Raw genomic sequence first — 55,934 nt, forward strand, 5'->3', positions numbered from 1 at the left:
CGGCAGCCCCTCGGCCGGCCGGTTGAGTTGGATGTAGTGCGCGCCGAGAGCGGCGAGCACGTCGGGATCATAGGGATTGCGCGTCTGCGCTTCGCGGCCTGCCTTCAGCGCGTCCTCGGTCGCCCCCCGGAAGAACTGCGCGTCCATCATGGCCTGATGCGCCCGAGCACTCGCCGGAGCGAGCCGGACCGCGGTGACCGCGGCGGCGAGCGCACGGTCTAGAGCCGAGCCCGGCCTGGCATTGAAGCCCGAGGCGTATTCGTCGAGCGCCAGCAAAGCGAGCTGCGACCAGGCCGGATGGAACTCCGGATTGTGAGCGACAATCTCTTCCAGGCAGTCGCGCGCGGCGAGGTGATCTTCGGCCTTCATGGTCCGGCGCAGATTGAAGGCCAGGAACAGACAGGCAGCCGCCGGGGTCGGAGGCGACTGGCGCGCATCCGCGTGGAGCACGCCGAAAGGCTGCGCCAGCCGGATCGCCAGGCGCTGGGCCACCTCGCGCATCGGCAGGCCCTCGCCGAACCTGTCGACGCTGCCCTCCCCCGAAGTGGTCCAGACGACCCGCCCGTCCCTGGCGGCGCTCAGCCGGGCGAACCCTTCGATCGCATTGCCGGCGCGCCGGGCACTGATCGACAGGATGTAATCGCTCCCTTCACCCGCACGCGTCAGCGGCTCCGGCAGCTTGACGACCACGAGATCGTCGAAACGCGCCATCGTGTCCGCGACCTCGCGGACGAAATTGCGGGTGGTATCATCCAGCGAAGCATCGGTAACCGTCTCGGCGACCTCGACCGAGACCACGGGCAGGCGCGCCCTCACCAGAGGTACGGCCCGGACTGTGGGCGGTGGATCCGAAAGCGGCGCGGCTGGTAGCGGCGGCAATTGCGAGGCGATGTCAGGCAAGCGCGCTGCCGTCCCGCTCGTGCCGTGCTCTCCCCAGTACCAGAAGCCGATCGCGGCTAGGCCGAGCAGGAGCCCGAGGCCCGCGACATAGAGCCAGTAGCGCGAAGGCCCGGCGGCAGCCGCACCGCTCTCGACCGGCACCGAGCTCTCGTGATGCACCTCTTGCGCCGCGAGCACGTCCTGTTCGGAAATCTCCTCTTCGGGGGGCGCCGGCGGAGCAGCGCGCTCGAAGGACGGGACATAGGCGCCGACGGGAACGGTGATGCGCACGGGATCGGCAACGCCGTCGGCGGCGAAATAGAGGTTCAACGCCTTGCGCAGGCGCCCGGCCTCGACGCGGACGATCGGGTCCGCCTGCGGGTCGAAATCCGCCGAACGGCCGAAGGCCTCGACAGCGATCGTGTAGCCCTTCAGCTCGTTCGCCCGCCCTGCCAAAGTCTGCTCGACGATGAAGCTCAGGAAGGCCGTGAGCTGAGGCGCGGCACGAAAGATGTCGGAGGCGAGCACACGCTCGAGCTCGGCGCGGATCTCATCCGGCGCCAGCCCGTTCTCCCCATCCAGAGCTGTGGCGCGAACGACCATTGGGGCGCGATCCAGAGTCCCCTCCTTCAAGCTACGCCGGAAACGACGTTGCGTCATCTGCGACAGAGGTGCCCCGCCGCCCGCCCGGCGCAGGGATGCCCCGCCGGACCGTGGATTTACAGCCCGTTGCACGCTGCTAGGCTGAGGAAGTTTTTAAAAACTAAAGGGATCGGATCATGACCTCCGCGATGGGCGCGATCGCCACGCCGAACGACCTCGAAGCCTTCTGGATGCCGTTCACGGCGAACCGCTCGTTCAAGCAGAATCCGCGCATGATCGCCCGCGCCGAGGGCATGTTCTACTATACGCCGGAGGGCAAGCCGGTGATGGACGGCACCGCCGGGCTCTGGTGCTGCAATGCCGGCCACGCGCGCGAGCCGATCATCCAGGCGATCCAGGCGCAGGCCCGCGAACTCGATTACGCCCCTTCCTTCCAATACGGCCATCCCAAGGTCTTCGCCGCCGCGGCACGGATCGCGGCGCTCGCTCCGGGCGATCTCGATCACGTCTTCTTCGCCGGCTCGGGTTCGGAAGCCGCGGATTCGGCGCTGAAGATCGCGCTCGCCTACTGGAATGTCTCCGGCAAGGGCTCGAAGACCCGCCTGATCGGCCGCGAGCGCGGTTATCACGGCGTCGGCTTCGGCGGCATCTCGGTCGGCGGCATGGTCAACAACCGCAAATTCTTCGGCGGACTTTTGACCGGCACCGACCACATCTCGCATACCTATGACCGCGAGAAGCAGGCCTTCAGCAAGGGCGAGCCCGAATATGGCGCGCATTTCGCCGACGACCTCGAGCGCGTCGTCGCCCTGCACGACGCCTCGACCATCGCCGCCGTGATCGTCGAGCCGATGGCCGGCTCGACCGGTGGGTTGCCGGCGCCGAAGGGCTATCTCAAGCGCCTACGCGAGCTCTGCGACAAGCACGGCATCCTCCTGATCTTCGACGAGGTGATCACCGGCTTCGGGCGCCTCGGCTTCGCCTTCGCCGCCGAGCGCTACGGCGTGATCCCCGACATGATCACCTTCGCCAAGGGCGTGACCTCCGGCACGGTTCCGATGGGCGGCGTGATCGTGCGCAAGCACATCTACGACGCCTTCATGAACGGGCCGGACAACGTCATCGAGCTGTTCCACGGCTACACCTATTCCGGCCATCCGCTGGCGGCGGCGGCCTGCCTGGCGACACTCGACGTCTATCGCGAGGAAGGCCTGTTCGAGCGCGCCCGCGCCATGGAGCCGATGTGGGCCGATGCGGTGATGAGCCTGAAGGGCGAGCCGAACGTGGTCGACATCCGCACGGTCGGCCTGGTCGGCGCCATCGACCTCGCCCCGCGTGCCGACGGAGTCGGCAAGCGCGCCTTCGAGGCGATGGACCGCCTGTTCCGCGAGGAAGGGCTGATGGTCCGCACCGCCGCCGACACGATCGCCTTCTCGCCGCCGCTGATCATCACCGAGGACCAGGTCGAGGAGCTGATCGGCAAGCTACGCCGGGCGATCCGGACGGTGGCGGCATAGGCAGGGCTCGAAGGGCGCGCATCGAAACGCTCGAAGTGCGAATCGAGAACGGGAACCTGCACCCAACCAAGGTGCACGCCCGTGTTAAGACCTTTGGCGATGGGATCGATGGTCCCATCGTCCAGATTGATACGTTTGGTTCGCCCGATCGGGAGATTCCCGGGAAGCTCAGCCAAACGATCCAGCTGGACCGCAACACAGGGCGACAACTTCTCGCCGTTCTGCAAGCGGCCTACGGCCCCGGGTAAGTCATCGCCAAACCGCAACCGGTCGCGCGCGTCGGGGGAAGAAACTTCCCTCGACGATTGCCCTGACGAACGGCCTCGTCTCTTCGAATCCCGTTGTTCAGCCGTTCGTTCTTATTTGCGCACCGCAGCATTGACCACCTGATAAAGCGACACCTAAGGCTCTGCAAATCTTCGCAGTTTCTCTTGGGACCAACGATGTCGCTTCGCAGCATTTCCGCTGGACTGGCCGCCCTTCTCACGCCCTTCCTGCTCGGCCCCGCTCTCGCCCAGACACCCAAGCCATTGCGGATCGGCGTGCTCAACGACATGGCCGGCATCTATGCCGACATGGCCGGGCCCGGTTCGGTGATCGCCGCCCAGATGGCGGTCGAGGATTTCGGCGGCACAGTTCTCGGCCGACCGATCGAGGTCCTCGCCGGCGACCACCAGAACAAGCCCGATATCGGTTCTGCCCTGGTCAACCGCTGGATCGACGAGGACGGCGTCGAGGTCATCGCCGACATCCCGACATCCTCGGTGTTGCTCGGCATCCAGGAGATCGGCCGGCGCAAGAACAAACTCGTCCTCGCCTCGACCGGCGGCTCCTCCGACTTCACCGGAAAATTCTGCGCGCCCACCGGGATCCATTGGACCTACGACACCTATGCGCTCGCTGTCGGCACGGGTCTGCCGCTGGCCAAGGACGGCCCCTGGTATTTCATCACCGCCGACTACGCCTTCGGCCATGCGCTCGAGCGCGACACCTCGGAGGCGGTAAAGAAGGCCGGCGGCAAGATCATCGGCAGCGTCAAGCATCCTCAGGGCACCACCGACTTCTCCTCCTATCTCCTGCAGGCGCAAAGCTCCGGCGCCAAGATGGTCGGCATCGCCAGCTCCGGCGCCGACCAGATCGCCACCATCAAGCAGGCGACCGAGTTCGGCCTGCCGCAGAGCGGGACCAAGCTCGCCGGGCTCTATCTGCATATCACCGACATCCACGCCATCGGGCTGCAGGATGCGCAGGGACTGATCCTGACCCAGGCCTTCTACTGGGATTTGAACGAGGAGACGCGCGCCTGGTCGAAGCGCTTCTTCGAACGCCACAAGGCGATGCCGACCATGGGCCAGGCCGGCACCTATTCCTCGATCCTGCACTATCTCAAGGCGGTGAAGGCAGTCGGCACGACCGAGACCGAGAAGGTCGCCGCACAGATGAAGGCGACGCCGGTCAACGACTTCTTCGCCAGGAACGGCGTGATCCGCGAGGACGGCCGGATGGTGCACGACCTCTATGTGCTCAAGGTCAAGAAGCCCGAGGAATCGAAGTACCCCTGGGATTATCTCAAGCTGATCCGCACCATTCCCGGCGACCAGGCCTTCCGCCCGCTCAGCGAGGGCGAGTGCCCGCTCGTCAAGAGGTGAAGCAACCGGTTCCTAAGCCCGCCGCAGCTTGTTGTAGCGGGCGATCAGCCTGTCGCGCTTGAGCCGCGACAGGCGGTCGATCCAGAAGATCCCGTCGAGCTGGTCGATCTCGTGCTGATGGCAGATCGAGAGAAGCCCGTCCGCCTCCTCGCTCTGCTCCTTCCCGTCCAGATCCTGATAGCGCACGCGGATGCGCGCATGACGTTCGAGCTCGTCGGTCACCCCCGGCATCGAGACACTGCCCTCGGTGTGGCGGGTGGTCTCACGCGAGATCTGGTCCAGCTCCGGATTGACATAGGTGCGGACCTCGCCGGGCGAGAGTTCGAGCACTACGAGCCGGGAGAGCACGCCGATATGCGGCGCGGTGATGCCGATGCCCGGCGCGGCCCGCATGGTCTCGAGCAGATCGTCGGCGAGGGCGCGCAGATCGGCGTCGAAGCGCAGGACAGGGGCCGCGGTCAGGCGCAGACGCGGATCAGGGAAACTCAGGATCGGTCGGACAGGCATCGCGGTATTCTTGGTGTTTCCTGGCTGAGATGCCGTTGGGGGGAACGTAGCCTAGCAAGCCGGATCGCCGCGCTCTACGCGCCAGGCGCTGTCACGCCACGATCTCCCCAATGACGATGTCGCGATCCGGCGAGAGGCCGGCGCAGTCCGACGCATTCACTTCGTCGTGTAGCCGCCATTCACCAGAATGGTCTGGCCGGTCATCCACCATCCCTCGGAGACGAGGAAGCGGATGAAGGGGACGATGTCCTCGATATGGGTCAGGCCGGTCGGCGAAAACTTCGACAAGGCTGCCGCGGTCTTGTGATAGGCGACTGCGTCCGCCCCCTCGGCCGGGTAGAAGAACGGCGTGTCCATCGGACCCGGGCCGATCGCGGTGACCGAGATGCCACGCTCGCCGAACTCCTTCGAGGCGGCGCGGGTGAAATGCTCCACCGGTGCCTTCATGCCGGCATAGGCGGCGTAGAACGGCGTGAAAGCGCCGAGCAGCGAGGTCACCACGGTCGTGACCTTGCCGTTGTCGTTCAGCACCTTGCCGGCCTCCTTGAGGAAGAAGAAGGCCGATTTTGCGTTCACCGCAGCCATCTCGTCATATTCCGCCTCGCTGATCTCGGCGATCGGCTTCTTCAGCACCTTGCCGACGGTGTTGATCGCGATGTCCGGCCTGCCGAGCGCTGCGGTCGCATCGGCGAAGAGTTTCTCGACCGCGCCTGCGCTGGTCAGATCGGCCTGAAAGGCGACGGCCTGCGCCCCGGCCGCCTTTACGGCGGTGGTGGTCGCCTCGGCATCCGCCCGGCTGGCGGCGCTGTTGTAGTGGATCGCGACCGCGGCTGCGCCGTGCGCGGCAAGGTCGCGGGCAATGAGCCCGCCGAGATTCTTGGCGCCGCCAGCGATGATGACGGTCTTGCCCTTGATGCTGTGCTCGGCCATGGCCTGATCTCCTGCCGTCTTTGCGAACTGCTCGCCCTGTCGGCAAGGTACGCGGCAGATTGTTTCGATAAAGCAGGATAAGCTGACATGACTTGTCAGATCTGACGAACAATCTAACGCTGCGACGATGGACCGGATCGACCTCTTCGCCACCTTCGCCCGCGTCGTCGAATGCGCGAGCTTCACGCGGGCCGCCGCGACGCTTGGTCAGCCGCGCTCCTCAGTCTCGGCGGCGATCCGCCTGCTCGAGGACAGGCTGGGGACGCGGCTGCTCCACCGTACCACCCGCCATGTCGCGCCGACACAGGATGGACTCGCCTTCTATGAGCGCTGTCTGAGACTGATCGCCGAGGTCGAGGAGGCCGAGGCATTGTTCCGCAGCGCCGTCGACGGGCCATCCGGCAAGCTCAGGATCGACGTGCCGGGCCGGATCGGCCGGCTGATCATCGCCCCCGCCCTGCCGGATTTCCTGGCGCGCTATCCTGACATCGCGATCGAACTCGGCGTCACCGACCGGGCCGTCAATCTGGTCGAGGACAGCGTCGACTGCGTGCTCCGCGTCGGACCGCTCAGCGATTCCAGCCTGATCGCCCGCAATCTCGGCAGTCTCCGGCTGATCAATGTCGCGAGCCCGCCCTATCTCGCGCGTCATGGCACACCGATGGCGCCGGGCGACCTCACCGGGCATTTCGCGGTCAACTATGCCTCGCCCTCAACCGGCGCGGTCGAGGACTGGCAATGGCTGAATGGAGGGCACCTGCACAGTCTCGCCCTGCCCGGACGCGTCACCGTCAACAGCGCGGAGGCCTATATCGCCTGCTGCCTTGCCGGACTCGGTCTGATCCAGATCCCGGCCTATGACGTCGCGGCCGAGATTGCGGACGGAGCACTGGTCGAGGTGATGCCGGAGCACAGGGCGGAGCCGCTGCCGGTCGCCCTGCTCTATCCACACCGGCAGCATCTCTCGCGCCGCCTACGCGTCTTCATCGAATGGCTGGAGCCGCTCCTCAGGGAGCGGCTCTTCGCCTGATCAGGCCGCGGCTTTCTTCTCCGCCGAGCCGTAGAAGCTCTCGCCGGTCTTGGCCATGCGCTTCAGGAGCCGGTTCGGCTTGAAACGCTCGCCATGCTTCTTGGCGAGGCTCTCGCAGAGCTTCACGAAGGCAGCCGCACCCATATTGTCGATATAGCTCAGCGTACCGCCGCTATAGGGCGCGAAGCCGAAACCGATGATCGAGCCGACATCGGCCTCGCGCGGATCGGTGACGACGCCTTCCTCATAGGTCTTGGCCGCTTCGAGCGCCTGGGTGACCAGGAGCCGGTGCTTCAGCTCCGCCATGTCGATGAGCTCGGGCTCGAGCCGGTTCGCGGTCAGCTCGGCAAGGCCGGGCCAGAGCCGCTTCGGGCCGGCTTCCGGATAGTCGTAGAAGCCCTTCTTGTTCTTGCGGCCGAGGCGGCCATGCTTCTCGACCATGTCGGAGAGCAGCTTCTCCTGGGCCGGATCGACCGAAGCCTCACCAAGCTGCGCCTTCGTCGCCTTCAGCACCTTCCAGGCGAGATCGACCGCGACCTCGTCATTGAGCGAGAGCGGGCCGACGGGCATGCCGGCCTGCTTGCCGGCCGCCTCGATCATCGCCGGCGGCACGCCTTCCATCAGCATGAGGTGACCCTCGCGGATGTAATTGCCGACGCAGCGATTGGCGTAGAAGCCTCTGACATCGTTGACGACGATCGGCGTCTTCTTGATCGCCCGGACATAGTCGAGCGCCATGGCGAGCGCCTTGTCGCCGGTCTTCTTGGCCTTGATGATCTCGACCAGCAGCATCTTCTCGACCGGCGAGAAGAAGTGGATGCCGACGAAATTCTTCGGGCGCTGGGAATGGGAGGCCAGGCCCGTAATGGGCAAGGTCGAGGTGTTGGAGCCGAAGATGGTCTTCGGACCGACCACGGCCTCGACCTTGGCGATCACCTCGGCCTTGACCTTCGGGTCCTCGAACACCGCCTCGATGACGAGGTCGCAGCCCTTGAGGTCGGCATAATCGGCCGAAGGCTTGATGCGCCCGAGCAGCGCGTCGCGGTCTCCGGTCTTGGCGCGGCCCTTCATGATCTGGTCGGAGACCAGCTTGTGCGAATAGGCCTTGCCCTTCTCGGCCGCTTCCATGTCGCGGTCGACGAGCACGACATCGAGCCCGGCGAGCGCCGTGACATAGGCGACGCCGGCGCCCATGAAGCCGGCGCCGACGATGCCGACTTTCTTCAGCTTGCTCGGCGGGACTTCGGCCGGGCGACGCGCGCCCTTGTTCAGCTCCTGCATCGAGACGAAGAGCGAGCGGATCATCGAGGCCGCCTCCTTCGTCCGCAGGATTTTCGCGAAATAGCGGCTCTCGACCTTGAGGGCGAGATCCATCGGCAGCTGCAGCCCCTCATAGACCGCGCTCAGGATGGCGCGGGCGGCCGGGTAATTGTCATTGGTCTCGCGGCGATAGATCGCATTGGCCGGCGGCCAGATCTGCATGCCGGCCGGCGAGTGGACCTTGTTCGAGGGCAGCTTGAACTTGGGGTCTTCCCAGGGCTGCTTGGCCTGCGGATTGGCCTTCAGCCATTCCTTGGCGGCGGCGACGATCTGGTCACGCGGCAGCACGGCATGGACGAGGCCCATATTGCGGGCCGGAAGCGCCTTGATCTGCTCGCCCTTGAACATCATCTGCAGCGCGTCGCCGGTCTGCATCAGCCGTGCGACGCGCTGGGTGCCGCCAGCGCCGGGGAACAGGCCGACCTTGATCTCGGGCAGGCCGACGCGGGTCGAGGGATCATCCGAGACGACACGGAGCTGACAGGAGAGCGCGAGCTCGAAGGCGCCGCCGAGGCAGACGCCGTGCACGGCCGCCGCGAACGGCTTCCCGCAGGTTTCGAGCTTGCGATAGAGTTGGCTGAGCTTGCGGCTCTCGTCGAAAAAGCGCTGCATCGCGATCTGCTCGCCCTGCTCCTTCGCCAGTCCGACATAGAGGTCGCGCAGGCCCTGCAGCATGGTGAGATCGGCGCCACCGGAGAAGCTCTCCTTGCCGGAGACGATGACGCAGCCCTTGATCGCCTCGTCGGAAGCGACCTTGTCGACGACCTGGTTGAGTTCCTCCATCACCTGCGGGGTGATGACGTTCATCGAACGCTCGGGCATGTCCCAGGTCAGGGTGGCGATGCCGTCGGCGTCGGTCTCGAAGCGGAAATTGGTGAGGTTCATCGCTTCTCTCCTCAAACGCGCTCGATGATGGTGGCGACGCCCATGCCGACGGCGACGCAGAGCGTGACCAGGGCGGTCTGCTTGTCGGTGCGCTCGAGCTCGTCGAGCACGGTGCCGAGGATCATCGCACCAGTGGCGCCGAGCGGGTGGCCCATGGCGATGGCGCCACCATTGACGTTGAGCACGGCGTCATCGATGTCGAAGGCCTGCTGATAGCGCAGCACGACCGAGGAAAAGGCCTCGTTCAGCTCGAACAGGTCGATGTCCTTCGGCGTCATACCGGCCTTCTTCAGGACGAGCTCGGTGACGTCGACCGGGCCGGTCAGCATCAGCGCGAGGTCAGAGCCGGTGGTGGCGAAGGCCTTGATGCGGGCGCGGGGCTTGAGACCGGCGGACTTGCCGGCCCGCTTCGAGCCGACCAGCACGGCCGCCGCACCGTCGACGATGCCCGAGGAATTGCCGGCATGGTGGACGTGGTTGATGAACTCGACGTCCGGATGCGCCGCAGTCGCGACCGCATCGAAGCCACCCATCTCGCCCATCTGGACGAAGGAGGCTTTCAACGCGGCGAGCGCCTGCATGTCAGTCGCCGGGCGGATGGTCTCGTCGCGGTCGAGGATGACCAGGCCGTTGACGTCGGTGACCGGGATCACCGAATTCCTGAAGCGCCCCTCCTCCCAGGCCTTGGCGGCGCGCTTGTGCGAGCGCACGGCATAGGCGTCGACATCGTCGCGAGAGAAGCCGTATTTCGTCGCGATCAGGTCGGCCGAGACGCCCTGCGGCATGAAATAGGTGTCAATCGCGACTGACGGGTCGACGGCGATGCCGAAGCCGGAGGCGCCCATGCCGATGCGGGACATGCTCTCGACGCCACCGCCGATCGCCATCTCCTTCTGGCCGGACATCACCTGCGCCGCGGCGAGGTTCACCGCGTCGAGGCCCGAGGCGCAGAAGCGGTTGATCTGCACGCCCGGCACTTCCTTGCCGTAGCCGGCCTTCAGCGCCACCGTGCGGGCGATGTCGGCCCCGGCCTCGCCGACCGGATCGACGCAACCGAAGACGACGTCCTCGACCAGCTTGGGATCGAGCGTGTTGCGCTCCTTGATGGCGCGCAAGGTCTGCGTGCCCAATTCGATCGCGGTGACTTCGTGCAGCGAACCGTCGGCCTTGCCCTTGCCGCGCGGTGTCCGGACGTGATCGTAGATGAAGGCGTCTGCCATGGTGCTCCTCCCGGAGTGGCCGGTCGTTTTCGGCTCGTCGCCTCGGCGTCAGACTGCGCCGGATCGAACCAAGAGTAATCGAAAGAAACACTCCGTCATCCCGGGGCATCCCGGACGGAGCGAAGCGGAGATCCGGGATCCATAGAAGGGTGCCGGATCTCGATGATGGATCCCGGATCGGCGCCGCTTCGCGGCTTGTCCGGGATGACGGGGCCAGGTTGGACGATCCGTCAGAACTGCTCGGCGCTCAGCGCCATGGTGGCGTCGGAGCCGGAGGTGATCCGCGCCAGATGGGCGGCGGTCTCCGGCAGCGAGCGCTCCATGAAGAAGCGGGCGGTGACGAGCTTGGCGTTCATGCGCTCGGTCGCGCCATTGGCGCCGGCCTTGAGCTTGTCCTGCGCGACCTTGGCCATCTTCGCCCACATATAGCCGAGGCAGACCAGGCCGAGCAGATGCATGTAGTCATGCGCGCCGGCGCCGGCATTGTCGGGCTTGGCGAGCGCGTTGTTCATGAACCACATCGTCGCCTGCTGAAGATGGCCGAGCGAGGCGGCAAGCGGGGCGAGCAAGGGCTTCAGCGCCTCGTCGCCCTCGTTCTCCTTCACGAAGGCGCCGACCTCGTTGAAGAAGGCCATGATGGCGCGGCCGCCGTCGCGGCCGAGCTTGCGGCCGACCAGGTCCATCGCCTGCACGCCGTTGGCGCCCTCATAGATCATGGCGATGCGGGCATCGCGCACGAACTGCTCCATGCCGTGCTCGGCAATGTAGCCGTGCCCGCCATACATTTGCTGGGCCTTCACGGCGTTGTCGAAGCCGATATCGGTGAGCACGCCCTTCAGAACCGGGGTCATCAGGCCGAGCTGGTCGTCGGCGGCCTGGCGCTCGGCATCATCGCCCGAACGATGGGCGACGTCGGACTTGATCGCATTCCAGATGACGAAGGCGCGCGCCGCCTCGTTGAAGGCCTTGATCGACATCAGCGTGCGGCGCACGTCCGGATGGACGATGATCGGATCGGCAGCCTTGTCGGGATTCTTGGCGCCGGTCAGGGAGCGGCCCTGCAGACGCTCCTTCGCATAGGCGACGGCGTTCTGATAGGCGACCTCGGACTGGGCCAGGCCCTGGATCGCGACGCCGAGGCGGGCCTCGTTCATCATCACGAACATGGCGTTGAGGCCCTTGTTCTCGGTGCCGATCAGCCAGCCCTGCGCGCCGTCATAGTTCATGACGCAGGTCGAATTGGCGTGGATGCCCATCTTGTGCTCGATCGAGCCGCAGGAGACCTTATTGTTCTCCCCGACCTTGCCGTCAGCCCCGATCGCATTGCGCGGCACGACGAAGAGCGAGATGCCCTTGACCCCGGCCGGCGCGCCTTCGATGCGGGCGAGCACGAGATGGATGATGTTCTCGGTGATGTCCTGCTCGCCGGCCGAGATGAAGATCTTGGTGCCGGTGATGGCGTAGGAGCCGTCGCCATTCGGCACGGCCTTGGTCTTGATCAGGCCGAGATCGGTGCCGCAATGCGGCTCGGTCAGGTTCATCGTGCCCGACCAGGCGCCCTCGATCATCTTCGGCAGATAGGTGCGCTTCTGCGCGTCGGAGCCATGGACATAGAGCGCCGCGATCGCGCCCATCGTCAGGCCGGGATACATGGCGAAGGCCATGTTGGCGGCCGAGGCGTACTCGTTCATCACCGCGCCGAGCGTATAGGGCAGGCCCTGCCCGCCATAGTCCGGGTCCATGGCGAGGCCGATCCAGCCGCCCTCGGAATAGGCGCGATAGGCTTCCTTGAAGCCCTTCGGCGTCGTCACCGAACCATCGGCGTTGCGCTTGCAGCCTTCCTGGTCACCGGAATGGTTGAGCGGCTGCAGCACCTCCTCGCAGAGCTTGGCGCCCTCGCCGAGCACGGCCTCGACGAGATCCGGCGTCGCGTCGGCGAAGCCCGGCAGGTTGTTGTAGCGCTCGAACTGGAAGACATCGTTCAGGAGGAACAGCGTGTCCTCAACGGGGGCCTTGTAGACCGGCATCGCATCCTCCCTGCCAAGATCGTCGCATTCTGGCGAGGCAGCCTGCCGGCTCAAGCTGGCGGCGGCGCCTCGAGATAGTTCATATATAAACTATTATGCCGTCCCTTGCCAAGGGGGAGCCCGGGATTTTTAGGTCGCAGGCTCTCGCCCGGGTCAGGCTACCCAGCTTTGCGCTGCCGACAAATGAAAAACGCCCCGAACCCGGTGGGGTTCGAGGCGTCGACGATAGCGTGCGGCTGATCGCCGCCGATCGATAACTCAGGCGCCGAGCGTGGCCAGCGTGCCCTCGAGCTCGGCGATCGCGGTCTCGATCTCGGTACGCTGGGTGCGCAGCAGCTCGAGCTGCTCGGCGATCTGGGAGCGGGTGAGCTGCAGCCCGCCGACCGAGGCCGACGTCTCCTGCCCTTCGCTGCCCTTGCTCTCCTCATTGGCGAGCATGGCGCGAATCTCCACCAGGGTGAAGCCGAGCTGCTTACCCTTGAGAATCAACGCGAGCCGGGCGCGATCGCGACCGGAATAGATCCGGGTCATGCCCGAACGGGCCGGCGAAAGCAGGCCGCGCGATTCATAGAAGCGCAGCGTGCGCAGCGTCACGCCGAAATCGCGGGCGAGATCGCTGATGGTGAAGCCGCCGGCAGCGTCATTGGACGTCTCGGCAGCGGGAAGCGGGTTGCGGCCGTCATGAACTGAAGCGGCCGCCAGAGCGGAGCTTTGGCGCGACATATATGATCCTCGAAGGACGTTTTTCAGGGCAACGGCGCTGGGCGGCTGCGATGGCTGGATCGATCCGTATTGCGGCGCGACATAAGGCGCAACACTCCCTTACGTCAGGTAATTTTTGCCTCTCCATGGGTAAGTTACCGTTATGCAGGGCGCCGGTGGCGGCCGTCAGGCCACCGTTTCCAGAAAATTAACCTCTGGGGCCGGTTTCTTAACCGTCCGTTTACCGTGACTGCGAAAAGTCGGCATGGCGACCATCACGAAACTCCGCGGCAACCGGAGATTCACGTTTCATGGTTTCGCGCAGGGAAGCGGCGGCACAGGGGGCTGCGCATCCTGGATTGAAGACCGGCCCCGTAGGCGAGCGTGACAATGGCGACTAGCCTGCCCTGGAGCGTGAAGGGCGTCGATCCGCGCACCCGCGACGCGGCGAAGGCCGCTGCGCGCCGCGCCGGCATGACGCTCGGCGAATGGCTCGACAACAAGATCCGCGACGAAGCCGAAGACAATACCCCACCGCCGCCCACGCAGCAGGAACAGCTCGACATCGCGGCGCTCTCGGAGCGCCTCGCGCGCCTCTCGCAGGGCGAGATGCAGACCGCCAGCCCGGCCCCTCCTCGCCCCCAGGCGACGCCCGAACTTTCGCGCGAGCGGATCGACGCCTTCATCACCCAGGCCGCAATGGCCGAGCGCCTCACCCGCGACAACGGGGCCAAGACGGCCGGCGCCCTCGATTCGATCGCCAAATGGATCGAGAAGACCGAAAACCGTCTTTCCATGGGCGAGCGTGCCACGGCCGAGCGGCAGGAACGCGCCACCAACGTCATCGCCGATGCGATCAAGACGATGGGCGAGCGCATCGCCGAGATCGAGCGCAAGACGGCGGAGGCCGGCCGCAAGGCTGCCGCCCCGCCACCGGCTGCGAGCGCGCGCCCCTTCCTCAGCCGCGACGGGCTGGCAGCCGCCGTCTCCGATATCCGTTCGCGCCAGCGTGCGCTCGATGGCGAGCCGAGTGCACCCGCTCGCTTCGAGAACGGCAATCCGGCGCAGGCCCTGGCCGGGCTGCGCGAGGACCTGCGCCAGCTCAGCGCCCGCATCGCCCCGGCTCAGCCGGCAGTCTCGCCCGCCACCCGCGTCGAGGAACAGCGCGCCGCCTACCAGCCGCTGGAGCGCGCCATCGGCGAACTTGGCTCCCGTCTGGAGCGCCTGGACGTCCGCGACCGGCTCGACCCCGTCCTGAAGCCTCTGGCGCGGATCGAGGCCGAGATTGCGCGCCTCTCCGACAACCGCTCTCAGGACGGGCTGGGTCGCTTCGAACTCGAGATCGCGCATCTCGCCGCCAAGGTCGATGCGCTCGTCGCGCGCGGCGGCGATCGTGCCGCGATCGCGCCGGTGCTGCGCGAGATCGCCGAATTGCGCGAACTGACGGTCGCCGGCACCGACAGCCGGCGCCTGGACGATCTGTCGCAGCAGCTTTCCTCGCTCTCCTCGGAGATCGGACGCCTGCGCGATGCGCAGCCGGACGGGCGCGAGCTGCGCAACCTCTCGCTCGCCATCGAAGATGTGCGCGACACCCTGCTGAGTGACCGTTCGCGCGAGCGCACCGGCGACAATGCGCCGCTGGCGGCTCTCTCGCGGCAGGTCGAGTCGCTCGCGCACAAGATCGAGACGCTGCCTTCGATGAAGGCCTCGGTCATCGACGGCCAGGTCGATCAACTCATGGCCCGTCTCGACGAGCTCCACGCCATGGGCCGCCCGGCATCGGACGAGCTTTCGGGGCGGATCGAGGCTCTGGTGGTCCGGCTGGAAGGCCTCGCGGACCGCTCCGCGACACCGCTCGATGGCCGCATCGACGCCTTGCAGCAGCAACTCGAGACGATCGCCCGCCAGGGACCGTCCAATGTCGAGAAGCAGATCGAGGCACTGGCAGGCCGGATCGAAGCGCTCACCGCCTCCGGCAACCTTGCCCGTCTGGTCGAAGACGGCACGCACGTCCCTGTCGCCCAGGTCGACATGCGGCCGGTCGAAGACATGTTGCGGGCGCTCGCAGGCAAGATCGACGAGGCCGGGCGCCCCGGCGCCGGCTCCGATTCCTTCGACGCCTTGGAACAGCAGATCGCCGGACTGGCGCATCGGCTCGACGAGGCGGCCGCGACCCGCACGGCCGAAACCGGCATCGAGCGGACGCTGCAGGATCTCGTCGCCCATCTGCAGACCATGCGCGAGGACACGGCCGCCGCGGCCGAGCGCGCCGCACGCGCCGCGATGGCCGACATGGCGCCGCCGCGCGGCGCCAGCTTCGCCGAGCTCAGCAACCTCGTCACCGGCCTGCGCGACACCCATGCCTCCTCGGGACGCCAGACCCAGGACGCTATCAGCGCCGTCCATCAGACCCTCGAGACGGTGATCGCCCGCCTCGCCAGCCTCGAAACCGAACTCGGCGGCGAGCGCGGCCAGACCGCTCGCAGCGCGCAGCCCCTGCCGCCGCGCGCAAGAACGGCGGCCGAGCCCGCCACGTTACCGCCGGCACACCAGCTCGCCACCAAACCGGACGAGCGGATCGTGGCGTCGCGCGGGCCCGCCGCTTTCGACATGCCGCTGGAGCCGGGCTCCGGACGTCCGCGCGTCGAGGCCGCTGCCGTGGCGGGCGATCAGCAATCCGTGCGCCAGAGCCTGATCGCGGCTGCGCGGCGTTCGGCCAAGGCAGCTTCCGAGGCGGCGGCCGCCGCACCCGTGGTGACGCCGGAGCCGGCGAAGCCCGGCAAGCCGGTCTCGGCCGGTGGACGTCTCAAGGAGATCATGGAAAAGCGCCGGCGACCGCTTCTGCTCGGCCTCGCCGCGGTCGTCCTCGCCATGGGCGCCGCCCATATCCTGTCCGGGCCGTCGTCGGGAGACGCCAAGAAGCAGGTCGCCAGCGAGGCCCAGATCGCGCCGCAGCGCGCGGCTGCGGAGAAGGACGTCGCGGAGACCACCGCCTCGGCCGCGCCGGCCAAGGACCAGAACGCGGTGCTGCCGATCCAGCTCGGCACCACGCCCGCGCTGGCGGCAGCGCCGACGGCTCCCACCGCGGCGGCCGAGGCCGGCGAAGCCGCTCCGATGGTCGCCGCACTGCCGCCCGCCGCGACGCCCGAGCCGCCGGCCAACGTCACCGGCCTCAACGAGATTCCAGCGACGCTCGGCACCGCCGGCATGCGCAAGGCCGCTCAGGGCGGCGATGCTCGCGCCGTCTACGAACTCGCCACCCGGGCCGCCGACGCGCCAGGCGCCGGCCGCGATCCGAAGCTCGCGCTGCACCTGTTCGAGCGCGCCGCCGTGGCCGGGCTGGCCCCCGCGCAGTTCCGCCTCGGCAACATGTTCGAGAAGGGCATCGGCACCGGCCGCGACGTCTCGCTCGCCCGGCTCTGGTATGCGCGCGCCGCCGAACGCGGCAATGCCAAGGCGATGCACAATCTCGCCGTGCTCTATGCGGAAGGCGCCAACGGCAAGCCCGACTACGCGACCGCAACGGAATGGTTCCGCCGCGCTGCCGAGTTCGGCGTCCGCGACAGCCAGTACAATCTGGCGGTGCTGCTCGGCCGCGGTCTCGGCTCGCCGGCCGATCTCGGCCACTCCTATCGCTGGTTCGCCATTGCTGCGGCGCAGGGCGACGAGGATGCCGGCCGCAAGCGCGACGAGGTTGCAGGCCGTCTTTCTGCGGCCGATCTCGCCACCGCCAAGGCTGCCGTCGAAGCCTGGAAGCCGAAGGTTCCCGAGGCGCTCGCCAACGAGGTCGCAGCACCGGCCAAGGGGTGGGACGAGGTGCCGGCCGCCGCCAGAAAGCCGGCAAAGCCGACCCGCGGCTGAGCGAAACCCTCTCAGAGCAAAGCAATCTGAAAGGGATTCGTTCTAGCGTCACCGTTTCGACGCCTTCGCGTGGGAAGCGTCGCGCGGCTGACGGGGTTTAGCAGGGTGCAAATCTATCTTCCGATCGCCGAATTGCCGATCAGTATCCTGCTGGTCCTGGGTCTGAGCGGCGCGGTCGGCTTCATTTCCGGGCTTTTCGGCGTCGGCGGCGGCTTCCTGCTGACACCGCTGCTGATCTTCCTCGATATCCCGCCGGCGGTGGCGGTCGCGACCGTCGCGGCACAGGTCGCGGGATCGTCGATGACCGGCGTGCTGACCTATTGGCGACGAAACGCGCTCGATCTGAAGTTAGGCAGCGTACTGGTCGGCGGTGGTATCCTCGGCACCATCCTCGGCGTTCTGTTCTTCAACTCGATGCGCCGCCTCGGCCAGCTCGATCTCGTCATCACCATCGCCTATGTCACGCTCTTCACCTGCATTGGCGGGCTGATGCTGTTCGACGCGATCCGCGCCGCCTTGCGCGACCGCCAGGGCAAGCCGCCGCGCCTGCGCCGGCGTGCGGGCATGCACCCGGCATGGATGGGCCTGCCCTGGCGCATGCGCTTCTACCGTTCGCAGCTCTATGCCAGCGTGCTGCCGATCGCGGCACTGGCGATCGTGATCGGCTTCATCGGCGCCGTGCTCGGCGTCGGCGGTGGCTTCATCCTCGTGCCGGCGCTGCTGTATTTCTTCCGGGTTCCGCCCGCCGTCGTGGTCGGCACCTCGCTGTTCCAGATCCTCGTCACTATGACCGGCGCGACGGTGCTGCACGCCGTCACCAACCAGTCCGTCGACATCGTGCTGGCCATCCTCCTGCTGGTCGGTGGCGTCGTCGGCGCGCAGTTCGGCGGACGCGCGGCGCGCAATCTCAATGTCGGCTCGTTCCGGCTGCTGCTGGCCCTGCTGATCCTCTCGGTCGGCCTGCGCTTCGCGATCGAGCTCTTCCTGCCCCCGGCCGAGCCCTTCTCGGTGGTGATGCCGGAGAGCGCGCGATGAGCCGGCTCTCCAAGACGCTGCTCGCCGCGGCGCTCGGCCTCGCCGCCTGCCTGCCCGCCAAGGCCGAGACGCTGATCGCGGCGCTCTCGACGCACCGGATCGCCATCACCTCGAACTATACCGGCGACCAGCTCACCGTCTTCGGCCTCGTCGAGCGCGAGGGCCGCACGGCGGCCCGGGCCGATCCCTACGACATCGTCGTCACCGTGCGCGGCCCGCCGCGCATGCTGATCGTGCGCGAGAAGGAACGCGTCGGACCGCTCTGGGTCAACCGGCAGCAGCGCCGCTTCCCCGAGCGCCCGATCTTCCTCTCCGTCTCGAGCAACCGGCCGATCGAGGAGATCCTCACGGAGGACGCCGCGCGACGCGAGCGCATCGGCCTGGCGAACGCGCAACGCACCCAGAGCACGCGCGAATTCGAGTTCGGGATCGGCCCCTACCGCGATGCGCTGATCCGCATCATGGAAGCGAAGGGGCTCTACGCCGAACACGAGCGCGGCGTCACCTTCCTGTCGCCGACCTTGTTCAGCGCTCCGATCCGGGTTCCGGCGACCGCGCCGACGGGCTCCTACGAAATCGAGATCGTGCTCTATGCCGGGGGAGCTGCGCTGGCGCGGCAGACCACCAATTTCGAGGTGATCAAGACCGGGATGGAGCAGAGCCTGGCCTCCGCCGCGCATGACCGGCCGCTGCTCTACGGCCTCGCCACGGCGGCGCTCGCCCTGTTCTTCGGCTGGCTGGCGACGACGATCTTCCGCCGCGACTGAGTGCGACGCGGCACCTGTCGCCGCGGGTTCGGAACCCGTTGGGAACTCGAGCCCTCATCCCGAAGCCGCCAAGCAGCGTCTCGAAGGATGAGCGCTCAGGGAAACCCCGAAGAGGCTCTCAGCCGGTCAGCAGGTCATAGGCGAAGAAGGGGGCGATCGTGCCCTCCGCTACGCCCGTCAGCTCCTCGGCCAGTTCGACCAGCCCGTCGGTCTCGGTCAGCGAGGTCAGGATGCCGGCGCCGTCGCGCGGATGCTTGCGGGCGACGGCGATACCATCGGCACCCGGCGCCAGGGAGACCCGGACATATTCGCGCCGGCCGGCCTTCTTGCGATAGGGAAAACCGAGCCTGACCGGCAGCGCCTGCGGGCGGGCCGGCGTCGTGCCCGCGAGCAGGGCGATCACCGCGCGTGCGACGAAAGCGAAGGTGACGAAGACCGCGACGGGGTTGCCCGGCAGGCCGAGAAAGGGCTTTCCGTCGATCAGCCCCATCGCGACCGGGCGTCCCGGCTTGATGCCGATGCGCCAGAAGGCGAGCTCGCCGACTTGCGTAACCGCCGTCTTGACGTGGTCCTCCTCGCCGGTCGAGACGCCACCCGAGGTCAGGATCAGATCGCAATCGCGCGCCGCGGCGCGCAGACGCTCGCCCAGGCTCGCCGGCTCGTCACGGAGGATGCCGAGATCCACCACCTCCGCACCGGCGCGGGCGACTAGAGCCCGCAGCACGCTGCGATTGGCGTCGTAGATCCCGGCCGGCGGCAAAGGCGTGCCGGGCTCGTTCAATTCATCACCCGTGGAGAACACCGCGATCCTGACGCGGCGCCGCACCGCGACCTCGGTGAGGCCGAGAGCGGCGAGCAGGCCGAGATCCTGCGGACGCAGGCGACGCCCGGCCGCCAGCACCGGAGCACCCATGGCCACGTCCTCGCCGACCGGTCTGGCATTGGCGCCCGGCTTCAGCCCGGCCGGGAGGCGCACGAAGCCCTCCTCCAGCGCGACGTCCTCCTGCATGAACACGGTGTCGGCACCGGCAGGCATCGGCGCGCCGGTGAAGACGCGGATCGCAAAGCCGGCGACCGCGATTCCGGCCGCATCCGACCCCGCCGCGACCCGGCCGGAGAGCGGCAGCCGGGTCTCGCCGGACGAGGCGAGGTCGGAAAAGCGCACGGCATAGCCATCGACAGCCGAATTGGCGAAGGGCGGCAGGTCGCGCGGCGCGGCGATGTCGACCGCCAGGACACGGCCATCGGCCAGTGCGAGCGGCACGGTCTCGATCTCGGCGACGGCGCCGATGCGCTCCGCCGCCAGTGCGGCCGCCTGCTCGATCGTCATCAGCGGACCGCCGAAGACCTTGGCATCTTCACTGAGCTGCGCCATTTCAGGCCTCCTCGCGCGCCAGCGCCAGAACCTGCGCCAATGGCTGGGCGCGGGCGAACAGAAGATCGGCGATCCCGGGGACATCATCGAGCCCGAGCACGGGGCGGCCAGCCTGCGGGAAGGGCGTATCGCTCGCCACGCCGACAATGCTTGCATCCTGCGGGTGCAGCGGCGGCTTGCCATTGGCGGCGCGGAACACTTCGAGCTTGGCGTGCGGATCGCGCTTGAAGCCCTCGACGATGACGAGTTCGACCGGTGAGAGTCGGGCGAGCAGCTCCGGCAGCGTCGCCTCCGGCTCGTCGCGCGCTTCGTGCAGCAGCGCCCAGCGCTTGGCCGAGGAAATCAGCACCTCGGAGGCGCCCGCCTGGCGATGTGCCCAGGAATCCTTGCCGGGCGTGTCGAGATCAAAGGCATGATGGGCGTGCTTGATCGTCGAAACGGCGATACCGCGGCCTGAAAGCTCCGGAATCAGCCGAGTGAGAAGGGTCGTCTTGCCGGCTCCGCTCCAACCCGCCAGCCCGATCACGCGCATTGAGGATGACATCTCCAAAACAGAACCGGGCGCAAAAAGCGCCCGGCTGTCATCCTGCGGATCGCATGTGCGGGTCAAGCGCGCCGATTGTCACTCCGCCGGCTGCAGCCTCGCCCCGGGCGCCCGGCCCTTCTCGACCTCCTCGGCGACCCAGAGCGCGTGGTGTTCCTTGGCCCAGTTGAGGTCGACCTCGCCCGAGCCCATCGCGTCGAAAGCGCCTTCCATGCCGATCGAGCCGATATAAATGTGCGCCAGCATGACGGCGATCATCAGCACGGCGACGATGCCGTGGACCATGTTCCAGAACTGCATGTCGAGCACGCCGCCGGAGAAGCTCGGATACAGCAGGTAGACGCCCGAGACCGAGAGCGCGGCACCGCCGAGCACCACGGCCCAGAAGATCACCTTCTGGCCGCCATTGAAGCGCCGGGCCGGCGGCGCATGGCCCTTGCCGATCAGGCCGCCGCCCGCAGCAAGCCAGCGCAGATCGCCGAGATTCGGGATGTTGTCCTTGATCCAGACCAGGAACATCAGCGCCACGCCGAGCATGAACGGCCAGGCCAGGAAGTTATGCGACCATTTGGCCGCCACCGAGAGATTGGTGAAGGCCTGTGGCCCGATCAGCGGCAGCAGCAAGGCCTTGCCGAAGGTGACGTTCAGGCCCGACAGCGCCAGGATGATGAAGCAGCCGGCGGTGAGCCAGTGCATGAAGCGCTCGAAGGCGTTGAAGCGCGTGATCGTCTGTCTGGAAGGACCGGCGGCGATCCTGATCCTGCCGCGGAACAGGTAGAAGGCCACCAGTATGACCAGCATGCCGAGCACGGCGACGGCGCCGATGCGGGTCATGGTGCCCTGGTGGAAGCTGCGCCAGTCGCGCCCGGCCGGGCGCTCCAGCGTGGCGGCCCTGGTGTCGGGGATGGAGACCCTGCCGCGAAGCTCGGCGGAAGGGTTGCCCTTCAGCACCTCGAGGAATTGCTGCTCCCGAACGGAATTGGCGGTCGGGTTGACCTGCTGGGCGCCGGCAGGAGCCGCGACGGCGAGCGCCAGCGCAAGCAGGAGCCCGCTGAACAGGAAGCGGAGATGAGCACCGAGCGGCATTGCGGCGTCCTTTCGCGAAGGCATGGCGGGACTGCGGGAGGAACGCATCCGACCTTTCCGGCCGTGACGCGCCCCTCCCCCCAGAAGTCAGATGGCGATGGTTTCCCGATAGGCGGTCTGCCATCCCCAGGCGCCGGAACCGTAGCCGCGCTTGACCACGCGTTCCTTGTAGATCTGCGCAATGATCTCACCGTCGCCGGCGAGCAGCGCCTTGGTCGAGCACATCTCGGCACAGAGCGGCAGCTTGCCCTCGGCGAGGCGGTTCGAGCCGTATTTCTGGAACTCGGCGGGCGAGAGATCGACCTCCGGACCACCGGCGCAATAGGTGCACTTGTCCATCTTGCCGCGCGAACCGAAATTGCTGAGCTTCGGATATTGCGGCGCGCCGAACGGGCAGGCGTAGAAGCAATAGCCGCAGCCGATGCAGAGGTCCTTGTTGTGCAGCACCACGGCATCCGCCGTGGTGTAGAAGCAGTCGACCGGGCAGACCGCCGCGCAGGGCGCGTCGGTGCAGTGCATGCAGGCCATCGAGACCGAGCGCTCGCCGGGCTTGCCGTCGTTGATGGTGACGACGCGCCGGCGGTTGATGCCCCAGGGCACGTCGTTCTCGTTCTTGCAGGCGGTGACGCAGGCGTTGCATTCGATGCAGCGGTCGGCGTCGCAGAGGAATTTCATCCGGGCCATGGTTCAGTGCCTCCTCACGCCGCAGCGATCTGGCAAAGCGTGGCCTTGCCTTCGTGCATGCCCGTCACCGGGTCGTAGCCATAGGTGGTGACCGTGTTGACGGACTCGCCGAGCACGATCGGGTCGGTCCCGGGCGGGTAGTTGCCGCGCTGGTCGACGCCCTGGAAGAAGCCGCCGAAATGGAAGGGCATGAAGGCCGCGCCCTTGCCGACCCGGTCGGTGACCAGGGCCTTGACCCTGGCCTTGGCGCCGTTCTCCGGACCGGAGACCCAGACGAAGGCCCCGTCACGAATGCCGCGCTCGCTGGCATCCGCCGGGTTGATCTCGACGAACATGTCCTGCTGCAGCTCGGCCAGCCATTTGTTCGAGCGCGTCTCCTCGCCGCCGCCCTCGTATTCGACGAGGCGGCCGGAGGTGAGGACGATCGGGAAGGCCTTGGCGATGCCCTTCTCGACCGCCGCCTTCTGCATCGAGGTGTGCAGGTTCGGGATGCGCAAGGTGCGTTCGTCGGGCCGGGCCGGCCACTTCGCGACGAGGTCGACGCGCGGCGAATAGATCGGCTCGCGATGGGTCGGCACGGGATCGGGCAGGTTCCAGGCATTGGCCCTGGCCTTGCCGTTGCCATAGGGCACGCAGCCATGCTCGAGCGCGACGCGCTGGATGCCGCCCGACAGGTCGATCGACCAGCTCACCGCATCGATATTATTGCCGCCGATGCCGGTGATGACCTCGAGCTCGGCCGGTGTCAGGTCCTTGTCCCAGCCGAGCTTCTTCAGCACGCCCATGGTGAACTCGGGATAGCCGTCCTTGATCTCGGAGTTGAGCGAGAACGAGCCGCCCTCGGCCAGCAGGGTGTCGTTGACCTTGCTGCCATCCGGCAAAGTGCGCTCGCGCGTCAGGCCGAAGCGCGGGCGGAAGGTGCCGCCGCCATCCCTGGCCTCGAGTGAGGTGTTGTAGAGGATGTGCGAGCCCGGATGCTTGAATTCCGGCGTCCCCCAGCACGGCCAGGGCAGGCCGTAGAAATCATTCTCGACCGGGGAGCCCTTGGCGCCACGCAGCGTCACCAGGTCGAACTTGTCCTGATTGGCCATGTGCAGCTTGAGCCGCTCCGGCGACTGGCCGGTATAGCCGGTCGACCAGCCCCCGCGGTTGATTTCCTTGAGGATCGACTCGGCGGTCGGCTCGGGACCGATCTTGCCCTGCACCATCTCATAGGGCTTGAACATCGCCTCGGCGAAGCCGAGCTTCTGCGAAAGCTTGTAGATGACCGCGTAGTCGCTGGCGGATTCGAAGATCGGCTCGACGATCTTCTCGCCCCATTGCAGCGAGCGGTTCGAACAGGTGCGCGAGCCCGAAGTCTCGAACTGCGTGCAGATCGGCAGCACATAGGTGCCGTTCTTGCGGCCACCCAGCGAGACGAAATTCGTCGGGTGCGGATCGCAGACCACCAGCAGGTCGAGCTTCTCCAGCCCCTTGGCCAGATCGGTCATGCGCGGGATGGAGTTGCCGCCATGGCCCATGACGAACATGGCCTTGAGATTGTCCTGCTGGTCGACCTGCTCGGCCGGCAGGTTGGTGGCGTCGAACCAGCGGGTCGAGGTGAGGCCCGAAAGCTCCATGTTCTGCTTGCGGGTGCGCGCCGGCCGGCCGCCCTTGGCCGGAACCTCGTCGAAGCGCGAGACGAAATAGTCGTAATCGACGTTCCAGACCCGGGCCCAATGGCGCCAGGCGCCTTCGACCAGCCCGTAATAGCAAGGCAGGTTCGAGACATCGAGGCCGAAATCGGTGGCGCCCTGCACATTGCAATGGCCACGGAAGATGTTGGCGCCGGTGCCGCGGGCGCCGACATTGCCGGTCGCGAGCAGGAGGTTGCAGATGGCGCGGACGTTGGCCGTGCCGACCGAGTGCTGGGTCACGCCCATGCACCAGACGAAGGTGGCGGGCTTGACCGTGGCGAAGGTCTGCGCGGCGCGCTTCATCTGCTCGGCGGGAACGCCGGTGATGTCCTCGACGGTCTTCGGATCATACTTCTCGACCTCCTTGCGGACGTCGTCCATGCCGTGCACGCGGCTGGCGATGAAGGCCTTGTCCTCCCAGCCATTCTGGAAGATGTGCCACATCAGCCCCCAGATCACCGCGATGTCGGTGCCGGAGCGGAAGCGGACATAGTCGGTCGCATGCGCCGCGGTGCGGGTAAAGCGCGGATCGAAGACGATGACGTTGGCGCGCTGGGTCTCCTTGCCCGCCAGGATGTGCTGCATCGAGACAGGATGCGCCTCGGCGGCATTCGAGCCCATGAAGAGCACGGTCTTCGAATTGCGGATGTCGTTGTAGGAGTTGGTCATGGCGCCGTAGCCCCAGGTGTTCGCAACGCCCGCGACCGTAGTCGAGTGGCAGATGCGCGCCTGGTGATCGACGTTGTTGGTGCCCCAGAAGGCCGCGAACTTGCGGAACAGATAGGAGCCTTCATTCGAGAACTTGGCCGAGCCGAGCAGGTAGACGGAATCGGCGCCGGACTTGGCCCGGATCTCCATCATCTTGTCGCCGATCTCGCCGACCGCCTGGTCCCAGGACAGGCGCTGCCATTTCCCATCGACCAGCTTCATCGGGTACTTGATGCGGCGGTCGCCATGGACGAGCTCGCGCACCGAGGCGCCCTTGGCGCAGTGCGTGCCGCGGTTGATCGGGCTCTCCCAGGCCGGTTCCTGGCCGACCCAGACGCCATTGGCGACCTCGGCCTTGACGGTGCAGCCGACAGAGCAATGGGTGCAGATGTTCTTGACGATCTTGGTACCGGTCGCCGGGCCGGGGCTCGCGGCCTCGGCCTTGCGGACGGCGCCGATCTGCAGGGCGCCGGCAGCCGCGACGCCGCCCGCCACCAGGCCGGAGCGGCGCAGGAAGGAGCGGCGATCCATCACGCCGGCGGCAAGGCCGCCGAGGGCGGACTGGAGACGGCCGCGCTGGACGTCGGCGGATTTGCGCTTGATCAGCATGACGCCAGCCTCCTCAATACCGGTTGGTGCGGTAGTAATTCTTGATGTGGTCGGTCTCGCGATAGCGGGACTTCGTCTCTTCCTTGCCGGGGTCGACCGCTGCGGCCGGCGACACGGCGACGGGCGCGACGGCCGCGGTGGCGCCCGCACCGAGCGCCTTGAAGAAGTTGCGGCGGTCGAGCCCCGTTTCCTTGCTCTTCTGCGACATCGTCGTCTCCTCCGCGCCGGGCATCATCATGCGGGCAGGCTCGCGGCCTGCGTCTCGATCGAAAGGTAGAGGCTGCCGACCCGGCCGACGGCGCGGTAGAAGCGCGCCGTCCTGGCAACCTCGAGATCGGCGAAAAAGCGCTCGCCCCAGGGCTGGATGTGACGCTCGAAGAAAGAGCGCTCGTCGATGCCTTCGCCGGTGGCCTCGCCGCGGATCAATTGCGCCTGGATGTCCATGAGAACGGCGATATGATCCTCCGGCTCACCGGCGCGCTCGTCGCGCGCAAGGCCGAGCCGGCCCATATCCTCGCGTACCAGCGCCAGCGGGCGCTCGTGCAGGAAGCCGGTCATATAATAGGAGGCATAGGGCAGGAGCTCGCCGCGGCCGACGCCGATGAAGAGCTCGAAGAATTCGTCGCGGACCGCCTCCGGCGTCGTCTCGGCCGCAGCCTCGGCCAGCGCGAAATGAGCCATGCCGAGCGGCGAGGCGTCGCCGCGCAGGCCCTGCAGCGCCGCCAGCGTCTCGGCCGTCGGCGCGCGCCAGAGCAGGGCGCCGATCAGCTCGCATTCCTCGGCACGGGCGGCGTCGAGCTCGTCGAGCTCCGGAACGGCCTGCCGGACGATGATCGGCTCCTGCGGGTAGAGATCGGGCCGAAGCTCGCTGCGCGGGACACCGGTGCTCGCCTCGACCGAGAGCACCCGGTCGGCCGGCACGCGCTTCCAGCTCGAGATCGCCGGCTGCGAAACCCCGAGCGCACGCGCCAGGGCCCTGACGCCGCCAGCCGCTCCGATTGCCCGTTCAAGAGCCTGGTCCCGCATGGACGATGCCACCTCCCCTGCCGACGCGCTTCAGGCGCGCTCGAGCGCCGGTGATAATGCTCCCTTATCACCGCAGATTTCAATTGTTCTCAACTGAAAGTCAGAGCGGCGTCGCGCCCCCGCCGCGCCTGCGCGGTCGAGCCACAGGGGGCTGCGACCAGGATTGATCCTGCACTGCAGCAACACCTGCAGTCGGCAATGGCTGCAATTCACCGGGTTTTTCGACGGTTCCCGCGCTTTCCGGCGCATCGCTACGGCGAACTGGCAGCAGCTCCTGCGGCGGCTCTGCTTCGTCCGGTTGCGGCGCACCCAAAGCACCAGCCTCATCTTCCTTAGACGAAAGTCGATGATCTGCGGCATCATCACGCAGCATGGCCGGACCCGTTGCGGCCGATTCGGAGGGTGGCTCGGGCTGCTTGCCGAAAATGTTGGCGATCATCTCCTCGACATTGTCGGAAGGCGAGAGCGGGCCATAGCCTGGGGCGCCGCCCGGCGTGTTCCAGTCGAGCGCATAGTCGCGGGCCGGATCGAGATAGCCCGAGATCGCCGGATCGCTCTCCCAGGCCCGGCGCAGCGCGGCGCGCTTCCAGCTCTCGGGGACGTTCTGCTTCAGCCAGTGGGCGAGATCGAAATCCTTGTCGATCAGGTCGAGCGAGGGCGGCTCGACCGGTTCGGGCTCAGGCTCGGGCGGCAAGGCGGGCTCCGACGCGGCCTTCGCCACCGGCTCAGGCGCAGCCGGTGGCGCTGCCTGCTCAGCGGCGGCGCGCTTGCGGCGCGACCAGCGACCGAGGAAGCCGTCATCCCCGTCGTCCTCGCCGCGGGCGGACATCAGCCCTCTCCGCGTTCGAGGCCGGGACGCGGCCGGGGACCGCCACCCTTGCGCGGATCGTGCTCGGAGCGCTTGCGCTTGACGAATTCGCGCTCGACATGGTGCTCCTCGAAGAAGGCCAGTACCAGCCGCGCGACCGCGGCCGGCATCGGCACGGCTTCGACGACATCGTCGACATTCTCGCAGAAGACCTCGCCTTCGAACGGGTCGGCGGTGACGCCGACCATTTCGAGCGCCGGCTCGAGCCCGGTCGGCCGGACCGCGACCCAGAGCTTGGCCTGGCCACTCTCGAAATTCTCGCGGAAATGCGCGGTATCGACCGAGTGCAGCGTCAAGGTCGCCGGGCCGAGATAGAATTGCTGGCGCTCGGCCGTGCCGGTGAGCTTCGACCAGGGCGCGAGATCGGGCGGTTCGGGAAGCACGGCGATCGGCGCCCAGGCATGGTCGGCCCAGGGCGAGTCGATGGCGCGGCGCTCCACGACGATGCCGACCTCATGATAGAGCTGGGTCATCGCAGCCTCCTCAATTCGCCATCTCGCGCTCGGCCAGGGGCAGGCCGACGACGAGGTTCTGCGGCTTGAGGCGCAGGACCTTGTCCTGCCCCATCGCCGCCAGCAGATAGACCGGCCGCCCCTTCGCCGCCGGCACGACCGGCACCTCGGCCGGCAGGTCGAGCCTATAGAGCGCGATCAGCCGCGAGGCCGCCTCCGGCTCCAGGCTCTCGCCGCGCCAGAGCGCGTTGCCGACCGCCGTCGCCTGCGCGTCGAGACCGACGAACCAGCGCCAATCGGCATCCTTGACGCTCTCCACCGCCTCGATCGCGATGTCGAAGCCGTGGATCTGGCGGATCCAGTGGCGCAAGGCCTGGCCGAGCGCGGCGCGTCCGGAGGGCTTGCCCCCGAGATCGAGCACCATGTCGAAGGCATCCGAACGCTGCCAATACTGCGCCGAATTGGTGCTCTTGAGGAGGTCGAGCGCGGTCGCGGCCGGTCCGCCCAGCATGGCGAGCAGAGGCGAGGCGTGTCGGTCGGCCTCATGGCCCTCGATCATCTCGGCATCGGCCAGGAGGATGGTGTTCTCGTGGACGGTGACGCGCTGCGGCCGGAACAGGCATTCGGCGGCGCGGACGACGAAGGGATCGTCCTCCTCGTCGAGCGCGGCGCGCAGGATGACGTGCACGAGCTGGTCGAGGAAGAGCGGCGGCACGCCGGAAACGCCCTTCCGGATGATGCCGGCATAGGCGGCCTCCAGCGTCGGCGCCGCAAGCAGCCGGTCGCGCCAGCCGAGCAGGAAGCGCCAGTTCTCACGGGCATCGGCATCGGCCAGCGCCGCGATCTCGCTCGCCGCGACCTCGGCCTGCGGCGTCGCCATCAGCCTGGTGTGCAGCATCCGCTCGGCATCGCAGGCCTCGTCCGGCGGCAGCACTTCCGGCCGCGCCAGATAGGCCTTCAGGAAGTCGTCGGTGACGAGGAGGCCGCCGCCCGGCTCGCGATCGAGCAGGAGATGGCCGGAGCTCGCCCAGAAATGCGTCATGGCGTGCCGCCCTTGCCGAGATTCATCAGATCGACCCGCTCCACGATCTCGTCCTCGCCCTCCACCTCGACGAACTCGAAGGCACGGAAAGCGTCCTTCGGCCGGTCGCCACGCGGCACCAGTATGCGGAAGCGCTCGCGGATCTCGCCCTCCTCCAGCGTCCGGTGCAAGGCGAGAAGGGTCTGCGGGGGATGATCGCAGAGCGAGGCGGCGAAGGCGAGCTCCTCGGCGGCCGCGTCCCGCGCAGCAGAAAGACCGGGAGCGCCGAGCTTCTCGACGAAGCGCCCGGCGAGCAGCACCAAGGCCTGCTCATATTCCGCCGGCGTCGCTTCCGTGACCACCGCGAGCGTGCTCCAGCCAAAACTGTCGATGCCGAGAAAGCCGGAGCGGAAGGCGGAGCGCCCCTTGGCGTCGAGCTCGGCGACGCGCTGCGGATCGAACAGGAAGGAACCGCTGACGAGCCATTCGCCGGGCTCGGCGGCCCGGCGGAAGACGAAGCCGTCGGAAGGATCGAGCCTGATCGCCCGCGGCAGCTTAAGAGGCGCGCTCACGACGAAACCCTCATCCTGAGGAGCGAACACGAGGCCTCGCGGCCATTGCCCGTCACAGCTTCGGCCCGCCACTCTCGCGATCCAGCCAGTCGACCCTGGCGAGCGCCTCGACGAGGCCCTCGCGCTCTGTCCCGTACTGGGAGGTCGCGACCAGATCGCCATTCGGCTCGATGCCGTGGCGCACACCCGTCACCTTCTCCAGCCGGTCGAGCCAGCGCCTGACCGTCGGCTTGGCGCCCTCCTCCTGCCAGCGGCTGACGCCGAGCATGAGATGGCGGGCGAAGGCCTCGATCAGGTCGACCGCATCGACCTCCTCGAAGCCCTCCTCCGCCATGCCGACGCCGGTCTGACCGAGCTGGAAGGGCGACATGGTGGTGGCGCGGACCATGGCGCCGAAAACGAGCCAGTCCGGCACCTGCTTCTCCGAGCAATCGGCCGGCCAGGCCAGCCGGCCGCCGCCGATCAGGCCGAGATCATAGGTCAGGGCGTCGGGCCAGCGGAACAGCACGGGCCGCTCCGGCGGAGAATGGATGGCGAGCGCGTCAGCGAGCGCATTCATCGCAAGGTAGTGGGCGAGCCGGGCCTCGGCGAGAATCGCGTCGGGCTCCAGCACGACCGCGAATTCGACGATGTCGAAACGTCGCACCCAGACCAAGGTCGCGGCGCCGGCCTCATCGGCGATCGCCTGGGCATGGCCGAAGGCGTCGCCGGATTCGCGCAGCGTCACCAGCGAAAACCCCGGCGGCAGCACCGGTTCGCGCCTGAGATCGTCCGGTCTAGCCACCCCTGCCGCCATCTCTCCCGCATCCCCGAGACCGCTCGAAGCGGGCTTGCTTCTTTGGAGTCGTTCCAATTCCATATAAGCATGAATTATCGCAAGGGCGACGAAAGACGCGCTCGCCAGCTTTCGAGGAATACGGCCCCGATGACCGAAGTCGCACGCACGCTGATGGTCTGCTCGTGCGAGGATACGATGCCGCTCGACGGCGCCGCCCTGCAGCGCGGCTGCAAGAGCGCCGGCATCAGCCAGCACCGTCATCTCTGCCGCAGCCAGATCGAACGCTTCCAGGACATGCTCGCCAAGAGCGAGGCGATCACCGTCGCCTGCACCCAGGAGGCGCCGTTGTTCGAGGAGGTGGCAGCCGATCTCGATTACGCCGGCGACCTCGTCTTCGCCAATATCCGGGAGGCCGCCGGCTGGTCGCGGGAGGCGAAATCCGCCGGCCCGAAAATGGCGGCGCTGCTCGCCGCCGCGAGCGAGCCGATGCCGCCGGCCAGCTTCACCACGCTCACCAGCAAGGGCGTGGCGCTGATCTATGGCCGCGACGACGGCGCGATCGCGCTGGCGCAGCGCCTCGCCGAGCATCTCGACGTCACCGTGCTGCTGACGCGGCCGGGCGAGATCGCGCCGCCGCGGCTCGACAATTTCCCGGTGCTGAAGGGCACGATCGGCCGCGCGACCGGCTGGCTCGGCGCCTTCGAGCTCAGCGTCGACGACTATGCCGCCCCCTCCCCCTCCTCGCGGGCCAAGCTGGTCTTCGAGGCCCCGCGCAACGGGGCGGTCTCGCATTGCGACGTTGTCATCGACATCAGCGGCGGCACCCCGCTCTTTCCCGCCGGAGATCTGCGCGCCGGCTATCTGCGTGCCGACCCGCGCGATCCTGCCGCGGTCGAGCGCCTGATCTTCGCCGCGAGCCAGCTCGTCGGCGAATTCGACAAGCCACGCTATGTCGCGCTGGACGAGGGACTCTGCGCCCATTCGCGCGCCAGCCGGACCGGCTGCACGCGCTGCCTCGAGCTCTGCCCCACCGGCGCGATCAGCCCCGCCGGCGACCATGTCGCGATCTCGGCCGAGATCTGCGCCGGCTGCGGCGCCTGCGCCGCGGTCTGCCCGACCGGCGCGGTGACCTACGCCCTGCCGCCGACCGACGCGCTGCTGCGCAAACTGCGCACTTTGCTCGTCACCTATGCCGAGGCCGGCGGCGAGGACGCCATTCTGTTGCTGCACGACGCCGAGCATGGCGAACCCTTGATCGACGCCCTCGCCCGCCATGGCGACGGCCTGCCGGCGCGCGTCCTGCCGCTGCGCGTCAACGAGATCACCCAGCTCGGCATGGAGAGCTTCGCGGCCGCGCTCGCCTTCGGGGCCGCGGCGGTGCGCGTGCTCGGGCGGGCAAAGCCGAAGCACGACCTTTCGGGCCTCCAGCGCAATCTCGACTATGCCAATGCGCTCTCCGGCGCACTCGGCTTCGGCGAGGCGCGCGCGGCGCTGATCGAAACCGACGACCCCGAGGCGCTCGGCGCAGCCCTCGCCAGCATCCTGCTCGGCCGGGTTGCCCCGCAGCCGGCCCGGTTCCGGCCGATGGGCGACGGTCGGCCGCTGCTGCGCCAGATCGTCGAGGAACTGCACGCCGCGGCGCCCGAGCCGGCCGGCAGCGTGGCGATGCCGGCCCGCGCGCCCTTCGGCACGGTCAATCTCGACACCGATGGCTGCACGCTCTGCCTCGCCTGCGTCTCGGCCTGCCCGGTCGGCGCGCTCGGCGACAATCCCGAACGGCCGACGCTGAGCTTCCAGGAAGATCTCTGCGTGCAATGCGGGCTCTGCGCCGCGACCTGCCCGGAAAAGGTGATCACGCTCGCGCCGCAGATCGATTTCGACGCCTGGAAGGCCGGCCGCAGGGTCCTGAAGCAGGAGGAGCCATTCCACTGCATCGCCTGCGGCAAGGCTTTCGGGGTCAAGAGCACGATCGAGAAGATCGCCGCCAAGCTCGAGAACCGGCACTGGATGTTCGCCGGCGAAGGCGCCAAGCGCGCCTCGATCCTGCGCATGTGCGAGGATTGCCGGGTCGAGGTCGTGGTCAATGAGAGCTTCGACCCGCATCTGGCGCCGCAGCGCCCACCGGTGCGGACCACTGACGACTATCTGCGCGAGCGCGCCGAACGCGGCGAGGATCCGCTGCAATAGGCCAGGGCGGGAGTACGCTCCGGCCCGCCGGGACAGCCAAATCTAGGCGCGGCAGAGCGGAGAAGCGCGGCGGTAATCGCCATCGAACAGGCGTCCGCCATGAGGCGCCAGCTCCTCCTCGGCCAGGGCGATGACCTCTTCGCAGGCGCCAGCCGCGAAAAGGGCGCGAAAGGCGGCGTCGCAGCGCCCGGTGAGGCCGGCATCCGCCTCGGCGAGCCGGCGCGGCCCCCATTTCCCGGTTCCGTTCCAGCGCCCACGCCGGCGCAGGGCGAGCTCGACGAAGCGCGGATACAGCATGGCGCCGATCGCCAGGATTTCGGCCGGGCTCCTTTCGCCACGCAGATCATCGATGGCGTCGGTGATCTCATAGCGCAGGACGTTGAGCCTGGCGGGCGGCAGGCGCGGCGGCCCCTCGGCAAGCCGTCGCGCGACATCCCGCTGCAGAGCGGCTGCGCGGCCGCGAGCGTCGCCGATGACCACCCCTTCGGCGATCATGTGCAGCAGGCTGGGATTGCCCTGCGCGACATCGGTCTCGATGAACCAGCCCAGCGTCTCGTGGTCATGGACGAAGGCCTCGACCGGGATACCCTCGGCGATGAACGATTCGCGCCACGCCGCTTCCAGCCGGTCATAGATGACCACGAGGTCGAGATCGGAGAGGCGCGTGCCCTCGCCGCGCATGATCGAACCCGCGGCGAAGGCGAATGCGGCGCCGGCATAACGCGAGGCGAACACCGCCTGAGCCACGGCGAGCGCCTCTGACGGGGTGGGGCATCCTGCAAACATCGCTCTCTCCGATCGATCCGCGGAGATAGCCGCTCTGCACGCCCTTGTCCGCCACCTGCAGGGGCGGTCGATCGCCACGCGGCTTGCAAGCCTGCCACGCACGCGAATCGGCCGATGCGCCGTCCCGACTCGACCGCCGTTCCGAGCGCGCCCGATCGCGCCCCTCCAAGGACGCGCCACGCCCGCAAAATCGGGCTTCCGGACGGCCAGACCGCCCGATCGGCCGCGCTCAGGGACGCCCCCTGCGGACCGCCGGCCGGCCAGGCCACTCCTACCCGCCAAAGCGGGTTTTCAACAGCGCGCAGACATTTCCCAACGCCATGATCGGAAAGGGATTTTCCGCTCGCCATGCAATTTCCGCCACGCCTGTTCCGATGGGGCAGCGGCGAATGTTTTACCGCTTGTTAACCATTCCCTGGCTACATCCGGGAAACGCAAAATTAACCAAGATGACCAACGTGTTAACCCAATCTCGGCCGATACGCCTCAAGGGGCGATCCTATCTCGCGCTGACGCTGAACCCGGAGCTGCCCTTCGAGGATTGGCTGACGCGGCTCGACGATCTCGCCGCCCGCTCCGCCGGCTTCTTCCTGCGGCGGCCGGTGGTGCTCGACGTCGAAGGCCTCGAGATCGACCGCCAGCAGCTGCGCGATCTGGTCGCCCAGCTTTCGGCGCGCAAGGTACGGATCATGGGCATCGAGGGCGCGCGGCCGTCCTGGCTCAGCCCGGATCTGCCGCCGGCCATGTCCGGCGGGCGCGAGGCTGCGGATTTCGAGGCTCCGGCCGCCGAGGAGGCGAAGGAAGCCGTGGTCGTCGAAAGCGCGGAGCCTGCAGAAGAGTTGGTTCCCGCCGAGCCGCAGCCCGTGAAGGCGACGCCTTCGATCGTCATCACCCAGCCGGTGCGCTCGGGGCAGTCGATCATCTTCACCGAAGGCGACGTAACCATTGTCGGCTCGGTCGCATCGGGGGCCGAGGTCATCGCCGGCGGCTCGATCCATATCTACGGCACGCTCCGCGGACGGGCGATGGCCGGCACGATGGGCAACGCCTCGGCGCGCATCTTCTGCCGCAAGCTCGAAGCCGAGCTCGTCGCAATCGACGGCTACTACAAGACGGCCGAGGACCTGGAGGCCGACCTCCACGGCAAGACCGTCCAGTTCTGGCTGGAAGGCGAAACGTTCAAGGTCGGAGCACTCGCCTGAAATGACGGCGCATCCACATCAACGGGAGAGGTCCATGGGCAAGGTCATCGTAGTCACATCGGGCAAGGGCGGCGTCGGCAAAACGACCTCCTCCGCCGCGCTCGGCGCCGCCCTCGCGCAAAACGGCGAGAAGGTCGTGGTCGTCGATTTCGACGTCGGCCTGCGCAATCTCGACCTCGTCATGGGGGCCGAACGGCGGGTGGTCTACGACCTCGTCAACGTGATCCAGGGCGAAGCCAAGCTGGCGCAGGCGCTGATCCGCGACAAGCGGGTCGAGACGCTCTACCTGCTCGCGGCCTCCCAGACCCGCGACAAGGACAATCTCACGCAGGAAGGCGTCGAGAAGGTCATCGCAGCCCTGAAATCCGCCTTCGACTGGGTGATCTGCGACAGCCCGGCCGGCATCGAGCGCGGCGCGACACTCGCCATGCGCCATGCCGACGTCGCCATCGTCGTGACCAATCCGGAAGTCTCCTCGGTGCGCGATTCCGACCGCATCATCGGCCTGCTCGATTCCAAGACGCTGAAGGCCGAGAACGGCGAGCGCATGGAGAAGCACCTGCTGCTCACCCGCTACGACCCGGTCCGGGCCGAGCGCGGCGACATGCTGAAGGTCGACGACGTCCTCGAGATCCTCTCGATCCCGCTGCTCGGCATCATTCCGGAAAGCATGGACGTGCTCCGCGCCTCCAATGTCGGCTCGCCCGTCACGCTGGCCGACAATCGCAGCGCTCCGGCGATCGCCTATTTCGAGGCGGCCCGTCGCCTCAAGGGCGAGGCCCTGCCGGTCGCCGTCCCCGGCGAGAAGCGCAGCTTCTTCGGCAAGATCTTCGGAAGGAAAGCGGCATGAACTTCCGTCGCCTGTTTTCCCGCTCCCAGTCGGCCCCTGCCGCGCGCGATCGGCTGCAGGTGCTGCTCGCCCATGAACGCGCCACGGTCGGCGGTTCCGATCTCGTCACCAAGCTGCGCGAAGAGATCCTGCGCGTCATCGCCAAGCATGTGCAGATCGACGACGAGAAGGTCACCGTCAAAATGGAGCGCGGCGCCAAGGTCTCGACCCTCGCCGTCGACATCGAGATCCCGTTCGACGCGGGCAAGAAGGCGGCCTGAGGGCCGCCTTTTCTTTTGGTCAGCGCGTGACCTTCTCGAGCCAGTCGACCAGCGCCTGCCGGTCGGCCGCCGAGCCTATGGTCTGCTCGGGCATCTTGGTGCCGGGCGTGTAGGCATTGGGGCCGAGTTCGAACAATCTGGACACCGTCTCCTTGCTCCAGACGATGTCCATGCCCTTCAGCGCCGCCGAGAAGGCGTAGCCCGGGGCGGTGGCGATGCGGCGACCGAAGATGCCGTGCAGCGTCGGTCCGGCGCGGTTGCCATCGGCAGGGGTCAGGGTGTGACAGGCGGCGCAGGCGCGGAAGACCTCGGCGCCGCGCTCGCCCTTGAAGGCCGCGAGCGCGTCCTCCCCGGCTCGCGGCACGACCGTGCCGACATGCTCGCCGGTCACCGCATTCCAGCGCCGCACCAGCCGGTCGGCCCCGCCGGAGAGGAGCTCGCGCCCATCGGGCAGGAAGGCGAGCGACCAGACCGGCAGGCCCGGCCCGATCAGGGTGGCGCGGATCGCCCGCGTCCGGCGCTCGATCAGGGCGACCTGGCCGCGCAGCCCGCCGACCGCGATCGTCGCGCCATCGGCGGAGATGGCGAGCGCGATCAGCGGTGTCTCGCCGATTGAGATCTCGGCCCGCGCCGAACCATCCGGCCCGAACAGGCGCAGCCGGCCATCGGCGGCGGAGACCGCGATCTCGCCATCGGGCGCGACGACGACACCGTTCAGCGGCGCCGGCACGGTGACGACGACAGGCACGCCGCCTTCGGCCGGCCAGATCCGCAAACTCGCATCATAGCCCGAGGAGACGAGCCCGCCCCCCGGCAGGAAGGCGACGCCGTTGACCGGCCCCTTGTGGCCTTCGAGCACCCGCACTGCGCCATCGGCGAGCGCGGTGATCCGCACCGTCTCGTCCCAGGAGGCGGAAGCGAGCCGCGTGCCGTCCGGCGAAAGCGCCAGCGCCGCGACCTGCCCCTTGTGCCCGTCAAAGACCTTCGCCGGCTCGGCGGCTGCGCCCTGCCAGAGCGCGATCTTGCCGTCCTCGCCGCCGGTGGCGAAGCCGATCCCCTTGATCGCAACCGCGGCATTGATCGCGCCCTGATGGAAGCGCAGCACCGTCTCGGCGCTTCCGGCACCAAGGTTCCAGAGAATCGCCGACTGGTCGAAGGAGCCGGTCAGCGCCCGCCCGCCATCGGGGGCGACGGCGACCGCCCGCACCGGGCCGCCATGGCCGCGCAGCTCCTGGGCGGGCGCGCCGGCGGGCAGGAGAGCCAGCAGTCCGAGAAGGGCGGTCCAAAGCGTTCTCATGCCGCGATCATGTCGCAGCTTGCGGCCTTGGCAAGGCACTCGCAGCACTTCGCCACGGCGGAGCGTTGAAGGGCCGCAGTTGCCCCGGCACGAAAAGCCGTCATATGAGATGCATCGTTTTCGACAGGCTGCGCCGATGACCTCGATCCCGCTCAACCTGCGGGGCCTCAAATGCCCCCTCCCCGCCTTGCGCGTCCGCAAGGCGCTGAAAGGGGCCGAGCCCGGCGCGCTCTTCCTGGTCGAATGCACCGATCCGATGGCCGCGATCGACATCCCGAACCTGATGCGCGAGACCGGCGACAGCATCGAGCAAAGCAGCGCCGAGGACGGTCTGCTCGTCTTCCATATCCGCAAAGCGGCGGCCTGACGCCGCCAGCCTGCAGCAACCGGAGCCCGCGACCGTGGCCCTCTCCCGAAACGACATTCTGCGCGCGCTCGAACTGGTGAAGCTGCCGGCGAGCGGGCAATCGCTCGCCGCCTCCGGCCGGATCGGCGACATCCTGATCGACGACGGCAAGATCATCTTCGCCATCGGCATCGACGCGACCGAGGCGGCGGCGATGGAGCCGGTGCGCAAGGCCGCCGAAAGCGCGGTCAGCGGCCTGCCGGGCGTACGGCAGGTGCTCGTCGGCCTGACCGCCGACAAGGCGCCCTCCGCCGGAGCGTCGGCCGCGACCCAGGCCCGCCGCCAGGCGCAGGCCGGTCCGGGCGGCGCCGTGCCGAAGGCCGCCGGCGTGCCCGGCGTCAAACAGATCATCGCGGTCGCCAGCGGCAAGGGCGGCGTCGGCAAATCGACGACGACAGCCAATCTCGCGGTGGCGTTGGCGACGCTCGGCCTCAAGGTCGGCGTGCTCGACGCCGATATCTACGGCCCCTCGGTGCCAAAAATCTTCGGCATCTCCGGCAAGCCGCGCCTGGTCTCCGGGCGCACACTCGCGCCGATGGAGGCCTATGGGCTGAAGATCATGTCGATCGGCTTCCTGATCGACGAGGAAACGCCGATGATCTGGCGTGGGCCGATGGTGATCTCGGCGATCACCCAGATGCTGCGCGAGGTCGCCTGGGGCGAGCTCGACGTGCTGGTCGTCGACATGCCGCCCGGCACCGGCGACGCCCAGCTGACCATGGCGCAGCAGACCCCGCTCGCCGGCGCCGTGATCGTCTCGACGCCGCAGGACCTCGCTCTGCTCGATGCCCGCCGCGGCGTCGCCATGTTCAGGAAGGTCGAGGTGCCGATCCTCGGCATCGTCGAGAACATGAGCTATTTCGTCTGCCCGGAATGCGGCCACCGCTCCGACATCTTCGCCCATGGCGGAGCCCGGCACGAGGCCGAGCGGCAGGGCGTGCCCTTCCTCGGCGAGATCCCGCTGGCGATGCCGATCCGCGAGACCTCCGATGGCGGCCGACCGATCGTCGCGAGCGACCCGGACAGCGCCCATGCGAAAGCCTATCTCGCGATCGCGCGGCAGGTCCGGGATGGGCTGAGCGGCCCGGTGCGGGCGGCGCCACGCATCGTCATCGAATAGGTGTCAGTCCTTACGGCGCCCGCACCAGCAGCACCTCGACGCGCTGGTTGCGGGCGCGGCCATCGGCCGTGGCATTGGCGGCGATCGGCTCGCGGCCGCCCCGCCCTTCGGCGCTCAGCCGCGATCCGTCACTGAGCCCGTCGCGCAGCAATTCGGCGAAGGCGCTCGCACGGGCGCTCGAAAGCGCCTGATTGTCCTTGTACCGGCCTCCCTTCGGCGGAGCCCGGTCATCGCTGTGGCCGACGACCTGCACCGCGCCCGGCTGCCGCTCGACCACCGCTGCGATCCGACGCCCGGTGGCGGTGAAGCCCGGCAGCAATGCGGCGACGCCGGGCTCGAAACTGCCGGAGGCGGCAACACGGATCGCGATATAGCCGCCGAAAGGATCGACCGTGACGGCACCGCTGGCGATCTCAGCAGCGAGTTCGGCCCTGATCCGCGGCAACTGATCCGGCCGCGGATCAGGGCCGGGGGCGCGCGCGATCGAAGGCTGAGACGAAAGGGCCGCCTCCCAGGCCGGATGCAGCACGGCGGCAGGCGGTGCTTTCGGCGCCGTCAGCGGCGCCGGAAAGAACAGATCGAGCAGCCAGAGCGTCACGGCCGCAACCGCCAGCACGCCAGCGACGAACGCCGTGCCATAGCCGGTGATCCGAACGATTTTTCTCGAAAGCTCGGCGGTATCGCTCATCGACCCAGATTCCACTGTCCTTTCATGCCGCCGATCCCGGCCAGGACAGCGCTCCCCGCGAGCGATGCGCATGCGGCGAATCCAGCGGCAGCGACCGGACCACGCTCCAGCCCGGCTTGCAAGCGCCCGCACCCTCTGGCGCCGGCCGGCGGCAGGCACTACCGTTCGCCCTATGTTCCAGATAATGGAGGAGACTCGCCATGGCAGTGCAGCCGGCGCGCCATATCGGCATCGGAATCGAGCGCCCTTTCGCGGAAGTCTATGAATTCCTGGCCGAGCCGGCCAATTTTCCGCAATGGGCTTCCGGGCTGGGCGATGGATTCGAGCCCGCCGGTGGGCACGACTGGCGGGCCCGGACGCCGATGGGGCCGATGACGCTGCGCTTCAGCCCCCACAATGATCATGGCGTGCTCGACCACAGCGTCATCCCGGACGATGGCGAGCCCATGCACAATCCGATGCGGCTGCTCGCAAATGGCGATGGCTGCGAGCTGGTCTTCACGCTCTATCGCCGCCCCGGCATGAGCGAGGACGAGTTCGCGCGCGACGCCGCCTGGGTGTCGCGCGATCTCGCAAAGCTCAAGGCCTTGCTGGCGGGTTAGAGCCGGACGCCGCTGGTCGCGAAGGCGACCTCGACCGGGCGCTGGAAGTGAGCAAGCACCAGGCTCGCGCCATAGGCGGCGGCAACGGCGAACACGACGGCGAAGACGAAGGACTTCATGCTGCTTCCCCACGAGAGCATGCCAATAGGCAGAGCTTATCAGTTGAAGCTAGTCACTCCGCCAAAGGCGATCAAGCAGTGCCGAGCCGGGCATGGAGTCGCTCCGCCTCGGCCAGGTCCTCCGGGCGATTGGCATTGAAGAAGGGATCGACCGGCTCGCTCGCCCATTCGGCGCTGGCGACGCCGTGGCGGGCGGTCCAGCGGTCGATCTTGCGCTCGTCCTCGACGGTCAGTGCATGGCGCAGCGCTTCGCGCAGCGTAACCGGCCAGAGCCCGATCACCGGATGCGTCCAGCCGCCCGAGGCGGCGCAGGCCAGCGGTACGCCGGTGGCGCTGCGAGCCGCATGCAGCCGCGCGACCAGGTCATTTGGGATGAAGGGCGTGTCGGCGGCGACGCTGACCATCCAGTCGATGCCCGGACGGTTCTGCGCCAGCCAATCGAGACCGGCGAGGATTCCGGCGAGCGGGCCGGCGAAATCCGGCACGCTGTCGCCGGCGACCGGCAGGCCGTAATCGGCGAAGCGCGCCGGGTCGCCATTGGCGTTGATCAGCAGCCCGTCGCATTGCGAGCCGAAGCGCTCGATCACATGCGCCAGGATGGTGCGACCGGCGATGGTGCGCAGCGGCTTGTCGCCGCCGCCCATGCGGCGGGCGAGTCCGCCGGCCAGCAGGAGTCCGAGCGTCGGAGGGTGCGGCTCAGTCATCGCCGCCAGCGCCTTTGCGACGATGCTTGCCGCCCTCCTCCTCGACCGTCTCGGGATCCTGGTCGAAGACGATGCGATCCTCGCCGGAGAGCGCGATGAAGCGCTTGCCGCGTGCCCGGCCGATCAGGGTCAGCCCGGCCTTGCGGGCGAGCTCGACGCCCCACTCGGTGAAGCCGGAGCGCGAAACCAGGATCGGGATGCCCATGCGCACCGTCTTGATCACCATTTCCGAGGTCAGGCGGCCGGTGGTGTAGAAGATCATCCTGCCGGGGTCGACATCATGGCGGAACAGCCAGCCGGCGACCTTGTCGACGGCATTGTGGCGGCCGACATCCTCCATATAGACCAAGGGCTTGTCGCGCTCGCAGAGCACGCAGCCATGGATCGCGCCGGCTTCCAGATAGAGCGAGGGCGTGGTGTTGATCTTGCGCGTGAGCGCATAGAGCCAGCTGGTGCGCAGCTCGGCCTCGGGCAGCTCGATCTCGTCGATCGCCTCCATCAGGTCGCCGAAGGCGGTGCCCTGCGCGCAGCCCGAGGTCAGCGTCTTCTTCTTCAGCTTCTGCTCGAAATCGGTGCGCTCGGGCGTGCGCACCACCACGACCTCGAGCTCCTCGTCATAGTCGACCGCCTCGACGAGGTCGCCGCGCTTAAGCATGTTCTGGTTGAGCAGATAGCCCAGCGCCAGATAGTCGGGATGGTCGCCGATCGTCATCATGGTGACGATCTCCTGGGCGTTGAGATAGAGCGTCAGCGCCCGCTCGGTGACGACCCGGGTCTCGACCGCAGCCCCGGTCTGGTCGATGCCGCGCACGGTGGCGCCGAGCCGCGCCGCCGCGGGGTCAGGGCGGACGAGGTAGTCGTCGAGGAAATCGCCACCGGTCGGCAAGGGATCACGAAGCTCCGCGCAGGCGATCAGGCAGGCTGGCGCAGGCAGGACAGCGCCCAGCCTTCGATGGCGGCGCGCTCGGGCGGCAGACGCTGCCAGGCCTCTCCGACGAACTCGCCCCAGGCGCCGAGCATGTCCTCGCGCACCGCGGTCAGGAGCGGTAGCCCGCTGAGGAAACCGGCGGCGATCTCGGCCCTCAGACCCTGGCCGAGCGCCTCCTGCTTGCCGAACTTGTTGATGATCAGCAGATCGACGGTGCCGTCGATCGCGCTCGCGACCGCCCCGCCGGCGGCGGCGAGCCCGGCAGCATCGAGCCGGCAGCCGGTCGCGCCGGCGCCGCGGTCCTCGCTGATCGCGAAAATCCGGCCGGAGGCGAGATCCTCCAGCACCATGCTGGCGCAGCCGCTGCTGCAATCGTCCTGATTATGCTGGACGACGCCACCGAGCCGAACCTCGCCCTGCCTGAGGCAGGCGGCGACCTCCGCCATCAACTCGTCGATGGGGAAGCCGGAAGCGTAGACGATCGCGGCAAGCGGAGTGGTCATGTCGACCTTTCATCTCACGGAATCCGGCCTTCGGCCAGTGGGCATTCGCCGCATCGGCCAGCATTTGCGCCGCCGAGATGCAGCGGCACTGTTGCACCGCACCTACAGTCGGCGGCGGCAACAAACGCTAAGGTAGCAAGGGCTGGCGCCGGCGAACCTTCCGGAGACGCGGCCTCGTGCTCGAACGCGTACCGCCGATGACCCGCCCGAACGCTCAGATCCCGCTCGATCCCGCCGCCTCCGCGGCGTTGCTGCTGCGCCGTATCGGCTTCGCGACGCTGGCGCTCGCCCTGCCGCTCGCATCGCTGGTCTCGCGCCGCGCCGCAGTGGTGCTGGCGCCGATCGGGGTCGTGCTGCTGGTCATCGCCGCGCTGATCGAGAACCCCTCCGAATTCGGCAACAATCTGAAGAGTTCGCTATCCGGCCTCGCCGGGCTGACATTGCTGGCGCTGGTGGCCTGGGCGGTGCTGTCGCTGGTCTGGAGCCCCTATACGGGCTCGGCCAGCGAGAAAGCGGGCAACCTCTTTCTTGCCGTGCTGCTCGGCTTTGCGGGTGCGGCGGCTCTGCCCGAACGGATGCGCGCCTCCAATCTCAATCTCGCCGCTCTCGGCACCGGGCTCGCGGCGCTGCTGGCGCTCGGCCTGCTGCTGACCGAGGCGCTGAGCCCGGCGGGCTCGCGTGCCGCCAACGAGGCCGGCAGCGTCGAGCGCGGCGTTAGCGTCGTGCTGATCATGTCCTGGCCCGCCCTGGCCTGGCTCTTGTCGCGCGAGCGCGGACTGACCGCGCTCGGCCTCGCTCTCGTCGTCGGCCTTCTGGCCTTGACGCGCTTCGAGGATGGCGAGGCGGCCGCCATGCTGTTCGGCGCCATCGCCTTCGGCGCGGTCAGTGCCGACCGGCGCGTCGGAGCCAGGCTGGTCGGCTGCGTCGTCGCGGGGCTGATGCTGCTCGCGCCGCTATTGCCCTTCCTGCTGGCGCCGGTCCTGCGGCTTTCGCCGAACGCCTTCAGCACGGTCGCCGTCGGGCTCGACATCTGGGCCGATATCATCTCGAGCCGACCGATCCAGCTCATCACCGGGCATGGGCTCGACACCGTGCTGCGCGGTCGCGTCACCGGCGCGCTGCCGCTGGAAGTGCCGACCACGATCCTGTTCGAAACCTGGTACGAGCTCGGGCTGGTCGGTGCGGCCACCGCGGCGCTCGCCCTGTATTTCGCCATCACCGCCGCCGGCCGCATGCCCGGCGCTCTCGCAGCGGGCGGCGTCGCGGCCTATGCCACCGCCTTCTCGCTGGCGGCGCTCGGCTTCGCCTCGTTCCAGACCTGGTGGCTGATGACGCTGACGGCCGTCGCCCTGCTCTTCACGGCGATCGCCCGCGGCCAGTACCGGACCGAGCGCCCCGTCGCGCCGCTCAGCCGGCGCCCGAAGGCGCCGAAACTGCCTGCTGGGCAGTAGCGCCGGAGCTGCCTCGTCATTCCGGGACAGGCCGAGAGGCCTGGGCCCGCAAGCCGGGAACATCAAGGTAGAGGACGGCGCACCGCGATCGCGGCACGCCGCCCTGGATCGTCGTGTTCATGGGTTCCGGGCTCGCTGCTTCGCGTCGCCCCGGAATGCCGAGGTGGTTCTTACCCCCCCTAAGCCGCCTCCCGGCCCCGGTTCACCGCATGGCAGGCGACGCCGTCGATGGCCGGCGGATTCTCGACCCGGCAGCGGTCGAAAACCAGCGGGCAGCGTGGGTGGAAGGTGCAGCCCGATGGCGGGCTGATCGGGTTCGGGATCTCGCCCTTCACCCCTTCGCGCGGCTTGCCGACCATGGCGAGATCCGGCACCGCATCGAGCAGCATCTTCGTGTAGGGATGGCGCGGCGCGGTGAAGAGCTGCTTGCCTTCGGAGACCTCGACGAGGCGGCCGAGATACATCACGCCGATCCGCGTCGCCATGTGCCGGACGACGGCGAGATTGTGCGAGATGAAGAGATAGGTCAGCCCGAATTTCTGCTGCAGATCGCGCATCAGGTTGAGGATCTGCGCCTGCACGGAGACGTCGAGTGCCGAGGTCGGCTCGTCGCAGACGATGAATTCGGCATTGGAGGCGAGCGCACGGGCGATCGCGATGCGCTGGCGCTGGCCGCCGGAGAATTCATGCGGGAACTTCTTGCCGTCGTCGGGATGCAGGCCGACGAGGCTGAGCAGTTCGCCGACACGGCCCTCGATCTCGCGATCCCCCTGGATCAGGTCGAAAGCACGGATCGGCTCCGCGATGATCCTGCCGACACGCCAGCGCGGGTTCAGCGAGGCATAAGGGTCCTGGAAGATCATCTGGATACGGCGGCGCAGGCGCTGGCGTTCCTGGGCGGCAGCAGGATCGGTCATCGAGACGCCGTCGATCGAGACGGTGCCGCCGGAGGGCGGCAGCAGGCCGACGACCATACGCGCCACGGTCGACTTGCCCGAGCCGGACTCGCCGACGAGCGCGAAGGTCTCGCCCTTGCGGATATCGAAGGACACGCCGTCGACCGCCTTGAGATATTGCTTCGGGGCGCTTTCGATCACCCGGTTGAGCCAGGGTTTGGAAACGTCGAAGACGCGCTTCAGGTCACGGACCTGGACATAAGGGGCCGAAGAGACGTCCTGGGTCACGCGGCGATCTCCGCTTTGTCAGTCGGGTTCTGGCCGTTCGGCGCCTTCGACTGGTCGTAGAGGTGGCAGGCGACCTGACGGCCGCCGACATCGATCAGCTCCGGCCGCTCGACGAAACAGCGGTCGAAGGCCTTCGAACAACGCGGATTGAAGGCGCAGCCCTTGGGGATGTTGGAAAGGCGCGGCATCGAGCCGGGAATCTGGACGAGCCGCTCGGCATCGCCTTCGATCGAGGGGATCGCGCCCATCAGCCCGACGGCATAGGGGTGGAGCGGCTGCTTGACCACGTCGCGGACCGGGCCGATCTCGGCGACGCGGCCGGCATACATCACCGCGACGCGGTCGGCGGTCTCGGCGATCACACCCATATCGTGGGTGACGAGCATCACCGAGGTGCCGCGCTCCTGACAGAGCCGCTTGATCAGGGCGATGATCTGGGCCTGGACGGAGACGTCAAGCGCCGTCGTCGGCTCGTCGGCGATGATGAACTCGGGTTCGGCGCAGAGGGCGAGCGCGATCACGACGCGCTGGCGCATGCCGCCCGAGAATTCGTGCGGATAGCCGTCGATGCGCTTGTCGGGCGCGGGAATGCCGACCTCGTCGAGCAAGGCGATGGCGCGTTTGCGGGCGTCGGCGGCATTGAGATCGGTATGGGTCTGGATCGTCTCGATCAATTGCTCGCCGACCCGGTAGAGCGGGTTGAGGCTGGTCAGCGGATCCTGAAAGATCATGCCGATGCGCTTGCCGCGGATCTTGCGCATCGCATCCGGCGGAAGATTGTCGACACGCTCGCCCGAGAGCAGGACCTGTCCGCCGGCGATCCGGCCGGGCGGATCGATCAGACCGATGATGGCCGATCCGGTCACCGACTTGCCGGCACCGGATTCGCCGACCACGCCGAGCACCTCACCACGGGCGACGTCGAACGAGACCTTGTCGAGGGCGCGCAAGGTGCCGCGCCGCGTCACGAACTCGACGGTCAGCTCGTTCACGGAAATGACGGGTTGGGTCATCGCTGCTCCGAAGGCCAGGACTTGAATAGGGTGCGGTTCATCTCTCACCTCAGCTTCGGATTGAGCGCGTCGCGGAGCCAATCACCGAAGAGATTGATCGACAGCGCGAGCAGGATCAGGACGAGCGAGGGGAACAGCAGGATCCACCACTCGCCCGAGAACAGGAATTGCTGGCCGAAGCGGATCAGCGTGCCGAGCGAGGGCTGGGTCGGCGGCATGCCGACGCCGAGGAAGGACAGGGTCGCCTCCTCGATCACGGCGAGCGCGAGATTGATCGTGGCGATGACCAGCACCGGGCCGGCGACATTGGGCAGGACGTGCTTCAGCATCACCGGCCAGGCCTTCAGCCCGATCAGCCGCGCCGCATCGACATAGACCTTGTTCTTCTCGACCAGGGTCGAGCCGCGCACGGTACGGGCATATTGCGCCCAGTTGGCGAGGCCGATGGCGATGACGAGGACGAACAGCGTCGCTTGTTCCTGCGCTGCCGGCGGAATCAGCCCGCGCGCCACGCCGAAGACCAGCAATGCCACCAGGATCGCCGGGAAGGAGAGCTGGATGTCGGCGATGCGCATGATCAGCGCCTCGGTGCGGCCGCCGACATAGCCGGCGACCAGGCCGAGGCCGACTCCGATGATCAGCGAGAAGACCACCGAGGCCGCCCCGACCAGCAGCGAAACACGCGAGCCATAGAGAATGGCCGAGAAGATGTCGCGTCCCTGGCCGTCCGAGCCGAGCCAGAACACCTTGCCGGTGATCTCGTTGGGCTGCATCGGCCGCGAGAACCCGTCGGAGAGGTCGAGTGAAGCCGGATCGAACGGATCATAAGGCGCGATCAGCGGCGCGAAGATCGCGGCCAGCACGAGCAGGAGCGCCATGATGCTCGCCACCACCGTGACCGGCGAGGAGCGGAAGGAATAGGCCAGATCGGAATCCCAGAACCGGGCGAGGCGGCTGGGCGGGATCACGGGCAGATGTTCGTCGCTCATCGCCGCCTCACTTCGCCGGAACCGCGGAGCCCGACCGCAGACGCGGATCGAGGGCGACATAGACCAGATCGACCAGGAGCGAGGTCACCACGAAGACGAAGGCGACGAAGAGCAGATAGGCCGACATCACCGGCACGTCGACGAACTGCACGGCGTTGACGAAGAGCGCGCCGAGCCCCGGCCACTGGAACACCGTCTCGGTGACGATGGCGAAGGCGATGACCCCGCCGAGCTGGAGGCCGGCGATGGTGATCACCGGGATCATGGTGTTGCGCAGAGCGTGGCGGAACTCGATGCGGCGCTCGGGAATGCCGCGGGCCCGGGCGAAGCGGATGAAATCGGCCCGCATCACCTCGAGCATCTCGGAGCGGACGAGACGCATGATCAAGGTGAGCTGCAGGAAGCCCAGCGTCAGCACCGGCATGACCAGCGACTTCAGGCCGCTCGTGGTCAGAAGCCCGGTCGACCACCAGCCGATCTGCACGGTGTCGCCGCGGCCGAAGGAGGGCAGCCAGCGCAACTCGACCGCGAAGATGTAGATCAGGCCGATGCCGATCAGGAAGGTCGGCAGGGAAACGCCGATCAGCGAAATCGACATGACGAGGTTGGCGAGCCAGCCGTCGCGGCGGATCGCGGCATAGACGCCGAAGGCGATGCCGACCACGAAGGCGAAGATCGCCGAGAGCACGGCGAGCTCGACCGTCGCCGGCAGGCGCTCGATGATCAGCGATGAGACTTTGCGGCCCTGGCGATAGGAGATGCCGAAATCGCCCTGCGCCGCATCGGCGATGAAGCGGGCGAACTGCACGGGCACGGGATCGTTGAGGCCGAGGCGCTGCGTCAGCTCGGCGCGGTCCTGCAGCGTCGCCTCCTGGCCGAGCATGTTGACCACGGGATCGCCGACGAAGCGGAACATCGAGAAGGCGATGAAGGCGACGGCGACCATCACCACCAGCCCCTGCATCAGCGAGCGCAGGATATAGGCGAGCATAGCGCCTTACTTTCCAAACACCGGAGGAAAACCAAGGTTTCGCGCCGTCATCCCGGCCAAGGCGCCGAGATCCGCCATAGAGCGTTCCGTTCTACGATGGATCCCGGAGCTGCGCGGCTTCACCGCTTCTCCGGGACGACGGCAAGGGTTCACAAGCCCTCCTCCCAGACCGCTACGAGCCCTTGAACGAGACCATCTTCAACTTGGGCTGGTTCTGAACGTCGACGGGCACGTCCACCGTCGAGTTCATGCCGTAGCTGAGCGTCTGATGGTGGATCGGCAGGTAGATCGTCTCGTCCTTCACCTTCGCCCAGATCTTGGCGATGGCGGCGTCGCGCTTGGCGATGTCGATCTCCTTGGAGAGCGACTGGATCTGCGCATCGATCTCCTTGTCGGAGTAGCCGGTCGCGTTCCAGCTGCCCTGCGAGCCGGTGCGGCTATGGTACATGTAGGAGAACACATAGTCGCTGTCGAAGGTCGGAACGCCCCAGCCGACGAGGTAGAACTCGGTCTCCGGCGGGTTCTTCTGGATCAGGTTGAAGTGGATCGACTTCGACTGCGAGACCAGGTTCACCTTGACGCCGATCTGGCCGAACATGCCGACGGCCGCCTGGCAGATGCCCTCATCATTGATGTAGCGATCGTTCGGGCAATGCAGCGTCACCGAGAAACCATTGGGGTAGCCGGCCTCGGCGAGCAGCGCCTTGGCCTTGGCGACATCGGTCGCCGGCGCAGCGTCGAGCTCCTTGGTCCAGCCATTGGCGAAGGGCGGCAGGATGATGCCGGTCGGGATCGACTCACCGCGCATCACGACGCGCTGGATGGCCTGGCGGTTGAGCGCCATGTTCATCGCCTGGCGGACGCGCTTGTCGGCGAAGGGGTTCTTGCCCTCGACATTGTCGCCCTTAAGGTCCTTCGACGCGACGTCCATGCCGAAGAAGATCGTGCGGTTCTCGGGTCCGGTGGTGACGCGGACCTTGGGCTGGCTCTTCAGCCGGGCGATGTCCTGCACCGGCACGTCCTGGACGAGGTCGACCTCGCCCGAGAGCAGCGCCGCGATGCGCGTCGCATCCTGCTTGATCGGGACATAGGTGAGCTCGGTGATCTCGAGCGGCACCTTCGCCTTGGCCCAGTAATTGTCGTTGCGCTTCATCACCGTCTTCACGTCGGATTCACGCGAGACGAGGATGAAGGGGCCGGTGCCGTTGGCGTTGCGGACGGCGTAATTCTCTTCCTTGTTCTTGAAGTCCTGCGCCTTGGTGGCGTTGTTCTTCTCCGCCCAGGCCTTGCTCATGATGCGGATGGCGGAGGTGTTGTTGACCAGGAGCGGGTTCGGCCCCTTGGTCTTGATCCGGACGGTGAAGTCGTCGACCTTCGAGACCTTCTCGACCGAGGTCAGATAGCCCTTGAAGTCCGAAGTCGGCTGCATGGCGCGCTCATAGGAGAACACCACGTCGTCGGCGGTGAAGGGCGAGCCGTCATGGAACTTGACGCCCTCCTGCAGCTTGAACTCCCAGATCGTCGGATCGTCCGGCAGCACCTTCCAGGACGAGGCGAGCAGCGGATGCAGCTTGCCGGCATGGTCGCGCTCGGTCAGGCCTTCATACATCTGCTGGTTGACCGTGGTGGTCAGGCCCTCATTCTGGCCATGCGGATCGATGGTCAGGGCATCGCCGGCCGAGGCCCATTTCAGCGGCCTCGCCTCGGCGGCGCCGAGCGCCAGCGCCGAGACCCCGATCAGTGCGGCAGCGACGGCAAACATACGCGGTTTCATCGTAGAGAACCTCCCGGTCGCGGCCCTGCTCCAAGGCCGGTGAAGGGCGAGATGTTAGGGCTGGGCCCCTTGTCTGTCACGGGTCTAATCTGCGCGCAGCACATGGCGGAAAGTGGCACTTGCCTGTCTCGTAGGCACCGCGCGCAGAAGGTTTCGCCTCATCGCAGCCTCGGATTGAGGGCATCGCGCAGCCAGTCGCCGAGCAGGTTCACAGCGAGCACCAGGATCGCCAGCGTCAGGCCCGGAAAGGCGACGATCCACCAGTCGCCCGAGAACAGGTAGCGGTTGCCGATCGAGATCAGCGTGCCCAGCGAGGGCTGGGTCGGCGGCAGGCCGACGCCGAGAAAGGACAGGGTCGCCTCGGTGATCACGGCAAGCGCGAGATTGATGGTGAGGATGACCAGCACCGGGCCGATCACGTTCGGCAAGACATGGCGCAGCATGATCAGCGGCGCCGGCAACCCGACGAGCCGTGCCGCCTGGACATAGTCCTTGTTGCGTTCGACCAGGGTCGAGCCGCGGATGGTGCGGGCATATTGCACCCAGAAGCTGAGGCCGATCGAGATCACCAGCACATAGAGCGCCGTGTCCTCGCGGTTGGCGCCCTGGAAGATGCCGCGCACGACGCCGTCGATCAGCAGGGCGATCAGGATCGCCGGGAAGGTGAGCTGCACGTCGGCGATGCGCATGATCAGCGAGTCGACCCGGCCACCGAAATAGCCGGCGAGCAGACCGAGCGTGATGCCGATCGTCGCCGCCAGCGCCACGCCGAGGCCTCCGACGATCAGCGAGACGCGCAGCCCGTAGAGGATCGCCGAATAGAGATCCCGACCCTGGTCGTCGGTGCCGAAGATGAACTTCGGATCGCCACCGGCCTGCCAGGCCGGCGGAATATTGGCATCGGAGAGGAAGACGCTGGCCGGATCGAAGGGGTTGGTCGGCGCGATCCAGGGCGAGAAGGCAGCGCCGATGAACATGACGAGCACGATCACGGCGGCGACCATCGTCACCTTGGAGCGCAGGAAGCTGGCAAGGATGTCGCTGTCGAGGATGCGGGCCCAGAGCGAGGGCGGCTCGCTCGACGGGGCGGCGGGAGTAGAGGGCGGGGTCTGGGCGGCCATGGCTTTGTCTCCCGCCTTCAATGCGCGCCGACCGTCGCGCGCAGGCGCGGGTCGACCGCGGCGTAGAGCAGGTCGACGATCAGGTTGATGGTGACGAAGAGGAACGAGATCAGGATCAGATAGGCCGCCATGATCGGGATATCGACCTGCTGAACCGCCTTCAGGAAGAGCAGGCCCATGCCCGGCCACTGGAACACCGTCTCGGTGATGATGGCGAAGGCGATGATCGAGCCGAGCTGGAGGCCGGCGATGGTGATGACCGGTACCAAGGTGTTCTTCAGGGCGTGACCGAAATGGATGGCGCGGGTCTTGAGGCCGCGCGCCCTCGCGAACTTGATGTAGTCGGTGCGCAGCACCTCCAGCATCTCGGCCCGGACGAGGCGCATGATCAGCGTCATCTGGAACAGGCCGAGCGTGATCGAAGGCAGGATCAGCGCCTTCCAGCCCGAGGCCGTGAGCAGGCCGGTAGTCCACCAGTTGCCGATCTTGACGACCTCGCCGCGCCCGAAGGAGGGCAGCCAGCCGAGCGTCACCGAGAACAGGTAGATCAAAAGGATGCCGATCAGGAAGGTCGGCAGGCTGATGCCGATGAGCGAGACGGCCTGGAACAGCTTGGCGAGCCAGCTGTCGCGGCGCAGCGCCGTGTAGACGCCCATGGGTATGCCGACGAGCAGCGAGAACAGCGCCGACATGAAGGCGAGCTCCAGCGTCGCCGGGGCGCGCTCGCCGAGCAGCATGATCACCGGCAGGCGGAACTGGTAGGAGACGCCGAATTCGAGCCGCGCCGCATTGTAGATATAGCGCGCGAACTGGACGACGACCGGCTCGTCTAGCCCGAGCGATTTGCGGATCTGCGCGACCTGCTCCTGGGGCGTATCGAGCGAGACGAGCTGGTTCACCGGGTCGCCGACGAAGCGGAACATGGCGAAGGCGATCAGCGCCACCGCCAGCATGACGAGAAGCGACTGGAACAACCGACGCAGAATGAATGCGAGCATGATCGCCTTGGTTCTTTAAACGCGAAACCCGTCGGTACCGGCGAGCCGGACAGCTCTCCGTCACCGATACGCGTCGTCACCCCGGAAACAGCAAAGCCGGAATCCGGGGCTCCATCGTGGAGCGCAACGCCCCCGATCGATCCCGGATCGACACGGCTACGCCGCTTGTCCGGATGACGGCGCGGGTGAGTCGACGGGAAGAACGGTGCGCGGCCTAGGCCGCGCACCGCACGCCGTCACTCCTTGGTGGCGTAATAGAGCAGCACCGAATTGTCGGCGCGCTGAGCGAGCTTGACCTTCTTCGACACGCCCCAGGCCAGCGCCTGCTGGTGCAGCGGGATGTAGCCGAACTCGTCGACCGAGATCTTGTAGGCTTCCTTGATCATCGCGTCGCGCTTGGCGGTGTCGGACTCGACAAGGATCTTGTCGGTCAGCTCGTCGACCTTCTTGTTGCAGTAATTGCCGAGATTCGACTCGCCGCGCGAGGAGCCGGCGACATCGCGGCAGCCGATGATGTCGTGCAGGACGTTGTGGCTGTCGAAGGTGCCGGGCGTCCAGCCGAGCAGGTAGAACGAGGTCTTGTAGCCACCGGACTTCAGCACCTTGGCGAAGTACTGGCCCTTGGGCTGGGCATTCAAGTTCACCTTGATGCCGGCGCGCGCCAGCATGCCGACCACGGCCTGGCAGATCTGGCCGTCATTGACGTAGCGGTCGTTCGGGCAGTCCATGCCGACCTCGAAGCCGTTCGGATAGCCGGCTTCCGCCAAGAGCTTCTTCGAGGCTTCGGTGTCGAACTTGGCGCGGGTGAAGCCGGCATGCGGGAACAGCTCCGGCGCGATCATCAGGGCCGAGGGCGTCGAGAGACCACGCATGACGCGGCTCTTGATCGTCTCGATGTCGATCGCCTGGAAGAAGGCCTGGCGAACGCGGACATCCTTGAAGGGATTCTTGCCCTTGACGCTGGATTCCAGCAGCTCGTCACGGGTCTGGTCCATGCCGAGGAAGATGGTGCGCAGCTCCGGCCCGGTCAGGACCTGGGCGTTGCCCGAGGCGTTGACGCGCTGGATGTCCTGGATCGGAACCGGCTCGATCACGTCGACCTCGCCGGAGAGCAGGGCCGCGACGCGCGTCGCATCCGAGGCGATCGGCGTGAAGACGATCTCCTTGATGTTGCCCTCGATCTTCTTCCAGTAGTTCTCGTTGAGCTTGAAGACGGTCTTCACGCCCGGCTGGTGGCTCTCGATCTTGTAGGGGCCGGTGCCGTTGGCGTTCAACGAGGCGTGGCTCGGCGTGGTCGCGGCGGCCGGCGTCGGGGCGACGGCGTTGTTCGCCTCCGCCCACTTCTTCGACATGATGTACCAAGTGTCCCACTGCGCGTTCAGGATCGGGTTCGCGGCGGTCAGGATCACGTCGACGGTGTGGTCGTCGACCTTGACGAACTTGGCGCTGGTCGGGACGCGGGTGGTGAAGTTGGAACCCTGCGAGCGGACGCGCTCGGCCGAGAAGATCACGTCGTCGGCGGTGAAATCCTCGCCGCCATGGAACTTCACGTTCTTGCGCAGATAGAAGCGCCACTTCAGGCCGTCGGGGGAGATCTCCCACTTCTCGGCAAGGGCGGGCTCGATCTTGAGATCCTTGCCGCGCGCCGTCAGCCCTTCATAGGGGTGACCGAGATGGGCGTTGGTGGTGGTCTCGTTGACGGTATACGGGTCGAGCGACTTCAACTCGCCCTGGTTGGCATAGCGCAGCGTCTGCGCCTGGGCCGTACCGCACATCAGAGCCAGCGCCGCTACGGCCGCCAGGCAATGGGTCTTGAAGGACATGAAGAGCGTTCTCCCGATTTGTTGTTACCGCTCCTCCCCAGGAGCGGGATCCGGATCGCCGCACAGACTGGCGACGATCCGAGGAAGACGGCAGATTAGAGGTGCTTCGAAGCCCGCGTCCAGTGTGCGCCGCACGCTTCGCCCCGGATCGAATTTTATTGCGAAACGAAACTTCACAACGCACGTTCATGCGAGCCTGCGGTCACTTTCCCGCGCAAACGCGCCTCGCCTTGCGTTCTCAGCGGGCCAGATCCGCGATCAGCGCACGAACGAACGCGGTTCCGGCGTCGAGCTGGGCGACGGTGATGAACTCGTCCGGCTGGTGCGCCTGGGCGATGTCGCCGGGGCCACAGACCACTGTCGACCAGCCCGCCGCCTGGAACAGCCCGCCCTCGGTGCCATAGGCCACGACATGGCTGCCATTATCGCCGGTGAGGCGACGCGCCAGCCCTTCGGCCGCGCCCTCCTTCTCCGGCGCGAGCGGCGGCGTGTAGGAGGTGATCTCCATGGCGATGCCGGTCTCCGGCGCGATCGCCTTCATCGGCCCCTCGAGCTCGGCCATCCTCGCGCGATAGCGGGCGACATAGTCGCTGTCGTCGCCCGGCATGACGCGGACCTCGTGGCTGAAGGCGCAATGCTCGGCGGTGATGTTGACCGCCGTGCCGCCCTCGACGACGCCGACATGCAGCGTCGAGTAAGGCGGCTCGAAGGGAACGCCCGGCTGCACCTTGGCCTTGTTCTCCTCCATGACCTCGTCATGCCAGGCGATCAGCTTGCCGGCGACCATCACGGCGGGCACGCCGATGTCGACGCGGCTGGAATGCACGGCATGGCCGCGCACCGTGGTCTTCATCCGGGTGCCACCCTTGTGGCCGGTGACGACCTGCATCATCGAGGGCTCGCCGACGATCACCGCCGAAGGCTTGACCCCGGCGGCCGCCATGGCGTCGATCAGATAGCGGGCGCCGATGCAGCCGACCTCCTCGTCATAGGACAGGGCGATATGGACGGGCCGCTTCAGCCCGGCGGCCAGCATCTCCGGCACCAGGGCGAGCGCGATGGCGTCGAAGCCCTTCATATCGCAGCTGCCGCGCCCATAGAGCTTGCCGTCGCGCTCGGTCAGCGTCCACGGGTCCGAGCTCCAGTCCTGCCCCTCGACGGGGACGACATCGGTATGGCCGGAAAGGACGACCCCGCCATCCGCCTTGGGGCCGATGGTGGCGTAGAGATTGGCCTTGAAGCCATCCGGGCTCGGCACGATCGAGCTCTCGACACCATGGGCCGCAAGGTAGTCGCGGCAGAAATGGATCAGTTCGACATTGCTGCGCTGCGATTCGGTGTTGAACGAGACCAGCTTGGCCAGCATTTCCTTCGGGGTGTAACGCACGGGCAGATTTCTCCAGGGACTGGCCGATAGGCATGAGCCGAGAGGCAGGCTACGCCGGCACCGCGCAAGGTCAATTGCCGGCAATGGCTCGCCGGCGCCCGTGCGAACGCATGACGGCCGCCCTCGGGCACCGCCCGAAATGCCATGGCCATGCGCGCGCCGCGCTTGACCCGGCCGGGCGCGGCGCGCTGTTGTGCCGACCGAGCAACGTCCTCTCGTGAGTCCGCCATGTCCTTCGACGTCACCCTCGCCGACATCCAGGCCGCCGCCAGCCGCATCGCCGGCAAGGTCAGGCGGACGCCGACCTTCCTCAGCGCCGGCCTGTCCGAGCGGCTCGGCGTCGAGACCGTGGTCAAGGTCGAGAGCCTGCAGCTCGCCGGCTCGTTCAAGGTACGCGGCTGCTACAACAAGCTGCTCGGCCTCTCGGATGCGGAAAAGGCCCGCGGCGTCGTCACCGTCTCCGGCGGCAACCACGCCATCGCCGTCTCGCTGGTGTCGAGCCTGCTCGGCATCAAGGCGCTGGTGCTGATGCCGAAGAACGTCGCGCCGCTGAACATCCGCCTGACCAAGGAAGCGGGCGGCGAGGTCGAGCTCTGCGAGGATTCGATCGCCGCCTTCGCCAAGGCCGAGGAATACGAAGCCAAGGGTATGACCAATGTCCATTCCTATGATGACCCTGCGATCATCGCCGGCCATGGCACGGTCGGCCTCGAACTCGCGGCGGACGCCGGCGGCCGGCTCGACCATGTCTTCATCTCGATCGGCGGCGGCGGTTTCTCTGCCGGTGTCGGGGCGGCGCTGAAGGGGCTCGACCCTGCGGTGCGCATCCACGGCGTCGAAACCGAGGGCGCGACGACGATGACGCAGGCGCTCGCAGCCGGAAAGCCGGTGCCGATCCGCCCGACCTCGATCGCCCGCACGCTCGGCGCTCCCTTCGCCACCGAGCGGACGATGGCGGCGGCCCGGGATTTCCTCGAGGAGATCGTGCTGGTGCCGGATGCGGACGCCGTGCGCGAATTGCTCTGGGTGCTGCAGAACGGCCGCGTCCTGCTCGAGCCGGCCGCCTCCTGCACGGTCGCAGCAGCGCTGGCGCGCAAGGACAGCTTCAAGCCGGGCGACCGCGTCGCGCTGGTCCTGTGCGGCTCCAATGTCGCGCTGGAGGACATCGAGAGCTGGCGCCAGCAGTTCGGGCTCTGAAACGACTTAAAGCCGGGAGCCCA

General features: G+C 67.5%; 50 protein-coding genes (1 of these 50 running past the window's edge). 15 read left to right on the top strand and 35 right to left on the bottom strand.

All coding sequences use genetic code 11. The features are described 5' to 3' along the window. Positions 1-1,482: the 5' portion of a hypothetical protein gene (locus AC3RCC_RS22365; protein WP_492256629.1), read on the bottom strand. Its footprint begins 339 nt before the window's first position; the window shows 1,482 of its 1,821 coding nt (coding positions 1-1,482); it begins with the start codon at positions 1,480-1,482; the stop codon falls past the left edge of the window. Positions 1,483-1,658: 176 nt separating this feature from the next. On the opposite strand from AC3RCC_RS22365, the gene aptA reads away from it, so the two are divergent. Continuing rightward, entirely contained in the window at positions 1,659-2,999 is a 1,341-nt protein-coding gene (aptA, locus tag AC3RCC_RS22370) for an omega-aminotransferase AptA (protein ID WP_492256630.1), read from the top strand. A gap of 443 nt (positions 3,000-3,442) precedes the next feature. After that, positions 3,443-4,648, top strand: a complete 1,206-nt coding sequence (locus AC3RCC_RS22375; protein ID WP_492256631.1) for an ABC transporter substrate-binding protein — start codon at positions 3,443-3,445, stop codon at positions 4,646-4,648. 12 nt (positions 4,649-4,660) lie between these two features. Here the strand turns inward: AC3RCC_RS22375 and AC3RCC_RS22380 are convergent, their stop codons facing one another. Both AC3RCC_RS22380 and AC3RCC_RS22385 read right to left on the bottom strand, forming a co-directional pair. Next, on the bottom strand, positions 4,661-5,155 hold the full coding sequence (locus AC3RCC_RS22380) for a peptide deformylase (protein WP_492256632.1): 495 nt from the start codon (positions 5,153-5,155) through the stop codon (positions 4,661-4,663). A gap of 156 nt (positions 5,156-5,311) precedes the next feature. Next, on the bottom strand, positions 5,312-6,085 hold the full coding sequence (locus AC3RCC_RS22385; protein WP_492256633.1) for an SDR family oxidoreductase: 774 nt from the start codon (positions 6,083-6,085) through the stop codon (positions 5,312-5,314). A 127-nt stretch (positions 6,086-6,212) separates the two neighbouring features. On the opposite strand from AC3RCC_RS22385, the gene AC3RCC_RS22390 reads away from it, so the two are divergent. Further along, positions 6,213-7,115, top strand: a complete 903-nt coding sequence (locus tag AC3RCC_RS22390) for a LysR family transcriptional regulator (RefSeq protein WP_291637214.1) — start codon at positions 6,213-6,215, stop codon at positions 7,113-7,115. On the opposite strand, the gene AC3RCC_RS22395 is transcribed toward AC3RCC_RS22390, so the two are convergent. The 4 genes from AC3RCC_RS22395 to AC3RCC_RS22410 form a co-directional block, all read right to left on the bottom strand. Then, on the bottom strand, positions 7,116-9,320 hold the full coding sequence (locus AC3RCC_RS22395) for a 3-hydroxyacyl-CoA dehydrogenase NAD-binding domain-containing protein (protein ID WP_492256634.1): 2,205 nt from the start codon (positions 9,318-9,320) through the stop codon (positions 7,116-7,118). It abuts the gene before it with no gap. 11 nt (positions 9,321-9,331) lie between these two features. Continuing rightward, positions 9,332-10,540: an acetyl-CoA C-acetyltransferase gene (locus AC3RCC_RS22400; protein WP_492256635.1), complete on the bottom strand. Its 1,209-nt coding sequence runs from the start codon at positions 10,538-10,540 to the stop codon at positions 9,332-9,334. A 230-nt stretch (positions 10,541-10,770) separates the two neighbouring features. Beyond that, a complete protein-coding gene (locus AC3RCC_RS22405) occupies positions 10,771-12,567 on the bottom strand; it encodes an acyl-CoA dehydrogenase C-terminal domain-containing protein (protein ID WP_492256636.1) in 1,797 nt (598 codons plus the stop codon). A 258-nt stretch (positions 12,568-12,825) separates the two neighbouring features. Beyond that, the gene (locus AC3RCC_RS22410) at positions 12,826-13,290 is read right to left on the bottom strand and encodes a MerR family transcriptional regulator (protein WP_291637222.1); all 465 of its coding nucleotides are present in this window, start codon (positions 13,288-13,290) and stop codon (positions 12,826-12,828) included. A 369-nt stretch (positions 13,291-13,659) separates the two neighbouring features. Between AC3RCC_RS22410 and AC3RCC_RS22415 the strand changes: the two genes are divergently transcribed. From AC3RCC_RS22415 to AC3RCC_RS22425, 3 genes are all read left to right on the top strand, one after another. Continuing rightward, positions 13,660-17,130 (top strand): hypothetical protein, encoded by a 3,471-nt coding sequence (locus tag AC3RCC_RS22415; RefSeq protein WP_492256637.1) that lies wholly within the window; start codon positions 13,660-13,662, stop codon positions 17,128-17,130. A gap of 105 nt (positions 17,131-17,235) precedes the next feature. Further along, positions 17,236-18,165 (top strand): sulfite exporter TauE/SafE family protein, encoded by a 930-nt coding sequence (locus AC3RCC_RS22420; protein WP_291637227.1) that lies wholly within the window; start codon positions 17,236-17,238, stop codon positions 18,163-18,165. Next, positions 18,162-18,932, top strand: coding sequence for a TIGR02186 family protein (locus tag AC3RCC_RS22425; RefSeq protein ID WP_492256638.1), 771 nt, complete (start codon positions 18,162-18,164; stop codon positions 18,930-18,932). Before AC3RCC_RS22420 ends, AC3RCC_RS22425 begins: the two co-directional genes overlap by 4 nt. A gap of 118 nt (positions 18,933-19,050) precedes the next feature. Here the strand turns inward: AC3RCC_RS22425 and AC3RCC_RS22430 are convergent, their stop codons facing one another. The 12 genes from AC3RCC_RS22430 to AC3RCC_RS22485 all read right to left on the bottom strand — a co-directional run bounded on the left by AC3RCC_RS22430 (position 19,051) and on the right by AC3RCC_RS22485 (position 30,337). After that, positions 19,051-20,307: a molybdopterin molybdotransferase MoeA gene (locus AC3RCC_RS22430; protein WP_492256639.1), complete on the bottom strand. Its 1,257-nt coding sequence runs from the start codon at positions 20,305-20,307 to the stop codon at positions 19,051-19,053. A gap of 1 nt (position 20,308) precedes the next feature. Further along, a complete protein-coding gene (gene mobB / locus AC3RCC_RS22435; protein WP_492256640.1) occupies positions 20,309-20,839 on the bottom strand; it encodes a molybdopterin-guanine dinucleotide biosynthesis protein B in 531 nt (176 codons plus the stop codon). A gap of 90 nt (positions 20,840-20,929) precedes the next feature. Beyond that, the gene (locus AC3RCC_RS22440; protein WP_492256641.1) at positions 20,930-21,937 is read right to left on the bottom strand and encodes a formate dehydrogenase subunit gamma; all 1,008 of its coding nucleotides are present in this window, start codon (positions 21,935-21,937) and stop codon (positions 20,930-20,932) included. A gap of 87 nt (positions 21,938-22,024) precedes the next feature. After that, positions 22,025-22,621, bottom strand: a complete 597-nt coding sequence (gene fdh3B, locus AC3RCC_RS22445; protein ID WP_291637236.1) for a formate dehydrogenase FDH3 subunit beta — start codon at positions 22,619-22,621, stop codon at positions 22,025-22,027. Between the two features lie 14 nt (positions 22,622-22,635). Next, positions 22,636-25,614: a formate dehydrogenase subunit alpha gene (locus AC3RCC_RS22450; RefSeq protein WP_492256642.1), complete on the bottom strand. Its 2,979-nt coding sequence runs from the start codon at positions 25,612-25,614 to the stop codon at positions 22,636-22,638. A gap of 13 nt (positions 25,615-25,627) precedes the next feature. Next, positions 25,628-25,822 carry a formate dehydrogenase gene (locus AC3RCC_RS22455; RefSeq protein ID WP_291637240.1) on the bottom strand — a complete coding sequence of 65 codons (195 nt, stop codon included), beginning with the start codon at positions 25,820-25,822 and terminating at the stop codon, positions 25,628-25,630. A gap of 26 nt (positions 25,823-25,848) precedes the next feature. Then, entirely contained in the window at positions 25,849-26,640 is a 792-nt protein-coding gene (locus tag AC3RCC_RS22460; protein WP_291644836.1) for a Cro/CI family transcriptional regulator, read from the bottom strand. Between the two features lie 100 nt (positions 26,641-26,740). Next, complete coding sequence (locus AC3RCC_RS22465; protein ID WP_492256643.1) at positions 26,741-27,469, bottom strand: DUF3306 domain-containing protein; 729 nt, start codon at positions 27,467-27,469, stop codon at positions 26,741-26,743. Continuing rightward, positions 27,469-27,981 (bottom strand): DUF3305 domain-containing protein, encoded by a 513-nt coding sequence (locus AC3RCC_RS22470; protein WP_492256644.1) that lies wholly within the window; start codon positions 27,979-27,981, stop codon positions 27,469-27,471. The genes AC3RCC_RS22465 and AC3RCC_RS22470 overlap by 1 nt, the downstream gene beginning before the upstream one ends. Before the next feature lie 10 nt (positions 27,982-27,991). Beyond that, positions 27,992-29,002, bottom strand: coding sequence for a DUF6352 family protein (locus AC3RCC_RS22475; RefSeq protein WP_492256645.1), 1,011 nt, complete (start codon positions 29,000-29,002; stop codon positions 27,992-27,994). Next, complete coding sequence (locus AC3RCC_RS22480) at positions 28,999-29,553, bottom strand: DUF6505 family protein (RefSeq protein WP_291637251.1); 555 nt, start codon at positions 29,551-29,553, stop codon at positions 28,999-29,001. Before AC3RCC_RS22480 ends, AC3RCC_RS22475 begins: the two co-directional genes overlap by 4 nt. 52 nt (positions 29,554-29,605) lie before the next feature. Then, entirely contained in the window at positions 29,606-30,337 is a 732-nt protein-coding gene (locus tag AC3RCC_RS22485; RefSeq protein WP_492256646.1) for a biotin/lipoate--protein ligase family protein, read from the bottom strand. A 141-nt stretch (positions 30,338-30,478) separates the two neighbouring features. On the opposite strand from AC3RCC_RS22485, the gene AC3RCC_RS22490 reads away from it, so the two are divergent. Further along, complete coding sequence (locus AC3RCC_RS22490; RefSeq protein WP_492256647.1) at positions 30,479-32,518, top strand: 4Fe-4S binding protein; 2,040 nt, start codon at positions 30,479-30,481, stop codon at positions 32,516-32,518. A gap of 42 nt (positions 32,519-32,560) precedes the next feature. On the opposite strand, the gene AC3RCC_RS22495 is transcribed toward AC3RCC_RS22490, so the two are convergent. Further along, positions 32,561-33,304, bottom strand: a complete 744-nt coding sequence (locus tag AC3RCC_RS22495) for a nucleotidyltransferase domain-containing protein (protein ID WP_291637257.1) — start codon at positions 33,302-33,304, stop codon at positions 32,561-32,563. Positions 33,305-33,753: 449 nt separating this feature from the next. Here AC3RCC_RS22495 and minC point away from each other — a divergent pair, with 449 nt between their 5' ends. Genes minC through minE form a run of 3 tightly spaced genes read left to right on the top strand, consistent with a single transcriptional unit; the run spans position 33,754 to position 35,616 of the window. Then, positions 33,754-34,506 (top strand): septum site-determining protein MinC, encoded by a 753-nt coding sequence (gene minC, locus AC3RCC_RS22500; protein WP_452116952.1) that lies wholly within the window; start codon positions 33,754-33,756, stop codon positions 34,504-34,506. Between the two features lie 34 nt (positions 34,507-34,540). Then, positions 34,541-35,356, top strand: coding sequence for a septum site-determining protein MinD (minD, locus tag AC3RCC_RS22505; RefSeq protein WP_291644820.1), 816 nt, complete (start codon positions 34,541-34,543; stop codon positions 35,354-35,356). Continuing rightward, complete coding sequence (minE, locus tag AC3RCC_RS22510) at positions 35,353-35,616, top strand: cell division topological specificity factor MinE (protein WP_066467971.1); 264 nt, start codon at positions 35,353-35,355, stop codon at positions 35,614-35,616. Before minD ends, minE begins: the two co-directional genes overlap by 4 nt. A 19-nt stretch (positions 35,617-35,635) precedes the next feature. Here minE and AC3RCC_RS22515 read toward each other — a convergent pair whose 3' ends face one another. Then, positions 35,636-36,913: a c-type cytochrome gene (locus AC3RCC_RS22515; RefSeq protein WP_492256648.1), complete on the bottom strand. Its 1,278-nt coding sequence runs from the start codon at positions 36,911-36,913 to the stop codon at positions 35,636-35,638. Positions 36,914-37,049: 136 nt separating this feature from the next. On the opposite strand from AC3RCC_RS22515, the gene AC3RCC_RS22520 reads away from it, so the two are divergent. Continuing rightward, the gene (locus AC3RCC_RS22520) at positions 37,050-37,280 is read left to right on the top strand and encodes a sulfurtransferase TusA family protein (protein WP_291644816.1); all 231 of its coding nucleotides are present in this window, start codon (positions 37,050-37,052) and stop codon (positions 37,278-37,280) included. A gap of 34 nt (positions 37,281-37,314) precedes the next feature. Continuing rightward, complete coding sequence (locus AC3RCC_RS22525; RefSeq protein ID WP_291644814.1) at positions 37,315-38,439, top strand: Mrp/NBP35 family ATP-binding protein; 1,125 nt, start codon at positions 37,315-37,317, stop codon at positions 38,437-38,439. A 10-nt stretch (positions 38,440-38,449) separates the two neighbouring features. On the opposite strand, the gene AC3RCC_RS22530 is transcribed toward AC3RCC_RS22525, so the two are convergent. Then, a complete protein-coding gene (locus AC3RCC_RS22530) occupies positions 38,450-39,127 on the bottom strand; it encodes an OmpA family protein (protein ID WP_492256649.1) in 678 nt (225 codons plus the stop codon). A 200-nt stretch (positions 39,128-39,327) separates the two neighbouring features. Here AC3RCC_RS22530 and AC3RCC_RS22535 point away from each other — a divergent pair, with 200 nt between their 5' ends. After that, a complete protein-coding gene (locus AC3RCC_RS22535; RefSeq protein WP_452116710.1) occupies positions 39,328-39,729 on the top strand; it encodes an SRPBCC family protein in 402 nt (133 codons plus the stop codon). Here the strand turns inward: AC3RCC_RS22535 and AC3RCC_RS22540 are convergent. The 4 genes from AC3RCC_RS22540 to AC3RCC_RS22555 form a co-directional block, all read right to left on the bottom strand. Continuing rightward, positions 39,726-39,848 carry a hypothetical protein gene (locus tag AC3RCC_RS22540; protein WP_291637273.1) on the bottom strand — a complete coding sequence of 41 codons (123 nt, stop codon included), beginning with the start codon at positions 39,846-39,848 and terminating at the stop codon, positions 39,726-39,728. The two genes, AC3RCC_RS22535 and AC3RCC_RS22540, sit on opposite strands and share 4 nt — an antisense overlap. Positions 39,849-39,919: 71 nt before the next feature. Beyond that, on the bottom strand, positions 39,920-40,552 hold the full coding sequence (gene mobA / locus AC3RCC_RS22545) for a molybdenum cofactor guanylyltransferase MobA (RefSeq protein ID WP_492256650.1): 633 nt from the start codon (positions 40,550-40,552) through the stop codon (positions 39,920-39,922). After that, positions 40,545-41,438, bottom strand: a complete 894-nt coding sequence (locus AC3RCC_RS22550) for a formate dehydrogenase accessory sulfurtransferase FdhD (protein ID WP_291637277.1) — start codon at positions 41,436-41,438, stop codon at positions 40,545-40,547. Before AC3RCC_RS22550 ends, mobA begins: the two co-directional genes overlap by 8 nt. Before the next feature lie 26 nt (positions 41,439-41,464). Then, positions 41,465-41,983: a DUF2478 domain-containing protein gene (locus AC3RCC_RS22555; RefSeq protein WP_291637280.1), complete on the bottom strand. Its 519-nt coding sequence runs from the start codon at positions 41,981-41,983 to the stop codon at positions 41,465-41,467. A 176-nt stretch (positions 41,984-42,159) separates the two neighbouring features. Between AC3RCC_RS22555 and AC3RCC_RS22560 the strand changes: the two genes are divergently transcribed. After that, the gene (locus AC3RCC_RS22560; protein WP_291637282.1) at positions 42,160-43,434 is read left to right on the top strand and encodes a peptide ABC transporter permease; all 1,275 of its coding nucleotides are present in this window, start codon (positions 42,160-42,162) and stop codon (positions 43,432-43,434) included. 179 nt (positions 43,435-43,613) lie between these two features. Here the strand turns inward: AC3RCC_RS22560 and AC3RCC_RS22565 are convergent, their stop codons facing one another. The 9 genes from AC3RCC_RS22565 to argE all read right to left on the bottom strand — a co-directional run bounded on the left by AC3RCC_RS22565 (position 43,614) and on the right by argE (position 54,714). Continuing rightward, complete coding sequence (locus tag AC3RCC_RS22565) at positions 43,614-44,618, bottom strand: ABC transporter ATP-binding protein (protein WP_291644802.1); 1,005 nt, start codon at positions 44,616-44,618, stop codon at positions 43,614-43,616. Then, positions 44,615-45,631, bottom strand: coding sequence for an ABC transporter ATP-binding protein (locus tag AC3RCC_RS22570; protein ID WP_291637286.1), 1,017 nt, complete (start codon positions 45,629-45,631; stop codon positions 44,615-44,617). The genes AC3RCC_RS22565 and AC3RCC_RS22570 overlap by 4 nt, the downstream gene beginning before the upstream one ends. A 44-nt stretch (positions 45,632-45,675) precedes the next feature. Continuing rightward, positions 45,676-46,620, bottom strand: coding sequence for an ABC transporter permease (locus tag AC3RCC_RS22575; protein ID WP_291637288.1), 945 nt, complete (start codon positions 46,618-46,620; stop codon positions 45,676-45,678). Positions 46,621-46,627: 7 nt separating this feature from the next. Further along, positions 46,628-47,611 carry an ABC transporter permease gene (locus AC3RCC_RS22580; protein ID WP_291644796.1) on the bottom strand — a complete coding sequence of 328 codons (984 nt, stop codon included), beginning with the start codon at positions 47,609-47,611 and terminating at the stop codon, positions 46,628-46,630. 172 nt (positions 47,612-47,783) lie between these two features. Next, entirely contained in the window at positions 47,784-49,385 is a 1,602-nt protein-coding gene (locus tag AC3RCC_RS22585) for an ABC transporter substrate-binding protein (protein WP_291637292.1), read from the bottom strand. 158 nt (positions 49,386-49,543) lie between these two features. Beyond that, complete coding sequence (locus AC3RCC_RS22590; RefSeq protein WP_291637295.1) at positions 49,544-50,506, bottom strand: ABC transporter permease; 963 nt, start codon at positions 50,504-50,506, stop codon at positions 49,544-49,546. Between the two features lie 17 nt (positions 50,507-50,523). Next, entirely contained in the window at positions 50,524-51,504 is a 981-nt protein-coding gene (locus AC3RCC_RS22595; RefSeq protein WP_291637297.1) for an ABC transporter permease, read from the bottom strand. A gap of 236 nt (positions 51,505-51,740) precedes the next feature. Next, on the bottom strand, positions 51,741-53,327 hold the full coding sequence (locus AC3RCC_RS22600; RefSeq protein ID WP_465247497.1) for an ABC transporter substrate-binding protein: 1,587 nt from the start codon (positions 53,325-53,327) through the stop codon (positions 51,741-51,743). A 238-nt stretch (positions 53,328-53,565) separates the two neighbouring features. Continuing rightward, positions 53,566-54,714 carry an acetylornithine deacetylase gene (gene argE / locus AC3RCC_RS22605; RefSeq protein ID WP_492256651.1) on the bottom strand — a complete coding sequence of 383 codons (1,149 nt, stop codon included), beginning with the start codon at positions 54,712-54,714 and terminating at the stop codon, positions 53,566-53,568. 228 nt (positions 54,715-54,942) lie between these two features. Here argE and AC3RCC_RS22610 point away from each other — a divergent pair, with 228 nt between their 5' ends. Continuing rightward, a complete protein-coding gene (locus tag AC3RCC_RS22610; protein ID WP_291637300.1) occupies positions 54,943-55,911 on the top strand; it encodes a threonine ammonia-lyase in 969 nt (322 codons plus the stop codon). Positions 55,912-55,934: the final 23 nt, after the last annotated feature.

The organism is Allobosea sp. GW823-FHT01F03, assembly GCF_058798075.1.

Excerpts from the sequence above, each read along its gene's own strand:
- minD (WP_291644820.1), top strand. The coding sequence starts at position 34,541 with ATGGGCAAGGTCATCGTAGTCACATCGGGCAAGGGCGGCGTCGGCAAA.
- AC3RCC_RS22540 (WP_291637273.1), bottom strand. The coding sequence starts at position 39,848 with ATGAAGTCCTTCGTCTTCGCCGTCGTGTTCGCCGTTGCCGCCGCCTAT.
- minC (WP_452116952.1), top strand. The coding sequence starts at position 33,754 with ATGACCAACGTGTTAACCCAATCTCGGCCGATACGCCTCAAGGGGCGA.
- AC3RCC_RS22555 (WP_291637280.1), bottom strand. The coding sequence starts at position 41,983 with ATGACCACTCCGCTTGCCGCGATCGTCTACGCTTCCGGCTTCCCCATC.
- AC3RCC_RS22575 (WP_291637288.1), bottom strand. The coding sequence starts at position 46,620 with ATGAGCGACGAACATCTGCCCGTGATCCCGCCCAGCCGCCTCGCCCGG.
- AC3RCC_RS22385 (WP_492256633.1), bottom strand. The coding sequence starts at position 6,085 with ATGGCCGAGCACAGCATCAAGGGCAAGACCGTCATCATCGCTGGCGGC.
- AC3RCC_RS22440 (WP_492256641.1), bottom strand. The coding sequence starts at position 21,937 with ATGCCGCTCGGTGCTCATCTCCGCTTCCTGTTCAGCGGGCTCCTGCTT.
- AC3RCC_RS22470 (WP_492256644.1), bottom strand. The coding sequence starts at position 27,981 with ATGACCCAGCTCTATCATGAGGTCGGCATCGTCGTGGAGCGCCGCGCC.
- AC3RCC_RS22465 (WP_492256643.1), bottom strand. The coding sequence starts at position 27,469 with ATGTCCGCCCGCGGCGAGGACGACGGGGATGACGGCTTCCTCGGTCGC.
- AC3RCC_RS22375 (WP_492256631.1), top strand. The coding sequence starts at position 3,443 with ATGTCGCTTCGCAGCATTTCCGCTGGACTGGCCGCCCTTCTCACGCCC.
- AC3RCC_RS22600 (WP_465247497.1), bottom strand. The coding sequence starts at position 53,327 with ATGTCCTTCAAGACCCATTGCCTGGCGGCCGTAGCGGCGCTGGCTCTG.
- fdh3B (WP_291637236.1), bottom strand. The coding sequence starts at position 22,621 with ATGGCCCGGATGAAATTCCTCTGCGACGCCGACCGCTGCATCGAATGC.
- mobB (WP_492256640.1), bottom strand. The coding sequence starts at position 20,839 with ATGCGCGTGATCGGGCTGGCGGGTTGGAGCGGAGCCGGCAAGACGACC.
- AC3RCC_RS22425 (WP_492256638.1), top strand. The coding sequence starts at position 18,162 with ATGAGCCGGCTCTCCAAGACGCTGCTCGCCGCGGCGCTCGGCCTCGCC.
- AC3RCC_RS22380 (WP_492256632.1), bottom strand. The coding sequence starts at position 5,155 with ATGCCTGTCCGACCGATCCTGAGTTTCCCTGATCCGCGTCTGCGCCTG.
- mobA (WP_492256650.1), bottom strand. The coding sequence starts at position 40,552 with ATGACTGAGCCGCACCCTCCGACGCTCGGACTCCTGCTGGCCGGCGGA.
- AC3RCC_RS22450 (WP_492256642.1), bottom strand. The coding sequence starts at position 25,614 with ATGCTGATCAAGCGCAAATCCGCCGACGTCCAGCGCGGCCGTCTCCAG.
- AC3RCC_RS22580 (WP_291644796.1), bottom strand. The coding sequence starts at position 47,611 with ATGCTCGCCTATATCCTGCGCTCGCTGATGCAGGGGCTGGTGGTGATG.
- AC3RCC_RS22400 (WP_492256635.1), bottom strand. The coding sequence starts at position 10,540 with ATGGCAGACGCCTTCATCTACGATCACGTCCGGACACCGCGCGGCAAG.
- AC3RCC_RS22410 (WP_291637222.1), bottom strand. The coding sequence starts at position 13,290 with ATGTCGCGCCAAAGCTCCGCTCTGGCGGCCGCTTCAGTTCATGACGGC.
- AC3RCC_RS22490 (WP_492256647.1), top strand. The coding sequence starts at position 30,479 with ATGACCGAAGTCGCACGCACGCTGATGGTCTGCTCGTGCGAGGATACG.
- AC3RCC_RS22495 (WP_291637257.1), bottom strand. The coding sequence starts at position 33,304 with ATGTTTGCAGGATGCCCCACCCCGTCAGAGGCGCTCGCCGTGGCTCAG.
- AC3RCC_RS22590 (WP_291637295.1), bottom strand. The coding sequence starts at position 50,506 with ATGGCCGCCCAGACCCCGCCCTCTACTCCCGCCGCCCCGTCGAGCGAG.
- AC3RCC_RS22520 (WP_291644816.1), top strand. The coding sequence starts at position 37,050 with ATGACCTCGATCCCGCTCAACCTGCGGGGCCTCAAATGCCCCCTCCCC.
- AC3RCC_RS22430 (WP_492256639.1), bottom strand. The coding sequence starts at position 20,307 with ATGGCGCAGCTCAGTGAAGATGCCAAGGTCTTCGGCGGTCCGCTGATG.
- AC3RCC_RS22395 (WP_492256634.1), bottom strand. The coding sequence starts at position 9,320 with ATGAACCTCACCAATTTCCGCTTCGAGACCGACGCCGACGGCATCGCC.
- AC3RCC_RS22460 (WP_291644836.1), bottom strand. The coding sequence starts at position 26,640 with ATGCGGGACCAGGCTCTTGAACGGGCAATCGGAGCGGCTGGCGGCGTC.
- AC3RCC_RS22595 (WP_291637297.1), bottom strand. The coding sequence starts at position 51,504 with ATGCTCGCATTCATTCTGCGTCGGTTGTTCCAGTCGCTTCTCGTCATG.
- AC3RCC_RS22530 (WP_492256649.1), bottom strand. The coding sequence starts at position 39,127 with ATGAGCGATACCGCCGAGCTTTCGAGAAAAATCGTTCGGATCACCGGC.
- AC3RCC_RS22535 (WP_452116710.1), top strand. The coding sequence starts at position 39,328 with ATGGCAGTGCAGCCGGCGCGCCATATCGGCATCGGAATCGAGCGCCCT.
- AC3RCC_RS22405 (WP_492256636.1), bottom strand. The coding sequence starts at position 12,567 with ATGCCGGTCTACAAGGCCCCCGTTGAGGACACGCTGTTCCTCCTGAAC.
- AC3RCC_RS22515 (WP_492256648.1), bottom strand. The coding sequence starts at position 36,913 with ATGAGAACGCTTTGGACCGCCCTTCTCGGACTGCTGGCTCTCCTGCCC.
- aptA (WP_492256630.1), top strand. The coding sequence starts at position 1,659 with ATGACCTCCGCGATGGGCGCGATCGCCACGCCGAACGACCTCGAAGCC.
- AC3RCC_RS22455 (WP_291637240.1), bottom strand. The coding sequence starts at position 25,822 with ATGTCGCAGAAGAGCAAGGAAACGGGGCTCGACCGCCGCAACTTCTTC.
- AC3RCC_RS22415 (WP_492256637.1), top strand. The coding sequence starts at position 13,660 with ATGGCGACTAGCCTGCCCTGGAGCGTGAAGGGCGTCGATCCGCGCACC.
- AC3RCC_RS22585 (WP_291637292.1), bottom strand. The coding sequence starts at position 49,385 with ATGAAACCGCGTATGTTTGCCGTCGCTGCCGCACTGATCGGGGTCTCG.
- minE (WP_066467971.1), top strand. The coding sequence starts at position 35,353 with ATGAACTTCCGTCGCCTGTTTTCCCGCTCCCAGTCGGCCCCTGCCGCG.
- AC3RCC_RS22570 (WP_291637286.1), bottom strand. The coding sequence starts at position 45,631 with ATGACCCAACCCGTCATTTCCGTGAACGAGCTGACCGTCGAGTTCGTG.
- AC3RCC_RS22390 (WP_291637214.1), top strand. The coding sequence starts at position 6,213 with ATGGACCGGATCGACCTCTTCGCCACCTTCGCCCGCGTCGTCGAATGC.
- AC3RCC_RS22475 (WP_492256645.1), bottom strand. The coding sequence starts at position 29,002 with ATGACGCATTTCTGGGCGAGCTCCGGCCATCTCCTGCTCGATCGCGAG.
- AC3RCC_RS22610 (WP_291637300.1), top strand. The coding sequence starts at position 54,943 with ATGTCCTTCGACGTCACCCTCGCCGACATCCAGGCCGCCGCCAGCCGC.